This is a genomic window from Brevibacillus sp. FW301-21C12A, assembly GCF_058788915.1.
In genome coordinates, this window is the sequence record NZ_JBYTBG010000011.1 from 57,672 (window position 1) to 115,342 (window position 57,671).

The 57,671-nt window shown below is 53.3% G+C and carries 50 protein-coding genes and 1 riboswitch (2 of these 51 cut by a window edge); of the genes, 19 read left to right on the forward strand and 31 right to left on the reverse strand.

The window, feature by feature from the left end; genetic code table 11:
- The 6 genes from AC3WQH_RS09605 to AC3WQH_RS09630 all read right to left on the reverse strand — a co-directional run.
- Positions 1 to 1,262, reverse strand: partial view of a 6-phospho-beta-glucosidase gene (locus AC3WQH_RS09605; protein WP_309479568.1) — the 5' portion only. It extends 61 nt beyond the left edge of the window; only the first 1,262 of its 1,323 coding nucleotides appear in the window; its start codon is at positions 1,260 to 1,262; the stop codon falls past the left edge of the window.
- Entirely contained in the window at positions 1,259 to 1,585 is a 327-nt protein-coding gene (locus tag AC3WQH_RS09610; RefSeq protein WP_005835173.1) for a PTS sugar transporter subunit IIA, read from the reverse strand. Before AC3WQH_RS09610 ends, AC3WQH_RS09605 begins: the two co-directional genes overlap by 4 nt.
- A gap of 12 nt (positions 1,586 to 1,597) precedes the next feature.
- A complete protein-coding gene (chbG, locus tag AC3WQH_RS09615) occupies positions 1,598 to 2,344 on the reverse strand; it encodes a chitin disaccharide deacetylase (RefSeq protein ID WP_007778400.1) in 747 nt (248 codons plus the stop codon).
- 22 nt (positions 2,345 to 2,366) lie between these two features.
- Positions 2,367 to 3,710, reverse strand: coding sequence for a PTS cellobiose transporter subunit IIC (gene celB / locus AC3WQH_RS09620; protein WP_005835176.1), 1,344 nt, complete (start codon positions 3,708 to 3,710; stop codon positions 2,367 to 2,369).
- A gap of 12 nt (positions 3,711 to 3,722) precedes the next feature.
- Positions 3,723 to 4,025: a PTS sugar transporter subunit IIB gene (locus tag AC3WQH_RS09625; RefSeq protein ID WP_005835177.1), complete on the reverse strand. Its 303-nt coding sequence runs from the start codon at positions 4,023 to 4,025 to the stop codon at positions 3,723 to 3,725.
- Between the two features lie 205 nt (positions 4,026 to 4,230).
- Positions 4,231 to 6,909, reverse strand: coding sequence for a sigma-54-dependent transcriptional regulator (locus AC3WQH_RS09630; RefSeq protein WP_290426339.1), 2,679 nt, complete (start codon positions 6,907 to 6,909; stop codon positions 4,231 to 4,233).
- Between the two features lie 236 nt (positions 6,910 to 7,145).
- On the opposite strand from AC3WQH_RS09630, the gene AC3WQH_RS09635 reads away from it, so the two are divergent.
- The 4 genes from AC3WQH_RS09635 (at position 7,146) to lplT (ending at position 12,590) form a co-directional block, all read left to right on the forward strand.
- Positions 7,146 to 8,540, forward strand: coding sequence for a sensor histidine kinase (locus AC3WQH_RS09635; protein WP_492332003.1), 1,395 nt, complete (start codon positions 7,146 to 7,148; stop codon positions 8,538 to 8,540).
- 2 nt (positions 8,541 to 8,542) lie between these two features.
- Complete coding sequence (locus AC3WQH_RS09640; RefSeq protein WP_007778384.1) at positions 8,543 to 9,181, forward strand: response regulator; 639 nt, start codon at positions 8,543 to 8,545, stop codon at positions 9,179 to 9,181.
- Positions 9,182 to 9,289: 108 nt separating this feature from the next.
- Positions 9,290 to 11,398, forward strand: a complete 2,109-nt coding sequence (locus AC3WQH_RS09645) for an AMP-binding protein (RefSeq protein WP_290426340.1) — start codon at positions 9,290 to 9,292, stop codon at positions 11,396 to 11,398.
- Position 11,399: 1 nt separating this feature from the next.
- A complete protein-coding gene (gene lplT / locus AC3WQH_RS09650) occupies positions 11,400 to 12,590 on the forward strand; it encodes a lysophospholipid transporter LplT (RefSeq protein WP_007778375.1) in 1,191 nt (396 codons plus the stop codon).
- Between the two features lie 135 nt (positions 12,591 to 12,725).
- On the opposite strand, the gene recQ is transcribed toward lplT, so the two are convergent.
- The 3 genes from recQ to AC3WQH_RS09665 form a co-directional block, all read right to left on the reverse strand.
- Positions 12,726 to 14,501: a DNA helicase RecQ gene (gene recQ / locus AC3WQH_RS09655; protein ID WP_122952843.1), complete on the reverse strand. Its 1,776-nt coding sequence runs from the start codon at positions 14,499 to 14,501 to the stop codon at positions 12,726 to 12,728.
- Between the two features lie 310 nt (positions 14,502 to 14,811).
- Positions 14,812 to 15,513: an IS4 family transposase gene (locus tag AC3WQH_RS09660; RefSeq protein WP_081592079.1), complete on the reverse strand. Its 702-nt coding sequence runs from the start codon at positions 15,511 to 15,513 to the stop codon at positions 14,812 to 14,814.
- Between the two features lie 15 nt (positions 15,514 to 15,528).
- On the reverse strand, positions 15,529 to 15,822 hold the full coding sequence (locus AC3WQH_RS09665) for a hypothetical protein (protein WP_007778365.1): 294 nt from the start codon (positions 15,820 to 15,822) through the stop codon (positions 15,529 to 15,531).
- Between the two features lie 45 nt (positions 15,823 to 15,867).
- Here AC3WQH_RS09665 and AC3WQH_RS09670 point away from each other — a divergent pair, with 45 nt between their 5' ends.
- Entirely contained in the window at positions 15,868 to 16,155 is a 288-nt protein-coding gene (locus AC3WQH_RS09670) for a hypothetical protein (protein ID WP_327920287.1), read from the forward strand.
- Between the two features lie 334 nt (positions 16,156 to 16,489).
- Here the strand turns inward: AC3WQH_RS09670 and AC3WQH_RS09675 are convergent, their stop codons facing one another.
- From AC3WQH_RS09675 to AC3WQH_RS09695, 5 genes are all read right to left on the reverse strand, one after another.
- Positions 16,490 to 17,026, reverse strand: a complete 537-nt coding sequence (locus tag AC3WQH_RS09675; protein WP_007778362.1) for a transposase — start codon at positions 17,024 to 17,026, stop codon at positions 16,490 to 16,492.
- A 296-nt stretch (positions 17,027 to 17,322) separates the two neighbouring features.
- Entirely contained in the window at positions 17,323 to 17,727 is a 405-nt protein-coding gene (locus tag AC3WQH_RS09680) for a hypothetical protein (protein WP_005830112.1), read from the reverse strand.
- 445 nt (positions 17,728 to 18,172) lie between these two features.
- Complete coding sequence (gene fumC / locus AC3WQH_RS09685; RefSeq protein ID WP_005830113.1) at positions 18,173 to 19,561, reverse strand: class II fumarate hydratase; 1,389 nt, start codon at positions 19,559 to 19,561, stop codon at positions 18,173 to 18,175.
- A gap of 192 nt (positions 19,562 to 19,753) precedes the next feature.
- Positions 19,754 to 20,431 (reverse strand): MgtC/SapB family protein, encoded by a 678-nt coding sequence (locus AC3WQH_RS09690; protein ID WP_005830115.1) that lies wholly within the window; start codon positions 20,429 to 20,431, stop codon positions 19,754 to 19,756.
- Positions 20,432 to 20,622: 191 nt separating this feature from the next.
- Complete coding sequence (locus AC3WQH_RS09695; RefSeq protein ID WP_005830117.1) at positions 20,623 to 21,978, reverse strand: MATE family efflux transporter; 1,356 nt, start codon at positions 21,976 to 21,978, stop codon at positions 20,623 to 20,625.
- A gap of 282 nt (positions 21,979 to 22,260) precedes the next feature.
- Between AC3WQH_RS09695 and AC3WQH_RS09700 the strand changes: the two genes are divergently transcribed.
- From AC3WQH_RS09700 to AC3WQH_RS09725, 6 genes are all read left to right on the forward strand, one after another.
- A complete protein-coding gene (locus AC3WQH_RS09700) occupies positions 22,261 to 23,616 on the forward strand; it encodes an LLM class flavin-dependent oxidoreductase (protein ID WP_005830119.1) in 1,356 nt (451 codons plus the stop codon).
- 84 nt (positions 23,617 to 23,700) lie between these two features.
- Positions 23,701 to 24,201 (forward strand): GNAT family N-acetyltransferase, encoded by a 501-nt coding sequence (locus AC3WQH_RS09705; protein ID WP_005830121.1) that lies wholly within the window; start codon positions 23,701 to 23,703, stop codon positions 24,199 to 24,201.
- Positions 24,202 to 24,253: 52 nt separating this feature from the next.
- A complete protein-coding gene (locus AC3WQH_RS09710) occupies positions 24,254 to 25,057 on the forward strand; it encodes an amino acid ABC transporter substrate-binding protein (RefSeq protein ID WP_007778352.1) in 804 nt (267 codons plus the stop codon).
- 14 nt (positions 25,058 to 25,071) lie between these two features.
- Positions 25,072 to 25,743: an amino acid ABC transporter permease gene (locus tag AC3WQH_RS09715; protein ID WP_026557632.1), complete on the forward strand. Its 672-nt coding sequence runs from the start codon at positions 25,072 to 25,074 to the stop codon at positions 25,741 to 25,743.
- A gap of 12 nt (positions 25,744 to 25,755) precedes the next feature.
- Positions 25,756 to 26,508, forward strand: a complete 753-nt coding sequence (locus AC3WQH_RS09720) for an amino acid ABC transporter ATP-binding protein (protein WP_005830126.1) — start codon at positions 25,756 to 25,758, stop codon at positions 26,506 to 26,508.
- 24 nt (positions 26,509 to 26,532) lie between these two features.
- Positions 26,533 to 27,918, forward strand: coding sequence for an MmgE/PrpD family protein (locus AC3WQH_RS09725; protein ID WP_310670407.1), 1,386 nt, complete (start codon positions 26,533 to 26,535; stop codon positions 27,916 to 27,918).
- An 81-nt stretch (positions 27,919 to 27,999) separates the two neighbouring features.
- Here AC3WQH_RS09725 and AC3WQH_RS09730 read toward each other — a convergent pair whose 3' ends face one another.
- The 7 genes from AC3WQH_RS09730 to AC3WQH_RS09760 all read right to left on the reverse strand — a co-directional run bounded on the left by AC3WQH_RS09730 (position 28,000) and on the right by AC3WQH_RS09760 (position 35,203).
- The gene (locus AC3WQH_RS09730) at positions 28,000 to 29,709 is read right to left on the reverse strand and encodes an adenine deaminase (protein ID WP_005830130.1); all 1,710 of its coding nucleotides are present in this window, start codon (positions 29,707 to 29,709) and stop codon (positions 28,000 to 28,002) included.
- A 17-nt stretch (positions 29,710 to 29,726) separates the two neighbouring features.
- The gene (locus AC3WQH_RS09735) at positions 29,727 to 30,788 is read right to left on the reverse strand and encodes an ABC transporter ATP-binding protein (RefSeq protein WP_005830132.1); all 1,062 of its coding nucleotides are present in this window, start codon (positions 30,786 to 30,788) and stop codon (positions 29,727 to 29,729) included.
- Positions 30,789 to 30,804: 16 nt separating this feature from the next.
- Positions 30,805 to 31,593 (reverse strand): ABC transporter permease, encoded by a 789-nt coding sequence (locus AC3WQH_RS09740; protein ID WP_005830134.1) that lies wholly within the window; start codon positions 31,591 to 31,593, stop codon positions 30,805 to 30,807.
- A 5-nt stretch (positions 31,594 to 31,598) separates the two neighbouring features.
- Positions 31,599 to 32,420, reverse strand: coding sequence for an ABC transporter permease (locus tag AC3WQH_RS09745; protein ID WP_005830136.1), 822 nt, complete (start codon positions 32,418 to 32,420; stop codon positions 31,599 to 31,601).
- A gap of 26 nt (positions 32,421 to 32,446) precedes the next feature.
- Complete coding sequence (locus AC3WQH_RS09750) at positions 32,447 to 33,379, reverse strand: nucleoside hydrolase (protein ID WP_025848090.1); 933 nt, start codon at positions 33,377 to 33,379, stop codon at positions 32,447 to 32,449.
- 78 nt (positions 33,380 to 33,457) lie between these two features.
- Positions 33,458 to 34,531, reverse strand: a complete 1,074-nt coding sequence (locus tag AC3WQH_RS09755; RefSeq protein WP_005830141.1) for an ABC transporter substrate-binding protein — start codon at positions 34,529 to 34,531, stop codon at positions 33,458 to 33,460.
- A gap of 321 nt (positions 34,532 to 34,852) precedes the next feature.
- Positions 34,853 to 35,203, reverse strand: coding sequence for a hypothetical protein (locus tag AC3WQH_RS09760; protein WP_025848092.1), 351 nt, complete (start codon positions 35,201 to 35,203; stop codon positions 34,853 to 34,855).
- A 219-nt stretch (positions 35,204 to 35,422) separates the two neighbouring features.
- Positions 35,423 to 35,525: riboswitch (SAM riboswitch) on the forward strand.
- A gap of 122 nt (positions 35,526 to 35,647) precedes the next feature.
- Between AC3WQH_RS09760 and AC3WQH_RS09765 the strand changes: the two genes are divergently transcribed.
- From AC3WQH_RS09765 to AC3WQH_RS09790, 6 genes are all read left to right on the forward strand, one after another.
- Positions 35,648 to 36,481 (forward strand): MetQ/NlpA family ABC transporter substrate-binding protein, encoded by an 834-nt coding sequence (locus tag AC3WQH_RS09765; RefSeq protein ID WP_005830145.1) that lies wholly within the window; start codon positions 35,648 to 35,650, stop codon positions 36,479 to 36,481.
- Positions 36,482 to 36,521: 40 nt separating this feature from the next.
- Entirely contained in the window at positions 36,522 to 37,580 is a 1,059-nt protein-coding gene (locus AC3WQH_RS09770; protein ID WP_005830147.1) for a methionine ABC transporter ATP-binding protein, read from the forward strand.
- Positions 37,559 to 38,221, forward strand: coding sequence for a methionine ABC transporter permease (locus tag AC3WQH_RS09775; RefSeq protein WP_007778332.1), 663 nt, complete (start codon positions 37,559 to 37,561; stop codon positions 38,219 to 38,221). Before AC3WQH_RS09770 ends, AC3WQH_RS09775 begins: the two co-directional genes overlap by 22 nt.
- A gap of 155 nt (positions 38,222 to 38,376) precedes the next feature.
- Positions 38,377 to 38,817 carry a hypothetical protein gene (locus tag AC3WQH_RS09780; protein ID WP_005830151.1) on the forward strand — a complete coding sequence of 147 codons (441 nt, stop codon included), beginning with the start codon at positions 38,377 to 38,379 and terminating at the stop codon, positions 38,815 to 38,817.
- A complete protein-coding gene (locus AC3WQH_RS09785; RefSeq protein WP_005830153.1) occupies positions 38,805 to 39,104 on the forward strand; it encodes a YxcD family protein in 300 nt (99 codons plus the stop codon). The genes AC3WQH_RS09780 and AC3WQH_RS09785 overlap by 13 nt, the downstream gene beginning before the upstream one ends.
- Positions 39,105 to 39,311: 207 nt before the next feature.
- Positions 39,312 to 40,187, forward strand: a complete 876-nt coding sequence (locus AC3WQH_RS09790; RefSeq protein WP_197187421.1) for an ABC transporter ATP-binding protein — start codon at positions 39,312 to 39,314, stop codon at positions 40,185 to 40,187.
- Between the two features lie 139 nt (positions 40,188 to 40,326).
- Here the strand turns inward: AC3WQH_RS09790 and AC3WQH_RS09795 are convergent, their stop codons facing one another.
- From AC3WQH_RS09795 to AC3WQH_RS09820, 6 genes are all read right to left on the reverse strand, one after another.
- The gene (locus AC3WQH_RS09795; protein ID WP_005830156.1) at positions 40,327 to 41,307 is read right to left on the reverse strand and encodes a siderophore ABC transporter substrate-binding protein; all 981 of its coding nucleotides are present in this window, start codon (positions 41,305 to 41,307) and stop codon (positions 40,327 to 40,329) included.
- Between the two features lie 106 nt (positions 41,308 to 41,413).
- Positions 41,414 to 42,172: an iron ABC transporter ATP-binding protein gene (locus AC3WQH_RS09800; RefSeq protein WP_007778323.1), complete on the reverse strand. Its 759-nt coding sequence runs from the start codon at positions 42,170 to 42,172 to the stop codon at positions 41,414 to 41,416.
- Complete coding sequence (locus AC3WQH_RS09805; protein ID WP_007778320.1) at positions 42,169 to 43,110, reverse strand: iron chelate uptake ABC transporter family permease subunit; 942 nt, start codon at positions 43,108 to 43,110, stop codon at positions 42,169 to 42,171. The genes AC3WQH_RS09800 and AC3WQH_RS09805 overlap by 4 nt, the downstream gene beginning before the upstream one ends.
- Entirely contained in the window at positions 43,107 to 44,060 is a 954-nt protein-coding gene (locus AC3WQH_RS09810) for an ABC transporter permease (RefSeq protein ID WP_005830159.1), read from the reverse strand. The genes AC3WQH_RS09805 and AC3WQH_RS09810 overlap by 4 nt, the downstream gene beginning before the upstream one ends.
- Positions 44,061 to 44,322: 262 nt before the next feature.
- Positions 44,323 to 45,075 carry a DUF4097 family beta strand repeat-containing protein gene (locus tag AC3WQH_RS09815; protein ID WP_007778317.1) on the reverse strand — a complete coding sequence of 251 codons (753 nt, stop codon included), beginning with the start codon at positions 45,073 to 45,075 and terminating at the stop codon, positions 44,323 to 44,325.
- A gap of 133 nt (positions 45,076 to 45,208) precedes the next feature.
- Complete coding sequence (locus tag AC3WQH_RS09820; protein ID WP_007778313.1) at positions 45,209 to 46,579, reverse strand: MATE family efflux transporter; 1,371 nt, start codon at positions 46,577 to 46,579, stop codon at positions 45,209 to 45,211.
- Positions 46,580 to 46,928: 349 nt separating this feature from the next.
- Here AC3WQH_RS09820 and AC3WQH_RS09825 point away from each other — a divergent pair, with 349 nt between their 5' ends.
- A complete protein-coding gene (locus tag AC3WQH_RS09825; RefSeq protein ID WP_005830165.1) occupies positions 46,929 to 47,285 on the forward strand; it encodes a response regulator in 357 nt (118 codons plus the stop codon).
- Positions 47,286 to 47,328: 43 nt separating this feature from the next.
- Here AC3WQH_RS09825 and AC3WQH_RS09830 read toward each other — a convergent pair whose 3' ends face one another.
- Positions 47,329 to 51,366: an ATP-binding protein gene (locus AC3WQH_RS09830; RefSeq protein WP_492332004.1), complete on the reverse strand. Its 4,038-nt coding sequence runs from the start codon at positions 51,364 to 51,366 to the stop codon at positions 47,329 to 47,331.
- Positions 51,305 to 53,314, reverse strand: coding sequence for an ATP-binding protein (locus AC3WQH_RS09835; protein ID WP_492332005.1), 2,010 nt, complete (start codon positions 53,312 to 53,314; stop codon positions 51,305 to 51,307). Before AC3WQH_RS09835 ends, AC3WQH_RS09830 begins: the two co-directional genes overlap by 62 nt.
- Before the next feature lie 127 nt (positions 53,315 to 53,441).
- Here AC3WQH_RS09835 and AC3WQH_RS09840 point away from each other — a divergent pair, with 127 nt between their 5' ends.
- Positions 53,442 to 54,053: a cupin domain-containing protein gene (locus AC3WQH_RS09840; RefSeq protein ID WP_005830173.1), complete on the forward strand. Its 612-nt coding sequence runs from the start codon at positions 53,442 to 53,444 to the stop codon at positions 54,051 to 54,053.
- A gap of 293 nt (positions 54,054 to 54,346) precedes the next feature.
- Here the strand turns inward: AC3WQH_RS09840 and AC3WQH_RS09845 are convergent, their stop codons facing one another.
- The gene (locus tag AC3WQH_RS09845) at positions 54,347 to 56,851 is read right to left on the reverse strand and encodes a GAP1-N2 domain-containing protein (RefSeq protein ID WP_492332006.1); all 2,505 of its coding nucleotides are present in this window, start codon (positions 56,849 to 56,851) and stop codon (positions 54,347 to 54,349) included.
- A protein-coding gene (locus tag AC3WQH_RS09850) for a TRAFAC clade GTPase domain-containing protein (RefSeq protein WP_007778303.1) crosses the window boundary here: on the reverse strand, positions 56,851 to 57,671 show its 3' portion. The gene runs 445 nt beyond the window's last position; 821 of the gene's 1,266 nt are visible here — the last part of the coding sequence; the start codon falls outside the window, past its right edge; it ends in the stop codon at positions 56,851 to 56,853. The genes AC3WQH_RS09845 and AC3WQH_RS09850 overlap by 1 nt, the downstream gene beginning before the upstream one ends.

Here is a 57,671-nt window from a genome sequence, read left to right on the forward strand (position 1 = left end):
AGAATTTGCTTCGCGACCACGTCGGACGGCACCAGCGGGTTAATCGCCATCGCCAGCAGCGCCTTGTGGTAATCGCCCGTGACAGCCGCCTCCGCCGCTACCCGTTCGAACGACTTGATCTGCTGCACAAGCCCGCGCACAGGCACAGGCAAATCGCCTACGGCCAACGGAATCGGTCCTTGCTTCGTAATGACGCAGTTCACTTCTACCGCCGAATCGTCAGGAATACTGGCAATCGCGCCATTGTTGCGGACGTTGACCGGCTGAATATCCCGGCGGTCGTTGTAAAAGGAGTGAATCAGATTGCAGGCCGCCTCGCTGTAGTACGCTCCCCCGCGCTTTTCCAACTGCGGCGGCTTGATGTTCAGGTCGGGATCTTCATAGAGCGCAAACAGCTCCGCTTCCACCCGCTTGACCACTTCTGCACGCGTGCCGTTTTTGCTCGCTTCTTCCTGCTCGTGCGCAAGCATGGTGCTGGTCTGATAGTAATAGCGATGGTACGGGCAAGGAAGAATGCCCAGCGCCTTGATGAAGTCTTTTTCCCAGCCGAGGTCGAGTATGTTTTGCATCGTGATTCCCGATTGCTCGCCCGTCAGCTTGTCGATTACTTGCGAAGTGACATTGTCGCCATCCACGTACACTCCAAGCCCGAACACCATATGGTTCAGCCCGGCAAAATCAATGTGCACCCGCGACTGGTCGACACCCAAAATCGTCGCGACGCCCATTTTCATCCCGATCGGAACATTGCACAGCCCGATGACCTTGCTGCGGTTCGCATGCCGGAGTACCGCCTCTGTCACCATGCCAGCCGGGTTGGTGAAGTTAATCAGCCAGGCATCCGGGCACAGCTCCTCCATGTCGCGGCAAATATCCATAATGACCGGAATCGTGCGCAATCCTTTGAACAGCCCGCCCGGACCGTTTGTCTCCTGCCCGATGACCCCGTACTTCAGCGGGATGCGCTCATCTTTAATCCGCGCGTCCAAAAGCCCCACGCGCATTTGTGTCGTGACAAAATCGGCTCCCGCCAGCGCTTTGCGCCGATCCAGCGTCAGGTGCACCTGAATCGGCACCCCGGCCTTTTCCACCATGCGCTTTGCCAGCGCCCCGACGATTTGCAGCTTTTTCTCGCCCTCGGGAATGTCCACGAGCCACAGCTCGCGCACGGGCAGCTCGTCGTACCGTTTGATGAAGCCCTCTACCAGCTCCGGCGTATAGCTCGATCCTCCGCCAATCGTAACGATTTTGATTCCGCTCACACTCCTGCCTCCTTCCCTGCGTGGACATGGCTGTACAGCTCGACAAACTCGCTGGCCAAATCTTTGATCGTCATCGCATTCATCAGATGATCCTGCGCGTGGATCAACAGCATGCTGATCTCAGGCTTCTCTCCCGCGATTTCCTTTTGAATAAAAGCGGTTTGATGATGATGGGCCCGGCTCAGCTCTTCGCCAGCTCGCCTCAGCGCATCCTGTGCGCCTGCCATGTCTTTGTTTTTCGCCAGGGCGATTGCTTCCATCGCCAGGCTTCTTGCGTTTCCTCCGTGCAAAATCAACTGAAAAATAACGTCTGTATGGTCCACATCAATCTCCACCTATCCGAGTTCTTTATAAGTTACCAGCCGTACATTGCGCTTTTGCACGTACTCCTTTATCTCTTGTGCGGTCAAAATGTGCAGCTCCCGCGCGCGTTGCAGCGTGTACGAGCTGCCTGTCAACACCTCTTCGTCCAAATACGCCGGATGTGTCATTATCTCCGCCACATCGCAGTCCGCAAGCTCCTCCACCACGTCGATAAACGACTGCGTAGTCAGGCCGTCTCCGTAAAACCGTTCGGAAAAGCCTTCTGTCGTCATCACCTCCGGATGCTCTGCCCGCGCTTCGGGCGAAAACGACCACGGATACCGAACCGGAACCTGGTATTCTTTTGCCAGGCCAAGCACAATCGGCAAGACCGCGGCATGGGCATGAACGTGGTGATGGCTGTCGATATGCGTCAAAGCAAGACCTGTTTGCAAATACTTTTCCAGTTGGCTGCGCAGCTCCCTTTCCACTTCCTCCGGCGACGCCAGGCTCAAATAATCGTGTCCGCGCCGAAAGCGCCCGTGCTCATCTGTCAGCGACGGCACGTTTTGGCTGACCGGGAAGCCGCAAGTGAGCACCAGATGGATGCCTACCCCGAGCGTGGGCGTCTTTTTGGCAAGCTGAACCGCATGCTCGAACCCGTTCATGTTGACCATGGCCGTCGCAGAGGTGACGACACCCGCCCGATGCGCCTCGATGATCCCCAGATTCACCCCTTTGGAATACCCGAAGTCATCTGCATTCACAATCAGCTTCATATCATGCCTCTCCTCCGGGAAATTACATATTTACGACTTTGTCGGAAGCGGCATGCGCCTGTTCCTCGTTCAACTTTTGCTTATCCCACAGACGGAAGAACGGGTAGTAGATCAACAGCGAGATGACGAAGTTCACGAGTTGGAGCACGCTGCCCGAAAGCTTCCCGCCAGTAGCCAAATATCCGCTGATAATGACCGGAGTCGTCCACGGTACAGCGACACCGCTCGGCTTTGCTACCCATCCCAGCGACATCGCCACATAGCTGACAATGACCAGCACGACTGGGGCGAGGATAAACGGAATAATCAAAAGCGGGTTCATGACGATCGGCATGCCGAAGGTGACAGGCTCGTTGATGTTGAACAGGCCAGGGCCGATGGAGAGCCGACTGATGTTTTTCATCTGCTCGCTGCGCGCCCGAAACAGCATCAGGACGACGAGCGCCAGCGTCGCGCCGGAACCGCCCGCATAAATCCATAGGTCGAAAAACTGGGTGGTAATCACGTTGGGCAGTTCGGCATTCGGATTCGCCTGGAACGCCGCCCGGTTTTGGTCCATCAAGGTGAGCCAGATCGGGCTCATGATACCGCCGACAATCGCCGCTCCGTGCAGGCCGAGCGACCAAAGCAGTTGGACGAGCAGCACGCAGACAATCGCTCCGATCAGACTGCTGCCGAGCGCGCTCAGCGGACCGACCAGCAAGTCAGACACGATGTTGTGGATGCTTTCAAACGAGGTGTTTTCAATCAGGATGCGCAGCAACCAGACGACCAGCAGCACGGCCGAAGCGGGAATCAGCGCCACGAAAGAACGGGAGACAGCAGGCGGAACCCCGTCCGGCATTGTGATGACGATTTTCTTTTGAATGATTTTGCGGTAAATCTCCGTGGACAACACGGCCAAAAGCATCGCTACGAACAGCCCTTGGCTTCCCATCAAGGCGACAGGAATGACTCCGCCTACCTCTTGCGCTGCCGTTGCACCTTCCGGGGTGAACATCGTCTTGTAAGGGGTCGCGAGCAAAAAGGAAGCGACCGAGATCGCACCTGCTGACAGCGGATCGACCTTGTACTTTTCCGCCAATCGGTACGCCACCCCGAAGCTGACGATGAGCGCCATGATGTCAAACGTCGCGTTCACCGGATACAACAGCTTGGTCAGCCATTGATCGCCGAAGATTCCGCTCATGAACTCGCTGTAACCAGGGATGGGAATAAAACCGATGATGAGGAAAAGAGAGCCGATAATGAGCAAAGGCATGGTAAGAATGATTCCGTCGCGAATCGCCTGCAAATGCTTCTGCTCCGCGATCCTGCCCGCGACAGGCATCACGCGGTCTTCCAGAAAAGAAATAAACCCTGCCATACGCATCCCCCTCTACTGTTTTAGACGAAGCGCAAATTCCAGCACGTTTTTCCCGTTCAGGGAGCCGTAGTCAACCGTGCTAATCACATCGACCGGAATCCCTCTCGCCGCCCCTTCTTTTTTCATTTCCGCCAGCTTGTAGCGGACTTGCGGGCCCAGCAGAAGCACCTGTGCCTGGTCAATATGGTGCTTCACCTCATCTGCCGACACCGCCCAGATTTTCGCTTCCAGCCCTTTTTCCCGTGCCGCCTGCTCCATTTTTTGCACGAGCAGACTCGTTGACATCCCCGCTGCGCAGCATAGCAAAATATTCAATCCAGCTTCCTCCCCTCAGTTGGTTATGTCCTTTTCCTAGAGCAAGTCACGTGCCAAAACACCCTTTTTGTATGCGCTTTCAAAACAAAACGCATCGTTATCGCGTTTGCCGGGCAGCCGCATTCTGGGCAGGCGAGTAGTGTTTGAATGTAAGCGCTGTAGTGTTTTGTTAACAGGGACAAATTGGCAAAAATTAAAACACTAGCTACGCCAGTGTTTTGTTGTGTATGAAAAAATTCATGACAAAGCATACATCGTCCTCGCTGAAGACCACGTCGTATTTGTCCTCCAACGGCTGCAACTCATGGCGAATCAGGCTGTACAGCTTGCGGTTTTCCGCCAAAAACGGCACCTTGTCGGTATAGGCTACGGAACGCTCCCCGGCTTTCAGCCGATCCACCAGGCAGCAGATGTGCAAATACGCCCCGATTCGCGTATCGAAAACCAGCTTGTTGCCAAGCCGCTCCTCCATGCGCGCCACACACGTCCTGACGTCGTCGAGAACGTCTTGGCCCCTCACCATTTTCAGGTGCTCCCTGAGCGATTCCTTCATCTTCACATAAGCTTCTTCCAGATCAATCAACTGCTGGATATCGGACAGCGCCTCGCCGTTCACCACATCGTCCATGCTGTGGCAGCGCAAGTCGCGATCCAGCATGTAGTTGCTCACGACGCACAGAACCGTCCGCTCTTCCTTGAGCTTTTTCAACCGGCTTTTCGCCTGCGCTTTGTCCATGAGCTGCAGCGGAACAAATTCCAGCAGCTTCTCGTCGTAGCGCAGCTTCGATTCGAGCAGCTTTTTCAAAAACAGCGCGCTGCCCTCGCCGGACAGGCAGGCCGCTACGATCGTCAAGGCAGGCACCGCCTTGTCTGCCGCCTCTTTGGGTAACTCCTCCCGCTGCCCCATCGAAATGCCGACGACATCGCGGTACACGTCGTCCAGCGAATGCCCCAGCATCGCTTTGCGCGTCGCCTCGATCACATGCGGAGTGCTCACCATCGGCACCACCTTCACCGGAATGCCCAGCTCCTTTTCGATGATCTCCCCGAATCCAAGCAGCGAGCCCATGTCGACGAGCAAAAGCAGCCCGGCTGCGCTCCCGATTTCCCGCGCTGTCTTGATCGCTTGCTCCAGGACGACCAGCGAGTCTTCCTCCAGCGGCAGGTCGATGGCACGCGCGTACTGGGTGACCAGCAGGCGGTTGGTCACGTCGACCATCGCCGTCGCTCCCCCGCTGCCGTGCGTGATGACCAGGACACCGATCGTTTCCCGCTCCTCCTGCATGCTCTCGTCATCCAGCACGAAAAACATGGTCAGGTAGCCCGCTTCGCCAATGGGCAAGTCCATCAGCAGCGCTTCCTCGATCATGCGCACGCACTCCAGCGCTACGGCAAACTCCTTTTTGTATTTGAGCCGCACGCTGTTGATGTGCGGATGGACGATTTGCTTTCCTTGCGACAGCCGCTCCTTGGACGTCTGGATGTGCAGCGCCAGGCCGAAGATGACCTTTTGGCTCAAAATTTTCTCCAGCTTCGCCTCGGCATAGCGCACGATGTCTTCGACGAGGTGAATGATGATCGGATCAATAATCCGCGCCATGTCGCCTTTGTTGATGCGCTGATGAACCCCTTTGATAAACGTGGTGAAGTAATGCTCGATATCAAATTCCAGTTCTTCCTCGCTGACCCCCTGGTTTTGCAACTCGTATATTTTTTGCTCGATCTTTTCGTAGACGCTGTCGGCGGCATTCTCCGACTCGCCGCCAAACCAGATGCTTTCCTCGGACGGCTGCACCACAAAGCATTTGTGCTCGGTGCCAATCAGCTCCTCCAGCTCCTGGCGGTAGTCTTTTGCCAAAAGCAGCCCTTGCTTGACGTGATGCGGAACGTCCTGAATCGAGACGTGCAGCAGATTTTTTTTCAAGGAAATAAACTCGGCATAAGCGCTGGCGCAGGTCAGTTGGATATCCGTCTTCAACTGGCCGATATTGTTCGGGCAATGATAGCAGAGAAACGCTTGCACCACGCTTGCCGATACCTGAATTTCCCGTCCCAGCCGAAACGCTTCTTCGCGAAAAATTTCCATGACAAGCCCCAAGCGCTCCTCCATCCCCCGCTCCACCAGGGAGGGCAGCTTGATGACCATCGGGATGCGGCGCATGAACGTCTTGAGCAGGCTGGATTCCGGGTTTTCGGTCGTTGCCATGACGATTTGCACCTGCGCGGAACGCTCTACCTCTGTTTCTCCGACCCGGCGGAACGTCCCTTTGTCCATGAACGTAAAAAATATTTCCTGCCCCTCTGCTGGCAAGCGGTGAACCTCATCGAGAAAAAGAATCCCGCCGTCCGCCTTTTCCACCAGCCCTTTGCGGTCCATCTCCGCTCCGGTGTACGCCCCTTTTTTGACGCCGAACAGTTGGCTTATCAAAAGCTGCGGGTTGTTGGCGTAGTCGGCGCAGTTAAAAACGACAAAGGGCGCCCCCTTGTCCAGCCGGCCAATATCGACGGCAAACTCGTGAATCATCCCCGCAAACCACGACTTGCCTACTCCCGTTTCGCCCAAAATCAGGCAGTGCATCCCGCGCGGCGGGTACAGCACCGCTGCCTTTGCCTGCTCGATGCGGGTAATCAGGCTTTTGTTCGTCTTCGCCAGCCTGTCCAATGCCGTTTGCGCCAAATAAAGCGAGTCATTCGCTTTTTTGACATAAAACAAGGTAGGACGCCCCTCTTCTTTTTCAATGCGGCCTTCCTTCCATAAGCGGTTCAAATCGCTGCTGACATTGGCGCGGCTAAGGCCCAGGAGCTCGGCCAGCTCGCCTGCGCTGATTTTTTTATCGGGACCGGACTCAAGCAGCTTCTGGTAAATGAAATCGACTCGTTTCACCACTGTTCACCTGCCACTCAACTGATTCGTTTTCATTTCCACGCTACACTGGAAAAACCTTCTTACCTATGAATATGCTGGATGGACACGCCTCATCCCGGCAAAATAAACAGCCACCCTTCTCTGAGAAAAGGATGGCTGCTTGCCTATTTTTTGGAAACCGATTCATTTTCGTTTTCTGCCTCCCAGGTACGCTATAATGGGTGTAACATGACTGACACAGGAGATCGCTTGCCATGATGGTTTTCATCTTATTCACCATATGGGCGCTAGGTCTATTGGTCCTGTTCACGGACCCGAAACGCACGTCGATCCGCTGGGCCTGCGCCACTGCCTTTATCGGAGGGGGCGGCTTCCTCTCGGCGGTCATTGACGAGACGATCATGCCGCTCTGGGCCGATGCTTTTACCATGAATGCCGGGACGGAGCAGACTTTGCTTTTTCTTAGCTGCCTCTCGTCCTTTATTTGCCAGGTCGGGTTGCCTTATTCGTTTCTCATGTTCGCCGTCCATTCGGCGGAGTTTCTCACCCGGAGAACAAAGCTGATTGCCCAGTTCGCCGCGCTCTGCCTCCCGGCGCTAATGCTCGCGATCACCCCCATTTATCCTGTACTGGCCTTCAATTACTGGATCATGGTGGCATGGGTCATTCCTTTTTTTCTGATCGCCTGCACTCTGCTGATCGTACAGTACCGGAACGAGAAAGACCCACTGGTCAAAAAGAACAGCTTTTTCACGAACGTGTTAATCATCGTCCCGCTCTTTTTCGTCTTTATCTTCATCTACATCATGCGCATCCAGAATGACTACGAAGCATGGCGCTACAACATGCTGGTCGTCGCGATCCAGTTCATTTTGATTGTTGCCATCAGTTTGAAATACGGCTTTTTGGGCGTCCGGCTCCGCGTGGAAAAAAGACGTCTGGACAGCACGTTGCGCGCTCTCACGTCAGGAGCGCAAATCATTAATCACACGATCAAAAACGAAGTGGGGAAAATCTCGCTGTACGCCGATCGGATCGAATCGTACGCGGAGGAAACAAACCAGCCGAACCTGAAGGAAGACGCGCTCGTCCTCCTGCAATCCTCCCAGCACATGCTCGACATGATGAACCGGATTCAAAACCAGCTTCGCGACGTCGAGCTGCGCGAATCCCCCAGCGCGCCTGGCGAGATCATCAAGCAAGTCATCCAAAACTTGAAGCCTTACATGGAAAAGCATCAGGTGCTGGTGGAATGCGAGCTGGATGAGAGCCTCCACCTGTACGGCGATCCCGTGCAGCTTCGTGAAATTCTCACCAATTTGTGCATGAACGCGATCGAAGCGATGAAGTCCGGCGGCAAGCTCACCCTGCAACTGTTTTTGTCCAACCGTCACCTCGTCATCGCCATCGCGGATACGGGTACAGGCATTTCCAAGGAAAATTTGCCGCATGTGCTCGACCCTTTTTTCTCTACCAAACGAACCGGACAAAACTTCGGCCTTGGACTTTCCTATTGCTATAACGTCATGCAAAAGCATCAGGGAATGCTGGAGATATACAGCGAGCCAGGAAAAGGAACGACGGTGTTTTTGTTCTTCCCGAAAAAACGAGTCATCACAAGCTCTGCCCAAACAGAAGGGAGGATATGAACATGGAGACTATCAAAGTATTTCTCGTCGAGGACGACCCTGTCTGGCGAAAAGGATTGGTCGACTACCTGAACAAAGAAGCAGACCTCACCGTCGTCGGCGAGGCGGGCACAAAAGCGGAAGCGATCGAGCGCTTTTTGGCAGCAGGAGCCGATGTCGTCCTGATGGACATCAACCTGACCGAGAACAATCTCGACGGAATCGAAACCGCGATGGAGCTGATTGCGCTTGAGGCAGACTGTAAAATCATCATGCTCACGTCCTTGACCGCCGAAGATGTGATTGTCGAGTCCTTTTCTGCTGGCGCCGTCAATTACATCAGCAAGTCCAGCTTCAAGGAAATTCCCGACGCCATCCGCGCTGCCCACAACCAGCAGTCCGCGATTCACCCGACAGCAGCGGCTGCCTTGCGCAACGAGTTTTTGCGCCTGAAAAACGAAGAAAACCAGAAGCTGCTCTCCCCCGCGGAGAAGGACATTCTGCAACTGATCCACCAGGGAAAGACGCAGACGCAAATCGAGCAGTCCCTGCACATCACCAAGCGGACCATCAAAAACCACATCAACCGCATCCTGAAAAAAATGGGCGTCAAAACGAGCAAAGAAGCGGCCGCAAAAGCGAGCCAGAAAAAGCTATTCTAGGTATTATGACCAGGTACCAATGAATGTTGGTACTTTTTTTACTTCCCCCACTCCTTACAATGAGGACTATAAAGCAACGCCATTATCCTTTGAAAAGGTGTGGTCTACATGGTCCTCATTCATGCCTTCCTGAAAATGATTTTGCTGCTGTGGTTTCGGCCTCGCATTCACGGTGTAAACAAAATCGACCTGACGAAGCCGTCACTTATCATTCCCAATCACGTCTCCCTGCTCGACGCGGTACTCCTTTCCTTTTGCTTGCCTACGGGAGCTACCTTTGTCGTCAACACCGGGATCGCCAAGCGGTTTGCCTTTTTCCTGCGCTTCCGCAAACACATCGCGATCGATCCGCTCAACCCGTACTCGATCCGCCACATGCTGCGGGTCATCCGCAAAGGAGAAACGCTGGTGATTTTCCCGGAAGGCCGCATCACCACAACGGGCGGCCTGATGAAAATTTACAGCGGCGTCGGCTACCTCGCCATGAGAACAGGCGCAACCGTCTACCCGATCGCGATCAACGGCCTGGAGCGCTCGATCTTCTCTTATTTGCAAGGCAAGCTGCGCCGCTCGCTGTTCCCTGCTGTTACGATGACCGTCGGCACGCCGTTCACCATCGCTCGCGACGAAAACCGCTCGATGCGTGAACAAAAGGCGTCGGCCAACGACCTGATCCTGCGCACGATGCAGGAGGAGCTGTTCCAAAGCCGGATGAAGCAAAACGTCAACCTGTTCGATGAAGCGCTGGCAGCCGCCCGCCTTAACGGGCCGAAAATGGAGATCGCCAAAGACCTGACCTCGGCCATCAATTACCGCACCCTGCTCATCGGCAGCTATCTGCTCGGCAACAAACTGCAACAGCCCTTAATGGGGAAACCGGTCGTCGGCGTATTTCTCCCCAACTCGGTCGGGCACCTGGTTACTTTGATGGCGCTGTTTTGCATCGGGAAAACACCTGCAATCCTGAACTTTTCGCTCGGCATCCGTTCGCTGCTCGACTGCTGCGAGACAGCCCGTATCGATACGATCCTGACCTCGCGCGCCTTCATAGAAAAAGGCAAGCTGGAGCACATTATCGCGGGCCTTTCGCCGAGCATCCAGATTATTTACCTGGAAGATTTGAAAGCATCGGCCACCGCTTTTGACAAGCTGGCTGCCCTCACCGCGTATGTGACAAAGAAAAAAGCCGCGAAGAGTGCCAATGAACTGATTCTGTTCACCTCCGGCAGCGAAAGCAAGCCAAAAGGCGTCGTGCTGACGCACACCAATCTGTACGCCAACATCCAGCAAGTGACCAGCATGATCGACATTACGAGCCGCGACAAGTTTTTCAACGCGCTGCCGATGTTTCACAGCTTCGGACTGACTGCTGGCACGCTTTTGCCCATCATCAAGGGCATTCCGGTGTATCTGTATCCGAGCCCGCTGCACTACAAGGCGATTGCGGAGCTGGTGTACGATCAGAATGCGACCATTTTGTTCGGGACTTCGACGTTCATGGCTGGCTACGGACGGATGGCGCACCCGTACAACTTCTACTCTTTGCGCTATGTGTTTGCAGGCGCAGAAAAGCTGAAGGACGACGTGCGCAAGCTGTGGATGGATAAGTTCGGCGTGCGGATTTTCGAAGGTTACGGCGCGACCGAAACCGCTCCGATTCTCGCGCTCAACACGCCGCTCGCCAACAAGCCTGGAACAGTAGGTCGACTCGTGCCCGGCATGAGCTATCGGCTGGACCCGGTCGCAGGCATTGACGAAGGCGGAGAGCTGCTCGTCAAAGGCCCGAACGTCATGAAAGGCTACCTGATTCACGGCAAAGGCTTCGTGCCCGCCGGGGAATGGTACCACACAGGCGATCTGGTGACGGCTGACAAGGAAGGCTTTCTCAGCATTCAGTCTCGCCTGAAACGTTTTGCCAAAATCGGCGGCGAGATGGTGTCGCTCAATCTGGTGGAAGAGCTGGCAATGCAATGCTTCGGTCACTCCGGCTTTGCCGCGATCACCGTCAACGACCAGCGAAAAGGCGAGCGCGTCCTGTTGTTTACTACAGATGAAACCGTTCAGCTCAGTCAACTGCGCACGTATTTGACGGAAAAGCAATACTCGCCGCTGCTCATTCCCGGCACGATGCAGGTCATCAAAACTCTGCCACTTCTCGGGAGCGGAAAAACGGACTACGTCAGTCTGAAGCAACTGGCGGAAAGTGGAGGAAACTGATGTGAAGATGCGACTACAACCGCTGCAAGCCTTGTATTTCACGCAATTTCTCTCGGCCTTTGCCGACAACATGATTTTGTTTGTCATTGCCAACCTGCTGCGGGAGAACGGCTTTTCTCCCGCAATGCTCGCACTCGTTTCCATTTCCTTTTTTCTGCCGTACGTTTTTCTCGCTCCGCTCGTCGGGCCTTTTGCCGACAAACACGCCAAATCGTTCGTTCTGGTGATCGGCAACCTGATAAAAGCACTCGGTGTCGTGCTGCTGTTCGTCATCGATCACTCCAGCATTTTGCTGTTGATGCTCTGCTACTTTACGGTGGGGGTCGGCGCGGTTGTCTACTCGCCTGCCAAGTACGGCATCCTGCCGGAGCTGACTCGCAATGAACAGGAGCTGTTCCAGGCCAACGCGCGGATTGAGGCGTACACGATCGTCGCGATCTTGACCGGAATCGGCGGGGGCGGAGCGATCGCCTCCATGACAGCGCCGCTGTTCTCTTCGAGCATCTGTCTTGCCCTCTACCTGTTGTCGCTGGGCATGACCTTTTTCATCCCGCGCATCCGGGGGAACGCCTCGATTCGTTACGGTACGGAAGCACGCCGCTTTTTCATCGACTTCCAGCACCTGATGAACCGTGCGGAAACGAGTTTTGCGCTGATCGGAACCGGTGCCTTCTGGATGAGCTCGGCTGTGCTGCGGGTCGCCGTGCTGGCCTGGATACCCGCCGCACTCGGGATTAACCCGCAAAGCTTTTCCGTCTCGCTGATCCTGGCTACGACGTCAATCGGGATCATCATCGGCGCTTTTCTCGCCCCGCGGCTGATTCCGCTGTCCCGGTTCACCCGCTCAGTCGGCTACGGCTTCGGCATGTTTCTCATCATCGTGTTGTTTCCGTGGATTCACGTAACAGTTATTGCGATCTGCCTGCTGCTTCTGGTCGGGTTCATGGGCGGGGTGTTCATCATTCCGATGAATACGATCTTGCAGGACGAGGGCAAAAAGATGGTCGGCTCCGGCAAGACGATTGCGATTCAAAATTTTATCGAAAACTTTTTGATGGCTGCCGGGTCGGGGATTTACTACCTGGTCGTATTCCTGGGCGCCTCCATCTCCGTTGCTATCGTCGCCCAAGGGTTGCTGCTTCTGGCTTTTCTGCTGTATCTGATGAAGCATCGCAGTCGAATCGCGGGCTAAAGCGGGGGAAAGAGAAGACTGCTGCGTGCGTGAGTGGATGGCGCCAGTGTATAAAGTAGCAAAAGCCGTGATAGTCAGCGTCACGGCTTTTGTTTTGACCACCGCTACAATAGCGAAAAGCCGTGACAATGACCGTCACGGCTTGACAGCGGCGTAGTTTTGCAAACATTCCAGGAAGAGGTGGCCGTACTTGTCGAACTTGGCTTCGCCCACACCTTTGATCTTGAGCATCGCCTGCTTGTCGGTCGGGCAGAGGCTGCTCATTTCCTTCAAAGTGCTGTCGTGGAAAATGACGTATGGCGGCACGCCTTCGCTCTGTGAGATTTCCTTGCGCAGCGCACGCAACTGCTCGAACAGCTCGTCGTCCTCTGCGAGCGCCACAGGGCGGAGCGAGATTTTTTGCACGACGCGCTCCTCGCCCTTGAGCACTGGCAGCGCCCGCTCTCCCAGCTTCACAGTCGGGTACTGGCTTTCCGTCACCTGCAAGTATCCTTCGGCAATGAGCAGTTGGATCAGGTCGGCGATTTCTTTTTCCTTGTACTCCTTCATCAGCCCGTACGTCGGAAGCTGATCGAACCGGAACTGCGTGACCTTCTTGTTTTTCGAGCCTTTGAGTACCTGGGCGACCAGTGCCGCGCCGAAGCGCTCCCGCATCCGTTTGACGCAGGAAAAGATTTTTTGCGCTTCGAGCGTGATGTCGGTCAGTTCGGTTTCATCGGTGCAGTTGTGGCAGCGCCCGCACTCAGGCGCATCCGCCTCGCCGAAATACTGCACGATGTACTGCTGCAGGCAGCGCGGCGTCCGGCAGTAGTCGACCATGGCATACAGCTTTTTGTACTCGTGCTCCTTGCGTTCGTCGGTCAACTGGTTTTGCTCGATAAAAAACGACTGGGTCTGGATATCCTGCGGCTGGTACAGCAAAATGCACTCGCTCGGCTCGCCATCGCGCCCGGCGCGTCCCGCTTCCTGGTAGTACGCCTCCAGGTTTTTCGGCATGTTGTAATGGATGACGTAGCGCACATTGGACTTGTCAATGCCCATCCCGAATGCATTGGTCGCGACCATCGTGCGGACGTCATCGAACAGGAACGCTTCCTGATTCGCCGCCCGCTCTTCCTCGGACAGCCCGGCGTGGTATTTGGTGACCGAAAAGCCGCGCTTCGCAAGGTCGGCGTGCAGAGCATCGACGTCTTTTCGCGTGGCGGCGTAGATGATTCCGGCATGCTGCCTGTTGGCTTTCAAATACGCCTGGATAAAGCCGCGGCGGTTTTCTCCTTTGCGCACCGACAGGATGAGGTTGTCGCGGCCAAAACCAGTGATAAAGAGACGCTCATCCTCCAGGGAAAGCTGGCGCTTGATATCGGCGGTCACTTCCGGCGTCGCCGTCGCTGTCAGGGCTGCGACGATGGGACGCTCTGGCAGCGTGCGCAAAAAGCGGGCGATCTCCAGGTAGCTGGGGCGGAAATCGTGGCCCCATTGCGAGACACAGTGCGCCTCATCGACAGCGACGAACGAAATCGGCACATTGCGGATCAAATTTTGAAACGTTTCCGACTCCAGCCGCTCAGGAGCGATGTAAAGCAGCTTGTACTCCCCGCGCGCCGCCATCCGCAAGCGCTCGCGAACCTCGCTGTAGTCGAGCGAGCTGTTGATCTGTGTCGCCGCAATCCCCATGTTGACCAGCACATCTACCTGGTCCTTCATCAGCGAGATAAGCGGCGAAATGACGATCGTTACGCCGTCGAAAAGCATGGCCGGTACTTGATAGCAGATTGATTTTCCACCGCCGGTCGGCATGATGCCTATCGTGTCATGGCCTGCCAGCAGGCTCTCGATAATCTTCTTTTGTCCTTCGCGAAATGATTCGTAGCCAAAGTATTTTTGCAAAACTTCCTGTGCTTTATGGAGCAAAGAGAATCACCTTCTCTTTCGATAGATTGGTTTATTCGATTCTATTTAGTGTAAACATAGGTGCTGGGACAAAACAAGGGGAAGCACAGCACACGAAAAACGGTTTAACCCCTTAAAATTAGAGCCTTTCTCTTCATATGACTCTCTTCTTCTTCAACCACCTGGGAGCGCAAGAAAAAAATCTGATTTTTCTGAATGCGTTCTTCGTTTTCAAATGGTGAAAGAACGGAGTGACCCACAAAGGTAGTTCCGTCCATTTTGGTATTTATATGCAGTTATACTAGATGCTACACAACAGGTTCTTTCCCGTTTATGTATCAAGCTTTCTTCGCTTCGACGTTAATCGCTCCCACCAAATTTGGCTATCCTCCCAGAGCATGACACGTAACCACCGGTAGGCTTGCAACAAGCTCGCTTGGCCAGCGGAGAAGATTTTGACCAAGAAAAGTAAGCAAAAGGCGATCAGCACAATGAAAACTTGGTTCAGAACGGCTTCTTGGCTTTTCCCGTAAAACGAAGTAATCTTCACGTGCTGCCTCAACCATTTAAAAAAGATTTCAATGGCCCAGCGACTTCGATGCATCTCACTGATCCCTTGGGCAGATAACTCCCATCGATTCGTAATCAGCAGAAGGGAGTTTCCCTGTGAATCGGTTGTCTCGATGAGGCGAAGGACATGGTTCATGCGATTTTGCTGTGTCCCTATTTGTACATAACCATTCCTTTTGATGGAACTCCCTTCGGAAACAGGACGATCAAACAGATAGCGAATCGCTGCCTTCTTCTTTGCTCGCGTAACGAAGAAGATCCGGCGTTCACAGAACGCGTCAAACTTGGCGTAGTCCACAAATCCCCGATCAAACACATACGTCGTACCAGGCTTGTCTACAAGCGTGTCAAGTTGAGTCCGGTCATGAACACGCGCTGGAGTCAGTTGGATGGTTTTTCTGTAAAGGATTTTTTTGTGTCCTGCGTAAATACAAAATTTTTTGGTTATTTCGACAACATTAATGCAACGCTAGTGGTTTCATCTTTCGTTTAGGGGTTCTATAGAAACAAGTTTCGGCAATCCTATAAAGCTAGACTCATACTCTACAAAATATTCTTCGTTCGCTTTAATTAATTTCGTAATAACCTTCGGGACATCAATAGTTGTTTTCACGTTGAGCTGATCCTCAATTACTATGAAGTCATTGCTAACCTCTTTTACTTTTACGATGGCTACTGTCTTTTCCTTAAAATAAATACTCCATATTAGTAAAAGCCCCATCATTACAAGAAACAATGTACCCAAAAAAACAATAAGTTTTTTCTTTTTCATTTACATATCCCCTTCATTTTACAAACATTGACGCATTTCCACAATATGGTTACGGTCCAAATATACCATACATTAGGAGGTTTTCAAAATGTTTCCCTTTTCAAGAAAAAAATCATAGCTTCTCTAGTTGCAACTGTTACACTGACTAGCTTGATCCCATTTACTGTAGGTGCTGCCAGCAAAGACTTTAAAGAGATTGAAGAAGAGGTTAGTTTTGACATGGTTAAGGTCAGCGATCTCGATGTAAGAGTTTATGAAGACGGAAGGATTAAAGGTCTCGGAAAATCAAAATCCCAAAATATTTCAAAAAACGAACGAAAAAAAAATACTTAGGGCGTCGTCTACGATTAATATTCTCATCGGCTGCACCTCCGCACGAATCTGAGTCATTACTGACCACTATAGCAAAAATGTTTAAAGAAAATCTAAAGAGTGCGTGGGAGAGATTAATTCTGGCAGTGGGATGCGGGGTAGGGGCTTGGGAGGATGATGTAAGTTGTTGCTACGATGTAGTTCGCTTGATCGGGGCTTTCGGTGGGCGAGGAAAGAGGCGAAATCGCTGTAGCTTCTTGGGCTCCCTGCTGGGGGTTGGACTGCCCGGCTCCGGGGAAAAAGCGAAACCGCGTCCAAAAGTGGTTGATTCAGGTAGCCGCTCAGAGTTGGACGCTCATACTTCTTTGTAATGCTCTTCGAAGTTATTAAGTTTTCGGTCCAAGTCCATAACCGGTGTAGCGATGTCTTTCAGATAATGATACTGGCAGTATTGATACGGGACGTCGGGGAGCAATGTTTCAAAGGCTAGTCGAATGGATTGTTGCCCATCACTTACAATGCCAATAATAGGGTAACCCAATTCTACGATAGGGCGAATCAGGTTCTGTAGTTCCTCTGATGATCCGCTTTTCAGATTCTTGGCAGCTAGTACCGTCCCACTAAACACTTCACGGATGACATATAAAGTTTCATTCCCTTTTTTTGGTTGCACACCATCCATGGAAAGCATCAATCCTCCGTTTTGTGAACTTACATGATGCAACACTTCGCGTATATGTTGGTCTACACTGGCTCCAAGGAGAGTAAGATAACGCTCGTAAAGCATTTGAACATTGCGGTCTGTCGTTCTCACACCACGTCTGTTTAACTCTTCCGCAATCTCTTGTCGGGTCATGTGATTCTGGGGAATAATTCGATTTTTTGGACGCATAAAAACCTCTGTTCATCAAGGAATGGTTACTCCATTACTTCGATCCACAGAGGTAATTTCCTGTGTAGTATGTTTATTCCATTGTAGAAAAAAGCAAGGAGCCCCAATACACTTTTATCTCCGAAAAATCTTGGAGCAAAAAGGGGCTCCTTTACTATGAAAACTTCGAAACGAGTTGATGGTTTTAAGAAACATCTCAGGTCTTAGAAAATGAGGATATCAAGAGATAGAAGAATATAGTTTGAAAAAGGTCGAAGCCAGATTTGTTACTACGACGACAGCTAACATTCTCTCTATTATTTTACCGCTGTAAATGTTACAACAGTTGAATATGAAGTATGCACTTTCTTATCTTTAACCACAACCTGAACCCTCATATTATGATCTGCTGCATACAATACTTCATTTTGAAGTTGTGCATTAGCAGAAAGTGCTGTAGCCGCCATTGCTACTGTTGCTCCAGGCCCTAAAAACCCGATCAGAGTTTCAGCAATTGTCGCACCTCCACTTGTCGCACCTCTCATAATACTAGCCATATACTTTACTTGATCTTTTGAAAGATAATAAGACCCAAGTACAATGTACTCGTCGCTACTTGCGGCGTATGCGCTTTGATTAGCTATATTAGCTACAGGCAAAACACCAGTGATTCCAAGGGTTAAGGAGAGCACTGCAGCAGTACTTTTAAAAGCTTTTTTCATTTTTATAACCTCTTTTCGATTCGATATGATCTCACGCAACTTTTATTCCTACTCTTTCTATCTCTCTTTTCGTAGACCTTACTTTGAAGTGTACCAATGCTATACAATATTTTTCCAACTCCAAAAAAGCATTTTTCATCCAATTCCAGCTATTAATTCCAAAAAATGATAATATACTCCCAAATCCTTGGAATTACATTAAAAAAACCCTTTTTTCTAAAATGATACAAAGCGGCAAAAGTTTTTGAAATCCTTCCCACGGTATAGAGCCTCGATACTAGTAATCTACATTCCACTGAGAACTAACGAGTGTTTCAGTTCTACAGTGAAAGGCGATCACTGAGAGAGAATAAAAAAAAACTGACGCCTATGAATGGAGTCAGCCAAGTGGCCTAGCAGCCAAAATTTTTATTGTTTCTTGCCATCATCGGCTCTGTGAATCCCACTATTCCTTCGGATGAATCATCTGCTCAGGACGCACGATTTGGTCGAATTGCTCCTCGGTCAGCAGGCTGCTCTTGATAGCCGCTTGCTTGAGCGTGATGCCTTCTTTGTGCGCCAGCTTGGCTACTGCCGCTGCGTTTTCGTAGCCGATATGCGGGTTCAGCGCGGTTACGAGCATCAGGGAGTTGTTCAGGTTTTCCTGGATGACAGGCAAGTTCGGCTCGATGCCGACCGCGCAATGGTCGTTGAACGACTTCATGGCGTCTGCGAGCAGTCGGGCCGATTGCAGGAAGTTGTAGATGATGACAGGCTTGAACACGTTCAGCTCAAAGTTCCCTTGGCTTGCGGCAAAGCCGATCGCGGCATCGTTGCCCATCACCTGGCACGCCACCATCGTAATCGCTTCGCTTTGTGTCGGGTTGACTTTTCCTGGCATGATCGAGCTGCCCGGTTCGTTGGCAGGGATGACGATTTCGCCGATGCCGCAGCGCGGTCCGCTCGCCAGCCATCTGACGTCGTTGGCGATTTTCATCAGGTCGGCTGCCAGCGCCTTCAACGCTCCGTGTACGTGAACAAGCTCATCGTGGCTGGTCAGCGCGTGGAATTTGTTTTCGGCGGTCACGAATTTTTTGCCGATCGCTTCGCTGATTTCCGCAGCGACCATTTCACCGAAGCGCGGATGGGCGTTGATGCCGGTTCCGACGGCTGTACCGCCAATCGCCAGCTCACGCAAATATTCGTTGCTTTCCTGAATCATTTTCTCTGTTTTTTCCAACATACGCACCCAGCCGCTGATTTCCTGGCCCAGTGTCAGCGGGGTGGCATCCTGCAAATGCGTCCGGCCGATTTTGATGATGTCTATGTAGGCTTCGCTTTTTTCCTTGAGCGTCTGCTTGAGCAGCGCCAGCGCAGGCAGCACTTGGTCCTCAATGGCTACCAGTCCCGCCATGTGCATAGCAGTCGGGAACGTATCGTTGGAGCTTTGCGATTTGTTCACATCGTCGTTGGCGTGAATCCGCGCACTGCTGCCTTTTTCCTCCAGCAACTGGTTGGCGCGGCGAGCGATGACTTCGTTGACGTTCATGTTGGATTGGGTGCCGCTTCCGGTTTGCCAGACAACCAGCGGGAAGTGCTCGTTCCATTTTCCGGCGATGACTTCGTCGGCTGCCGTTACGATCGCTTCGGCCTTTTCCGCGTCCAGCTTGCCCAGCTTTTGGTTCGCCAGGGCCGCGCTTCTTTTCAGGATGGCAAACATGCGGATGACCTCAAGCGGCATTTTCTCCTCGCCGATCTCGAAGTTTTGGAAGCTGCGCTGCGTTTGCGCCCCCCACAACTTGTCCGCAGGCACTTTCATTTCACCCAACGTGTCTTTTTCGATCCGAAATTCCATCTCGCATCCTCCTCTATGAATGATTGCCTCTTTTATCATGTCCACTTTTTCCATTTTGGAATGAGAGCAGACGTATTCATTTAAAATGATAATGATTTTCATTCTTGTTATCAAGAGCAGAAGTGTTCCTCGCATGCAAAAAGACCGCAGCGCCATCTGCAAACGGTCAGCTACGGTCTTTGTTTCTACCCCTTATCTACTCTCTACCTCAACAGAAATGACGTGATCGACAGCTTTCAGCAAGCTGTAAATGTCGGTCGTATATGTGTTTTCCGAAGCGGTAATCATCATTTCCAACTTTTGCAATCCGTTGTCCAGGTCTTTGACCTTGACCCGTTTTACCTGCAGGTCGATGTGCTTGATCTGTTTGAAAACGCCGTCCAGATCGCCGCCCCCTTCGACGACAATCTTGATCGACAAATCCCGCTGCCGCAAAGACTCGGGACCGATCCATTTGAGAATGAGCGGAAACAGGTTGATCGCCAAAATAATCAGGATGGTCGCTGTCACCGCCTCAAAGTAATACCCCGCCCCTACGGCAATACCCATTCCGGAGGCAGCCCAGACCATGGAAGCCGTGGTCAGCCCGGAGATTACATCGTTGCTTCTGCGCAAAATCACGCCAGCTCCGAGAAAACCGACGCCGCTCACGATTTGCGCGGCCAGGCGCAGCGGGTCCATGTTGGTGTGTCCAGGCAAGGAGAACCGATGTACCGACTCAATCGAGACAATCGTAATCAGGCAGCTCGCCACTGATATGACCATGCTTGTTTTCACGCCAAGCGGCTTATGCTTGAGCTGTCTGTCCATCCCGATCAGCAAGCCCAGAAACATCGCTATCCCCAGCTTCATCAAAAAATCATACGTCATTCGCTTCTCCTCCCCCTTTCAATGTCAGCTTTTCTCCCATCACTCTATTAGAAAGTATATACGCTCTCCTTGAAAAATAGGAGAGAAATTTTTCATGGCTGCTCATAGTGTAAGCTGGCCCTTCTGTCTTCATGCAAAAAACGGGAAACCCCTCATCCGGAGTTTTCCCGCTTTGCTTGCGCCACGCTTGGTTACGAGACGCTGCGTATCATGCGTTTTTGCAGGGACAGCAGGCGTCCGAACAGGAAGATCGCGCCTGCCGCCAAGCCTGTAATCAGCCCGATCCAGTAGCCAAAGGCAGCCAGCGAGGTGTACTGCGCCAGGACGTACCCGAGCGGCAACCCGATGACCCAGTACGAGACAAGGGCGACGATAAACGTGACCGTAACGTCCTTGTAGCCGCGCAAAATCCCCTGGATCGGCGCCGCCACCGCATCGGAAATCAAAAACAGAATCGAGTACATCAAAAAGTGCTGCGTAAGCTCCAAAACCTCGATGTCCGTCGTATAAAATCCGGCGACCTGCCTGTTGAACAGCAGCAAGCCTGTGCCGAACAGCAGGGCAAGTCCAGTGGCGATGCCGATGCCCAAATAGCTGTACTGCTTGGCGTCGCGAAACCGCTTCGCCCCGACCTCGAAGCCGACCACGATAGTCAAAGCCATCGAGATGCTGAGCGGAACCATGTAAATAAACGAAGCGAAGTTCATCGCCGCCTGGTGCGCCGCAATCGTAATCGTGCTGTACTCGCTCATGAACAAGGTAACAGCGGCAAAAATGCTCACTTCGAAAAAGATCGAAAAGCCGATCGGCAAGCCGAGCTTGAGCAGCTCTTTCCACGCGCTCATGGAGACGCGGTAAAACTTGCGGAACACCCCGAAATCGGTAAACGGCTGCACGCGCTGCACGACAACCAGGCTAATCAGCAAAATGCACCAGTAAGTCAGCGCCGAGGCGTAGCCCGCCCCGATTCCGCCCAGGCGCGGCAAACCGAAGTTGCCGAAAATCAGGGCGTAGTTCAGCACGACGTTGATTGGCAGCGAGAGCAGCGTAATGAACATGGTAATTCTCGTCTCCCCCAACGCGTCGATGAAGCAGCGAATGACCGTGTAGAGAAACAAAGGCACAATCCCGATGGCTATCGCATGCAGGAAGCCGCGGGCAATGTGTCTGACGTCGCTTTCGAGCTGCATGCTGTTCAACACCGGCTCAAGCGCCAAGCCGCCGACGATCAGCACCCCGATGGCAATCGCCACTCCCAGGTACAGTGCCTGCATGACCGTGTAGGGCACCTGGTCTTTGCGCTGCGCTCCGATCATTTGCGCCACCATCGGCATCACTGCCATGAGAATACCCGTCAATCCGGCTTGAATCGGCGTCCAGAGGCTGGCCCCGATCGCCACTCCGGCCAAGTCAGTCGGACTGGCGTGCCCGGACATGATCGTATCGGCAAAAGTCATGGAGAAAAGCGCCAACTGCGATATAAGGATGGGCAGCAACACCATCAGAAACTGCCGCCACTTTTCTTTTAACGAATAAGTCTCATGCATGATTGTTCTTCCTCATTTACATTAGAAATATCTACACCATTAATATAGTAGAAACGTGTTGAAAAGCACTGCAAAAAGCTTCTCTATGCACTTTAGCACAAAATGAAAGTCTAGCATAAGAAAATTGCAGACATCGCGAAAGAAAACTCACTGTTAAAATTTTTTATATACATTGACAATGGTGCGCGAACAGGCGTATATTTTAAAACTATAAAAACCGACTATTTAAATTGGAATTGTGCACTTTGATTCCTACCCACAACCAAAGGAGCGTAGAAGGACATGGCACAGGCCCCCAAACATCTGAAAATCGGCGTTTTTCTCGCCGGCACTGGTCATCACGTCGCATCCTGGCGTCACCCTCATGCGCAAACCGACGGCAGCATGAACCTCGCCTATTTTCAGCAACTGGCGCAAACAGCCGAACGCGGCAAGCTGGATATGCTGTTTCTCGCGGACAGCCTGTCGATCAGTCCCGACTCCCATCCGAATGTGCTGGCACGCTTTGAACCGTTTACGCTGTTGTCGGCGCTGTCTGCCGTCACTTCGAAAATCGGCCTGGCCGCCACAGCATCTACGACGTACAGCGAGCCTTTTCATATCGCCCGCCAGTTCGCTTCGCTCGATCACATCAGCAACGGCCGTGCAGCGTGGAATGTCGTCACCTCCTCGATCGAATCGACGGCCTTGAACTTTAGCGGAGAAAAGCATCCCGAGCACAGCCTGCGCTATCAGCGCGCAGAAGAATTTGTCGAGGTCGTAAAAGGACTGTGGGATTCCTGGGAAGACGACGCCCTCATTCGCAAGCAGGAATCCGGCGTTTTTTTCGATCCGGCCAAGTTGCATGAGCTGCAGCACCGCGGCGAGTTCTTTTCCGTTCGCGGACCGTTGAACGTAGCCAGACCGCCCCAGGGGCATCCCGTCATCATTCAGGCAGGGTCTTCCGAGCCCGGTCAGCACCTGGCCGCCCGCACAGCGGAAGTCATTTTCACGGCGCAAAACAACTTGCCGGACGCCCAAGCCTTTTACCAAAGCGTGAAGGCAAAAGTCGTCTCCTACGGCCGCTCTCCTGACGAGGTGAGCATCATGCCGGGAATCTTCCCGGTTCTCGGCGATACGGAAGAAGCCGCACAGGCCAAATTCCAGCAGCTTCAAGAGCTGATTTTGCCCTCTGTCGGGTTGAAAATTCTTTCCAGCTATCTCGGCGGCTTCGATCTGACGCCGTATCCGCTCGACGGTCCGCTGCCAGACATCGACATCCCGGAGACGAACAGCGTAAAAAGCCGCTTCGAGCTGGTGCTGAACCTGGCGCGCCGGGAAAAGCTGACGATCCGCCAGCTTTATCAGTACATCGCCGGATCGCGCGGCCACCACATCTTTGTCGGGACGCCAGAGCAGCTTGCGGACAAGATGGAGGAATGGGTGCAGCAAGGCGGCTGCGACGGCTTCAATCTGATGCCGCCTCTTTTGCCAGAGGGTCTGGACGTGTTCGTCGATGAGGTCGTGCCGCTCCTTCAGCAGCGCGGGCTGTTCCGCACCGAATACGAAGGCAATACGCTGCGCGAGCATCTCGGCTTAAAGCGCCCTGCCAATCGTTATACGAACCGGCAAGCCAACGGGACACACGTATCCAGCTAAAACATAAACGCCGCAAACGGCCAGCCGATGCCGACAAACGTATCGCCTGGACCCGTTTGCCGCGAGAAGTGCGAGGGAGACAACATGACAACAACTTTCCGTCTGGCAACCGCTGACGATGCAGCAGAGCTGCTGGACCTGACGCTGCGAGCCTACGCTCCCATCCGCGAGTTGGGCATTCACTTTGCCGCAGCCACAGCCGACCTGGCACTCGTCCAGAAAAATATCCACAACAACGCCTGCTACGTCCTGGAGGAAGCTGGGCGGATTCAGGCAACCGTCTCGCTGCGCATGCCTTGGGGACCTCAGCCCGGACCGTTTGGCCTTCCCCATATATGGTGGTTCGCCGTCGATCCGGCCATCGGCAAAAAAGGCGTCGGCTCCACTCTCTTGACATGGGTGGAGGAAAGCATTGTCCGGGATACATTGAAGGCTCCTGCCGTATCGCTCGGCACGGCCGACAAGCATCCGTGGCTATCCGCCATGTACGAGCGCAGAGGCTATGTGCGTGCCGGAGAAGCCGATCTCGGCCGCGGCCACACGACGATCTTTTTCCGCAAAGAGCTGTACACGCCACTGCCATAGCTCAACGGGCGCAGCACTCCCCCAAAAAATCAACCAACTTGGAGAGATTCACATGAAAAAACATAAAGGCATCCTCGCGATTACACTCGGCCTCTCCCTCCTGCTCGCTGCCTGCGGCAGTGGCGGCGAGCAGGCTGCATCAGGCGCCCAGGAGGAAAAAGTTTTACGCGTAGGCGCAACAGGCCAAAGCTACCCGTTCGCTTACAAGGAAGGGGAAAAGCTGCAAGGCTTCGACGTCGAAGTTGCAGAGACAATCGCAGCGAAGCTCGGCTACAAAATCGAATGGCACCTCGCCGAGTTCAGCGGCGTGATGGGCCAGCTTGAAACAGGCCGGATTGATACGGTCGCCAACCAGGTAGCCGTGACGGATGAGCGCAAGCAGAAGTTCAACTTTTCCCAAACCTACGCTTACGCCGGAACGCAAATCATCGTCAAAAACGACAACAACGACATCCATTCCGTCGCCGATCTGAAAGGAAAAACCGTCGGAGCGGTGCTCGGCTCGAACCATACGAAAAACTTGCAAAAACAGGACCCGAACAACGAAATCAACATCCGCACCTACGAGACGCAAGAAGGCACGCTCAACGACGTCGCCTACGGCCGGATCGACGCCTACATCAACGGACGCAGCGTGCTCCTGGCGCAAATCGAAAAAACCGGGCTGCCGCTGAAGCTGGCCGGAGATCCGATCACCTATGAGGAAGTAGCCTTCCCGTTCCCGAAAGACGAGAAACACGACCAACTGCGCACAGAGTTTGACAAAGTGCTCACAGAGCTGCGCGATAACGGCACCCTGAAGCAGCTCTCAGAAAAATATTTCAAGGCTGATGTTACGGCGCCAATCCAGAAATAGGCGGTGCGTGCACGATGAATTTTGACGGGCAATACATGCTAGAGGTTTTCCCTACCTTGCTCAAATATTTGCCGCTCACATTGGTAATGGCGGTCGTCGCGATGATTTTCGCCATTGCCATTGGGCTTGTGCTCGCTCTCATCACGAAAAACCGGGTACCCGTGCTCTATCAGCTCGCCAACGTGTACATTTCCTTTTTTCGCGCCACGCCTACGCTCGTTCAGCTTTTTCTGATCTACTACGGCTTGCCGCAGCTTTTCCCGTCGTTTAGCGCGATGAACGCCTTGACGGCAGCGATTATTGGCTTGAGCATCAAAAATTCGGCTTATTTGGCGGAGATTTTCCGTGCCGCCCTGGACTCTGTCGACAACGGCCAGCTTGAGGCGTGTCTGGCTGTCGGCATGACCAAGGCCCAGGCGTACCGTCGCATCATCCTCCCGCAAGCGACACGCAATGCCATCCCCGCCTCGGGCAATACGTTTATCGGGCTGGTGAAGGAGACGTCTCTCGCCTTTACGCTCGGGGTCGCCGAGCTGTTCGCCCAAGGAAAAATGATGGCGTCTGCGTCGCTGAAGTTTTTCGAAATCTACCTCGCCGTCGCGATTGTGTACTGGGCGTTGACGATCGTCTACAGTCTCCTGCAGGAATGGCTGGAAAAACGACTGAGCAGGCCATATAAAAACTAGCGAGGGATTGCCATGATTAAAGTAACGAATCTGCGCAAGCAGTTTAACGATCTGGTCGTGCTGGACGGCATCGACATCGAAGTGGCGCAGGGCGAGGTCGTCGCCATCATCGGCCCTTCCGGCTCAGGAAAATCAACGCTTTTGCGCTGCCTCAACCTGCTGGAAAGCCCGGACGCCGGACGAATCGAAATCGGGCAGGCCACACTGGACGCCCAGAAATACTCGCGCAAGGAAGCGCACCACCTGCGCCAGCAGACCGCGATGGTTTTTCAAAACTACAACCTGTTCAAAAACCGGACCGCGCTGCAAAACGTCACGGAATCGCTCATCATCACGAAAAAGATGAAGCAGAGCGAAGCGGACAAAATCGGCAGGGCGCTTCTGGAGCAGGTCGGTCTGGCGCACAAGGCCGACAGCTACCCGATCACCTTGTCAGGGGGCCAGCAGCAGCGCGTTGCCATCGCCCGCGCGCTCGCTGTCGACCCGCATGCGATTTTGCTCGATGAGCCGACCTCCGCGCTCGATCCCGAGCTGGTGGCAGAGGTCCTGCAAGTCATCAAGGCGATTGCGGAAAAGCGCACGACCATGCTGATCGTCACGCACGAGATGGCTTTTGCCCGCCATGTAGCGGATCGCATCATTTTCATGGCGGATGGCAAAATCGTCGAGCAAGGAACCCCCGAAGAACTGTTTGACCGCCCGCAAAACCAGCGCACGCAGCGGTTTTTGCTGCAAATAAACGCCCCGGCCTCCTTCATCTCGTAGGCGGGGAAAGGGAGTGGCCCTACCGTGACACATGTACATGCGAGCACAGGACGAGACAGACGGCTGACAGAGAAGCTGGCTGATCTCGTCGTTTCTTCTCGCCCGGAAAACGACGCTGCCGCCATGGCAGCAGCGCGGCTGGGAATTCTGGACTACCTGGCTGCCAGCTTTGCCGCGCGCGAGGATGCGGGCCTGGCGAAGCTGTGGAGCATTACCGAAGCAGAAGGCGGCCGCGCCGAAGTTCCTGTCATCGGGCAACAGCGCAAGGCCAGTTTTCTTTCGGCTGCCCTGTTGAACGGCTACATCGGGCACGCGCTCGATTTTGACGACGTGCATTCCGATGTGCGCGGCCATCCCAGCACAGTGATTTTGCCTGCGCTCATCTCCGTGGCCGCCGTGTCTTCCGTCAGCGGCCAGCGGTTTCTCGCCGCCTATGTCATCGGCGTCGAAGTCATGGCCCGTCTCGGGCGCGCGATTGGGGACGCCCATTACATCAAAGGCTGGCACAATACGTCTACGCTCGGGGTGATCGCAGCCGCAGTTGCGGCAGGCTACGCCAAAGGCTTTTCTGCCGAACAGTTACAAAAAGCGATCGGCTTTGCCGCCACCCAGGCGAGCGGCCTGCGCGCGCAATTCGGCACGGAAACAAAGCCGCTGCACGCAGGGCTCGCCGCCCAGTCTGCCTTGCTTGCAGTCAGACTGGCGGAAGCAGACTTCGGAGGCAGCTCGCAGGCGCTGGACGGGAAACACGGCTTTTTTGCCGTCTACGGAGATCCCGAGCTGGCAAACTCCGTGCTGCTGCAAGACTGGGGCGCCTCCTGGCGAATCGTCACGCCGGGACTCTGGTTCAAAATTTATCCGTTTTGCTCCGCTGCCCATCACGCTGCGGACGCGGCTGTTCGCCTGGCGGCGCGCCACGCCTTTGCGCCTGCTGAGCTGGAGGCGGTTCGCATCATTTTTCCTCCCGAGGGGGACGCTGCGCTCGTCGAGAGAGAGCCGCGCACGGGCGAGCAAGGGCGCTTCAGCGTCGAGTATGTGGCGAGCCTCGCTTTGCACAGACGCTCGCTGTCTTTGGAAAGCTTCACGGCAGCGCCGATTGCCCCGGACATTCTCGCCTTTTTGCCGCGTGTACAGCGGGCCTACGACAGCCAGATCGCGCCCGCGCCGGAAGCGGTGCCCAAAGGGCGTTTTACCATCGTCGAGATCACGACAAAAGCCGGACAGGTGTATCGCGAGCGCGTCGATCGTCCGCGCGGCGCTCCGGGCAATGCGCTGACCGCAGCAGAAGTGCAGCAAAAGCTCGCTGACGTGCTGACAGCCGATCCCACGCTTGCCGAGCGGTTGGCGAGCACGACTGCCTCGCTCGCGTCAGAGGCCGATACGGCACACCTCTTGGCGCTGCTGGCATGAACAATGCATTGCCGATGCACATGCAAATATGCAAATAACCCCGGGAGCACATCTGCTGTTCCCGGGGTTTGCTATGTCGTCCTACATCAAAAGCAGCGGCACGACTTTTCCTGCATTCACATCAATCAGGCCCAAATCGGTCAGCTTCAGCGCAGGGCTGACTGGCAGCGAATGCGTGCTGATCGACATGATTGGGTTGTAGTGCTCGTACCCGAGCGATTCCATGGCCCGGCGCAGCTTCTCGACTTCCTTCGCCGTCTTCTCCAACGGTTCCTCTGTCAAAATACCGCCGACAGGCAAGAGCAGGTTGGCGATTACTTTGCCGTCCTCGACTACGCAAAAACCGCCCTGGTTGCGGATGACCTCGTTGGCTGCCACCATCATGTCGTGCGGATTGTGGCCGACGACGAGCAAGTTGTGGTTATCGTGCGAATAGCTGGTCGCTACCGCTCCGCGCTTGATCGTGTCGCCGCTGATTAGCCCGTAGCCGCGGTTGCCGTTTTTGCCGTAGCGCTCAAAGACCGCGATCAGGCCGTACGGGCTTTCTTCCCAGCACACCTTTCCTTCCCGCACCTCGACGATCCCGCGGTGATCCTCGGTAAACGTCGAGCCATTCTGGACGAGCATGACACGGCATGGATAGCGGTTGTCCGGCGCATCTGTAGTGACCTGGAAGTCGCTCTCTGTGAGCGGCGACAGCTTGATGCTCTCGTAAAAATGCGCCGGGAACTGCTTCGTCCGCGCGACCTGACGGTATTGTTCGCGGGCGTCGAACGCTTTTTGCCCGTTTTTGTACACTTGCTCAATCACAAGCTCGCGCAAATCCGACACGAGTACAAAATCGGCAATCTTGCCCGGAGCAATCGCCCCGCGATCCGTCATGTTCATGCGTCTTGCTGGTGTAAACGTACTGGCGTAAATAGCGCGCTCCGGCGGCATGCCCATGCCGATCGCCTTTTTCACGATATGGTTCAGATGGCCGCGCTTGTACAGCGAGTCGGTCATCACATCGTCCGTCACAAAGCAAAAATGCTCGGAAACATCTTCGCGGATCAAGTAGTCCATGACTTCTTCTGTCATTGACTTTTCCTGAATCTCCAAAAACATGCCCGCCGCGATTCTCGCTTCCATACCTTCCGCCGTCTGGTGCGTATGGTCGGAGTCCACGCCCGCGTAAATGACGCGATGCAAATCCAGGTCAAGCAGCTTCGGCACGTGCCCCTCGACGACCAGCTTCGGATACGTTTTGCGAATGTGCTCCAAAATCCGGTTCGTTTTGCAGTTCTCGTCGCGGATGATATCCACGTAGTTCATGATCTCGCCCATGCAGACGATGTCGCCGGAGGCCAACAACTCGTCCATGTCGGCAATTTCCACGGACCCTCCAGTCGTCTCCATCGAGGTCGCCGGAACAGAGCTTGGAATCGCGTACTTCATGTCTACTACGCAGTCCTGGCTGGCGCGGATCATTTCCTTGACCCCTTCGATTCCGAACACGTTCGCCATCTCGTGCGGCTCCGGCACGATCGTCGTCACTCCGTTTTGAATCAATCCGTAAGAAAACGTCTCCGGGGTTACCATCGTGCTTTCGATATGCAGATGGATGTCGACCAGGCCGGGGATCATGTAGCGGCCTTGGCCGTCGATGATCTCGCTCGCTTCAAACGTCTCGGCATTCCGCTCGCCGATGTAGAGAAAGCGCCCGTCCAGAACCGCGACATTTCCTTCCCGGAACTGTTTGAAATAGCTGTTGAACACTTGTACGTTTTGAATCAATAAATCAACCTTCACAAAAAGCCCTCCTGTCTTTAGTCCACGAGCACCACTTTGTCTTTCGGGAACAGCAGGTTGACCTTTTGGCCGCTCCGATAAGGGGTCTCCATTTCCTGGTTGACGGTAAAGTCGCCCAGCTCTGTTTCCACGACGTACTGATAGCTGCGGCCCAAAAACGTGCTGACTTTGACGCTGCCGTGCAAACGGTTCATGCCTGGCTGATCGGCCTCTTCGGTCGTCACCAGCAGATCGTCCGGACGCATCGCGCATTTTTTGCCGGTAGGACTTGCTGTTCCAGGGTGCTTGGCTGCTACGAACTGATGGCCGCCCACGCGCAGTCCGATCTCTCCGTTCGCTTCCGTGCGCTCGGCGAAGTCGATGAAGTTGGTAAAGCCGATAAACCGCGCGATAAACTCGGTCTTCGGATATTTGAAAATCGTCGCCGGGTCGTCCAGTTGCTCGATAATTCCTTTGTTCATGATCGCCACCTGGTCGGAGATGGAGAAGCACTCCTCCTGGTCATGCGACACGTACACTGTCGTAATGCCCAGCTCCTGCTGGATGCGGCGAATTTCCACGCGCATGTTGATCCGCAGGTTCGCATCGAGGTTGCTTAGCGGTTCGTCGAACAACAGCAGATCAGGCTGAATCACCAGGGCACGGGCAATCGCCACGCGCTGTCTTTGCCCGCCGGACAGCTCCTTGGGGAACCGTTTTTCAAAACCGCCAAGACTGACAACCTCCAAAATTTGCAGGACACGCTGCTTGACCTCTGCTTCATTCACCTTGCGCAGACGCAGGCCGAACGCCACGTTGTCGAAGACGGACAAGTGCGGAAACAAGGCGTAGCTCTGAAACACAAACCCGAAGTTGCGCTTGTTGACCGGCACCCGCGTATAGTCCTTGCCGTCAAACAGGAAGCGGCCGTCCTTTGCTTCCAGAAACCCCGCGATCAGGCGCAGCGTCGTCGTTTTGCCGCAGCCGCTCGGCCCCAGCAGGGAGATGAGCTGGCCCTTCTCGATATTCAGATTGAAGTTTTGCAAAATGTACTGATTGTCATAGGCAACCGATACGTTTTCCAGCGTGAGCAATGCCATATGTTTGATGCCTCCGTTATCGTTTTGTAAAGTAGGAAAGCCCCATCAATCGTTCGATGATGAACATGAGAACAGCCGTAATCATCATGAGCACGACAGAAATGGCAGCGATCGTCGGGTCGAAGTTGTTTTCCACGTAAGTCAGCATCTGGATCGGCAGCGTGCTTACTCCCGGTCCGGTCATGAACACAGAGATATCGACGTTGTTGAAAGACTCCAGAAAAGCAATCAGAATCGCCGCAATAATTCCGGAGCGAATGTTAGGCAAAACGACCTTGAAAAACGTCTCCAGCCGGCCAGCGCCGAGACTGAGCGCCGCCTCTTCAATGGCGAAATCGAAGTTGGACAGGCTGGACGCGATGACGCGAATGATAAAAGGAAGCATCAGCACCGTATGGCCGACGAGCAGCCCGGCGTAAATCGGCAAATGATAGACGACAATGACGTATTTCAGCATGGCAAAGCCCATGACAATTCCCGGAATCAGGACAGGCGAGATGAAAATGCCGTTCAACAGCCCTTTGCCGCGAAACTGGAAGCGGCTGAGCGCATACGCCGCCGGAATCCCGAGCAAAAGCGCCAGCAGATTGCCCAGTAACGATACGAGCATCGACGTCTGGAACGTCGTCATGAACATTTCTACGTTAAAGATGTTTTCATACCAGCGCAGGGAGAAGCCTTCCGGCGGGAATTTCAGGACGCTCCCAGGCTCAAACGATGTAAAGGATATGATAATGAGCGGCCCGAGCAAAAAAGCAAAGACGAGAAGGGTAAACAGGGCCAACCCGCGATTTTTTTCCTGCATAGCTTCTACCCCTTCGGATTTAGTTTCGTCGCCAGCTTGTTCATGAAGGAAATGACGACAAACGTAATGACGATCATGATCGTGGCAATGACCGAAGCCATGTACCAGTCGTTTAGCGTAATCGCGTTCTGGTAGAGAAACGTCGAGATGACGCGTTGCTTCCCGCCCAGCAGCGCAGGTGTAGTGTAGGCGGTCAGGCTGCCGACAAACACGAGAATGCTGCCGATGATAAGCCCTGGCACACTAAGCGGTACAATCACCTGGCGGAACGCCGTAAATTTGGACGCGCCCAGGCTTTCGGCCGCTTTGATTAAATCCGGGTCGATGTTTTCCATCACGCCCACCAGCGTAATGATGATGAGCGGCAGGAACAGATGGATCAGACCGATCATCATCGCAGTCGGGGTGTACAAGATTTCCAGCGGTTTTTCAATCAGTCCGATCGACAACAGCGAGCTGTTCAGCAAGCCTTTTTTGCCGAGAATAATCATCCAGGAAAACGAGCGCACGACAGAGCTGGTCAGCAGCGGGAAAATCGCCAATGCCAGCAAAATCCCCTTTTTGCGCGGGCCTAACTTGGAAATGTAGTACGCAGCCGGAAAGCCGAGCAGGATGCAGGCAATGGTCGTGACGAGACTGACCTGCAGCGTCGTCAGCAAAATTTTCATGAAATACTTGTCCGTCAAAAACTGCATGTAGCCTTGCAGGGTAAAGCTTCCTTCATGGAAAAACGTGGACGCAATCGTCAGCACGATCGGAATGACCATGAACAGCGTCAAAAACAGCACACCAGGCAGCAGCAATAAATAAAGACCCTTTTTTCTCATTCAATTAACTCCTGTTCACGGTATCGTCAGGCTTTCAATGCGCCGAGAAAACGCGCAAAGAACGCATCTGCATCTACGTCCAGACAGACGTTCATGTTGGGTTCTTTTTTCAGGCGGTTCTGAAAGTCGCAAACCGTTTGCCCGTCACAAAGCTCGCTTTTCGTTTCGATATCGACGTACAGCTTCTTCGTCGTCACCAGCGAGCGGTCGAGCGCGACCGCAACAGCCAGCGGATCGTGCATGGCGCAGGCGCGCACGCCGTTGCGTTCAAAGTAGCGGTCCAGGTAATCGGACGTGCTTTGCTTCACGTAGCGGCCGATGGGCGTATCGCCCAGTTCCTTGATATGTTCTTCGGTAAGCAGGACTCGTCGTGTGACATCCAGCCCGACCAATGTCAATTGCGGAAATCCGGCGTGAAACACTACCTTGGCTGCTTCCGGATCGACGTACATGTTGTACTCCGCCACCGGGGTCACATTTCCGTGCTCGGTCAATACCCCGCCCATAAAAATGACTTCCTTCACCTGCTTGACCAGCTCGGGGCACCTTCTGACAGCCAAGGCCAGATTCGTCAGCGGCCCTGTCATGACAAGCGTGACTTGCCCGGGACGAGCCAGCACTTGCTCGCAAATGAAATCAGGCGCAAAGCCTTCCCGCGGCTGCGTCAGCACCTCCGCATCCCGCAGTGCCCCGCCAAGCCCGTCCTCGCCATGAATGCGATGCTCGAAAAACAACGGACGAAAAAGCGGCTGGGAGGCTCCGCGTACGACAGGAATCGTTGCTCCCACTTGCAGGAAATCGAGAATTTTGCACGTATTTTCTGTCGCTTTGCCAAGGGATACGTTGCCGTTTACGGTAGTGATTCCGATCAATTCACATTGACCGCTCTTGATAGCCAAAATAATTCCCAGCGCGTCATCAATTCCGGTATCGACATCAAGAATGATTTTTTGCTCCACGAGTGGTCCTCCTTCAGTTGAAACAAACAAGGGTATATCCGCCTGACGTCTATACCCTTGTCCTGTTTCAAGCGCTTGTTATTGGGTAATTTCGCGGTTCCAGCGATCAATCCACGCCTTGGAATGCTCGTTGACGAACTTCATGTCCAGCTTGCGCAGCTTGTTCACTGTCTCTTCGCCGTAAGTCACGCCTTTTGCTTCTTCGGCTGTCAGCTCCACAGACGTGTTTACAGGAGAGTCTACTTTTGCTTTCGCTGTTTTCTCCTGAACTTCCTTGCTCAACTGATAGTTGATGAAGTCCTCGGCCAGTTGCTTGTTTTTGCTGCCTTTGACGATGTTGACGGTGTTCATTACGGCGTAGCCACCGCTTGCCGGAGCGACGAATACCGCTTCTGGCACGGCTGCCTGGATGTCTTTGAAGTACATTTCCATGATCGGACCCACTGCGATTTCTTCCTGGCTGAACATGTTCACGTACTCGGAAGTTTTGTCGTAATACTTCACAACGCCTTTATTCGCTTCTTTCATTTTTGCAAACGCCTGGTCTTCGTTAAACTCTGCGCTACCTGCTACCATCGAAGCGCTGTCGAGAATCATCGGGCCTGTGGTGGACGTGATGTTCGGCAGTGTCAGCTTGCCTGCCAACTCAGGGCTCCACAGGTCTTTCCAATCTTTGATCTCGGTTGTGACCAGCTTCGGATTGTAGGCAATCCCGAATTGTCCGATCGTGTAGGCTGGACCGTAGTCCTCGCCCAGCGGCGCTTTGGCGATATCGTAAATCTGGTTCAGGTTCGGAATGCGACTGCGGTCGATTTTTTCAAATACGCCGCTGTCGATTCCTTGCTGCGCATAGTAGTCGGAGAGATAGATCAGATCGACGTCGGAACTGCCTTGGCGGATTTTGTTCAGACGCTCGGCGTTGTTTCCGATTTCGAGCACGATTTTCACGTTGTGCTCTTTTTCAAATGGTTCGTAGATTTCTTTGCGGAAAAAGTCTTCAGAAAAGCCCCATGTAGAGATTACCAGCTTTTGCGGCTCGCCTTTGGCAGCTTCGCCTGCTGCTCCCTCCTGCGTTTTGTCGCTGCTGCCGCAGCCTGCAAGCACCAGAGACAGCATGGAAGCAGAAAGTATTCCTGTCAGCATTTTTTTCATCGTAATGTTCCTCCCGTTCGGCTTATAAATGACGAATGATTCCATCTCATAGAATGAAGTGTTTTCTCGTTTTTATACTGCGTGTCGTGAAACCCCCTACTGTTTCCCTCGTTCGGTGATTTTATTCATCAACCACCCCCTTTGCAAAGCGTTGAGAAGCTGAAAAAGAAAAAAGAAAAGCACCCTTGAATAGAACGATACATTCTAAACAAGAGCACTTTTCTTCGTAAACAAAGAGAAGCGACACCCGTTTCACACCATTTTCACGGTCTTCCCTTGAGATAAATCAAAAGGGAAAATCCGAACGAATGGGGCAAGTATTTAATTTTCCGAGCCGCTCACAATCACATTCGTGATCGCCCACTGCGTAGGCGCGTCATAGTCTCTTAGCACAGCTTCCAGCTTCAGACCCATCTCTTCTTCCAGCCGTTCTTTCAGTTTCCTCTTATAAAGAAGAGACATGCGAAAATCGACTTCGAGCTTCAGGGCCGGGGCTTCGCCTTCAAGCGCGGCAGAGCGCGGTGAACGGCGATGCTTGGCGTGGAAGGTAATCAACTGATTCTCAATGGTCACTCTCAGCAAAGTCGTTCCAAATCCGAACAACTCTTTCGCTATCTCATTATAAATGGCAGACAGCTTTTTTCTCGTTTCATTCGTGTCTGTTAAACTCATGACATCACCCGCGAGAGCTGTTATCGGATTCGTTGCTCCCATTATACATATGATTTCTGGCTAGAGCAAGCAAACATTCGTATTTAGATCATTTTTACATTTTTCAGTCAAAAATTCGTTCGGAAAAACAATTGACAGGTCGAAATCGGCAAGCTATAATCCAACTAACCTAATATGAATTGTAGGCAATTTGCTTTGACCGAATTTCATAAGCCACTTCTCTTATAAAGAGAGGTCGAGGGACTGGCCCTATGACACCTCGGCAACCTATCCCACCGATATGGTGCCAAATCCAGCGGAAATCAATTCCGACAGATAAGAGAGGCATTGACCACTGTGAATGTTGCATGCGCAGTTACAAGCCTCTTCTTAGCGGAAGAGGCTTTTTGTTTTCCCGGTTACTATTTTCAAGATATACAAACACCAAAGAAAAGGGGAATTTTCATGAAAAAAACAGGCTTATTTCTCACTTCGCTTCTGCTAGCTGCTTCTCTCGTTACGGCGTGCGGCGGCAAACAGGAAGCGGCTCCCGCAAACGGTGGAGCTGCTGCTGAACAGCAAACCAAAATCAAGGTCGGCGTGACAGGCGGCCCTCACGAAGAAATTTTCAACAAAGTAAAAGAAGTCGCCAAAGGCCAAGGAATCGACGTGGAGCTGGTCGTGTTCAACGACTATGTGCAACCGAACCAGGCTCTCGATAAAGGCAATCTCGATATGAACAGCTTCCAGACCATCCCGTTCCTGGCCAAGTTCAATCAGGACCACAAAACCAAAATCGTCGAGATCGGCAAAGGCGTAACCTTCCCGATGGGGCTCTACTCCACCAAGCATAAAAAAGTAGAGGACATCCCGGAAGGCGGCGTGGTCGGCATCCAAAACGACCCGACGAACCGCGCCCGCGCTCTGTTGCTCTACCAGGCTGCCGGACTTATCAAGCTCAAAGACGGCGTGAAAGACAACGCGACTCCGCTGGACATCGTGGAAAATCCGAAAAAACTGCAATTCAAGGAGCTGGAGGCAGCGTTTTTGGCTCGCTCGCTCGGCAACGTGGAAGTCGCTTCGATCAACACCAACTTCGCCATGGAAGCAGGCTATTCGCCGAAAAAAGACGCGATCTTCTCGGAAACGTCTGATTCTCCTTACGTCAACATCATCGCCGTCAGAGAAGCAGACAAAGACAACCCGACCTACAAAAAGCTCGTGGACATCTACCGCTCGGAAGAAGTGAAGAAGTTTATCGACGAACACTTTGAAGGAGCCGTGCTGCCGTCCTGGTAAAAACATGCCGGGAACAACCGACAACAAGGAGACACTCGTGATGATACAGCTAACTGATATTCATAAAACGTACAAGGTAGGAGCCAGGCAGGTCGAAGCCTTGAAGGGCGTATCTCTGAACGTGGAAAAAGGGCAAATCTACGGCGTGATCGGCTTTAGCGGAGCGGGGAAAAGTACCCTGCTCCGCACGATCAACCTGTTGGAAAAGCCGACGAGCGGCTCCGTAGTCGTCAACGGGCAAAATCTGCTTGAGCTGAAGGAAAAAGAACTGCGCCAGGCGCGCAAAAAGATCGGCATTATTTTTCAGCACTTCAATCTGCTTTCCTCCTACAACGTCTTTGACAACGTGGCGGAAATATTGCGGATGAACCGAGTGCCAAAGGACGTTATCAAGCGCAAGGTAGAAGACTTGCTGCGCCTCGTCGGTCTGGCGGACAAGGCAAACGCCTATCCTTCCCAACTGTCCGGCGGGCAAAAGCAACGGGTAGGCATTGCCCGGGCACTCGCCACCGATCCGGAAATTTTGCTGTGCGACGAAGCGACATCTGCTCTCGACCCGCAGACGACCGAATCGATCTTGGAGCTTTTGCTCGACATTAACCGCAAGTTCAATCTGACAATCGTGCTGATTACCCACGAAATGCAGGTTATCAAAAAAATATGCGACCAGGTCGCGATCATGGAAAACGGCGTCATCATCGAGCAAGGGACTGTGCTTGATATTTTCAGCAATCCGCAGCAGCAGACGACGCGCAATTTCATCAAGACGATTTTTGACGATGAAGTGCCGGGTGAAATTTTGGCCAAAATCAAGCCGTCCGGGCCTGTCTCGAAAATACTTCGCGTAGCTTTTCGCGGGGATGCCGCGCTCGATCCGGTGCTCGGCACGCTGTCCGCGCGTTTTCCGGTCAGCACCAACTTGCTGTACGGCTCGATTACTTCCATTAAAGGAACGGCGCTGGGCATTCTGCTGCTGCATATCTCCGGGGAGGAACGGGCGATTGAGGACGGCATTGCTTTTCTGCGCGAATCGGTTTACAGAGTGGACATCGTCGAACGAGAGGAGGGCACGCACTCATGGACCGCCTTACTGAAATGATTCCTGTCTTCGGACAGTCCTTGCAGGAAACTGTCATCATGGTGGGCATCGCGCTGTTCATTGCGACGCTCATCGGCATTCCGCTGGGGATTCTTCTCGTCGTTACCCAGGGCAACCATCTGTTTCCGAACAAATTCATCTACCACGCACTCAATACGATCATCAACATCGTGCGCTCGCTGCCTTTTATCATCCTGATGGTCGCGATCATCCCGTTCACCGAGCTGATCGTCGGTACCTCCATCGGCATCGAGGGCGCCATCGTGCCGTTGATCGTCTACACGGCTCCTTATATTTCCCGCTTGATGGAGACGGCGCTGCACGACGTGGACCGCGGCGTCATCGAGGCGTACCAGGCCATGGGAGCCTCGCGCCGACAAATTATTTTTCGCATCATGCTGCGCGAGGCAAGACCGGGCATCGTGCTCTGCCTGACGATTGCCACCATCGGCCTGATCGGCGCGACCGCGATGGCCGGAGCCGTCGGAGCGGGCGGGCTGGGCGATCTGGCGCTGCGCTACGGCTACCAGCAATGGGATATCGAGGTCATGATAATTACCGTCATCATCCTCGTCGTTTTGGTGCAACTGATCCAGTCGCTCGGCAACTGGGCGGCTCGCAAACTGAAAAAAAGCGCATAGCGAGAAAGCCCTTGGCTGCTGCTGCACGTCAGGGGCTTTCGTTTTGTTTTCTTCTTCCATCCAGCAATGTTCACCGAATGTTTGGTGGAAAAGCTCCAAATATTCATGTACACTTATATGTAACTCAATGAATAGAGAGGGGCTACTCAAATCACATGAAAAAACTCATCATGCTGTTGGTCGCCGTTATGCTCGTACTCGCTCCTGGCGGATTCACAGATCACGCCGATGCAAAAGGCTACAAGTCTGGCAAAAAGTCGTTCAATTCCAATACAGCTCCAACGAACACGCAAACTCCAACCAAAGCCGATTCGAATGTAAATGCCTCTACCAATAAAAGCACGACAACCAATACACCGGCAACTGCTGCTCCGACCAAAAGCAGCGGCGGCTTCATGAAAGGCCTTCTCGTCGGTGGACTGGCTGGATTGCTGTTCGGTAGCCTGTTTGGCGACATGGGAGCTTTGGGCGCAATCTTCGGCTTCCTGATTAACATGCTGGCGATTGTGGCTGTGATCGTCCTGATCCGCAAAATCTTCGTCTACTTCAAAACGCAACGCGCGAAGAAACAGGAACTGAACGCATGGAAAAGATAACATTTTCGGAGCAAATGCTCATCAACGCCATCTGCCTGCATGTGGCGAGCAAAAAGCAAGTTCAGCCGCAAGACGTAGAAGTTGAGCTGATGTGGGACGAAGACTACGGCTTTTCCGCTGAAGTTTACGCCAACGGTCGCAAGCAGGTGTTCGTCGAGATCAACCTGATCGAAGCCATCCGCTTCTATCTGGAGACGCAAATGCAACGCAACCCGTACTCTGCGGGTATCGAGCTGGTACTGGATGACGAGGAAGGCATCATCGCCCACATCACGTACCAAAGCTAGTCGCCTATTTTCATAAGCTTGTTATTCCCAAGCCAATTTGCTCACACTAGAGAGCAGGTTGGCTTTTCTCATGCCTCGATTGCACGCGATCAAGCGATCAAGTATTGAAATTGCCTGCATTCCGTTATATACTTTAATGAAAATGATTATCATTGTCTGCTTTTACTCATACATGTACATACTTTCCTATAAAGGAGTTGGCCTATTGTGGAACGCTTATACACGCAAAAGCTGGACATCGGTTACGGCGAGCTTTCCATTGTCAAAGACCTGAATATCAGCATCCCTTCCGGCAAAATCACCGCGCTGGTCGGCGCAAACGGCTCGGGCAAATCGACTATCCTCAAAACATTGGCCCGGATCATGAAGCCGTCAGGCGGACAGGTGTTTCTGGACGGGAAGTCTATCCATCAACAGTCGACCAAAGAAGTCGCCAAGCAACTGGCGATTCTTCCGCAGAACCCAACTGCTCCCGATGGATTGACCGTGTCTGAGCTTGTTACCTACGGCCGCTTCCCGCATCAAAAAGGCTTCGGCTCCCTGACCAAAGAAGATAAGGAAATCGTCCAATGGGCCATTTCCATGACGGGTATGGTCGACTTCTACGACCGTCCTGTAGACCAGCTCTCCGGCGGTCAACGCCAGCGCGCCTGGATCGCCATGGCTTTGGCGCAAGGGACCGACATTCTGTTCCTGGATGAGCCGACCACCTTCCTCGACATGGCACACCAGTTGGAAGTGCTCAAGCTGCTGCAAAAGCTGAACGAGGAAGAAAACCGCACGATCGTCATGGTCGTCCACGATTTGAACCATGCGACACGCTACGCCCAGCACATGGTGGCGATCTCTCGCGGCACCGTCATGGCAGAAGGTACTCCGGCAGAAGTCATGACTCCCGAGATGTTGCGCAAAGTATTCAACATCGAAGCAGACATTTTGACCGACCCGCGCACAGGCGTGCCGCTTTGCCTCCCTTACGAGCTGAGCCATGCCGTTGAAAACAAGCAACCTGCATCCAGCCCAGTTCAACCAGCCGCCCAAGCGGTGCAAGAAGAAGAACGCAAGCTGGTCGGCACTCGTTAATTTTCTCTATCATCGACAGCACAAGCCATTCTCCTGATCGGCCAAAAGGAGAATGGCTTTTTTGGTGCAAAGAAAAACAAGCAAGCAGCCCGGGGCTTGATCTGCCCCGGGCTGCTGCCTATCTGTCAACGAGGTTTGATTACCACTTGATGTCTTTCAGGATTTCATCAGCCATGTTCGCTGTAGACACCAGTCCGCCACCGGACAGGTACCAGTAGTTGGCATCCAGGTAAATGATGTTGCCGTTTTTGAACGCTTTGGTGTTTTTCACCAGGTCGTTTTCTACCGCTTCTTTTGCTGCGGCAGAAACGCCTTGGTTTCCGGAGATTACGCCGCGGTCTACGACAAACAGGTAGTCAGGGTCTTTCTCTGCCACGTACTCAGCCGATACGCTTTGACCGTGTGTTGAAACTTCAATGTTTTTGTCTACAGCAGCAAAGCCAAATACGTCATGCAAAATGCCGAAGCGGGAACCAGGACCGTAAGCGCTCAGCTTGCCTTCGTTCACCAGAACGATCAGCGCGTTTTTGCCGCTTGCAGTCGCTTTTTCATTCAGTTGCTTGATAGAGTCGTTGATTTTTGCCAGTTCTTCGTCTACTTGCGCTTCTTTGCCGAAGATAGTGCCGAGAGTTTTCATGTTCTCGGTGAAGGACTCCATGTACTTGGTCGTATCTACACCCAGGAAGATGGTTGGGGCGATTTTGTTCAGTTCTTCATAAGCGTCTTGCTGACGGCCGGAGATGAAGATTACATCCGGTTTCATCGCGTTGATTTTTTCAAAGTCAGGCTCTTTCAGGCTGCCGATGTTGGTGTATTTCGCGTCCTTGAACTTCTCCAGGTAAGGAGGAATGCTGGATTGCGCTACCCCTTTCACTTCAATGCCCAGTTTGTCCAGGGAATCGAGTACACCGTAGTCAAAGACTACTACGTTTTGCGGGTTCTTCTTCAGTTTTGCCTCGCCCAATTTATGTTTGATCGTGATTTCTTCGGATTCCTTCGCGGCGCCGTTGGAAGCCTCTGACGTTTGGGAAGGAGCTGCACTATTGGAGCCGGAACCGCATGCCGCTGTAAAGACTGCCAACAGTACGGCCATGAACAGCACAAGGATTTTTTTGTTCATTTCTCTCACCTCTATAAGTTTTTTAATATATATAAAATTATTGATAGCTTGCTGATGAACCCCCTTGCATGCCATCAAAATAATTTTATCGAAGGGAAGAAAAGCGTTACGCGAAATATACGCATATTTTGTTTTGGTCGATGTCCTCGATGTGGATGTCCATATCGTACACATCCTTCAAGGTTTGCGGGTCGATGATCTCGTCGGTAGTGCCTTCCTTCACGACCTTGCCATCCTTGAGCGCCACGATATAGTCCGAGTAGCAGGAAGCAAAGTTGATATCGTGAATGACGATCACGACGGTTTTGCCCATCTCGTCCACCAGGCGGCGCAGCACCTTCATGATCTGGACCGAGTGCTTCATGTCCAGGTTGTTCAGCGGCTCATCGAGAAGCACATACTCCGTGTTTTGCGCGACAACCATGGCGATGTACGCCCGCTGCCGCTGCCCGCCGCTCAACTGGTCGAGGTATTTGTGCTGAATGTCCGTAAGCTCCAGGTAACGGATCGCTTCGTCTACATACTTCCAGTCCTCTTTGGTCAGGTTGCCTTGCGAGTACGGGAAGCGCCCGAAGCTGACCAGCTCGCGGATCGTCAGGCGAACGGTGATGTGGTTGGACTGCTTGAGAATCGAAATCTTTTTCGCCAGGTCGTTGCTTTTGTACTGGCCGATCTCTTGCCCCTCAATCAATACCTCGCCCTGGTCCTTCGTCAACAAACGGCTGACCATGGACAAAAGCGTACTCTTCCCGGCTCCGTTCGGCCCGATAAAAGACGTGATTTTTCCCTTGGCAATCTTCACCGAGACGTTTTCCACGACGTTTTTGTTCCCATACTGTTTTGAGACGTTACGGACTTCTATCACGCTTTATTCTCCTTTAACAGAAGATAGATGAAGTAAACCCCACCGATAAAGTTGACGATCACACTGAGCGTCGTCGAGAACGTGAACACGCGCTCTACGACCAACAGACCGCCTACCAGCGCCACGACGCTGATTAACGCCGAGCCTGCCAGCAAATACTTGTGCTGATACGTCTTCATGAACTGATGAGCCAGGTTCGCCACCAGAAGCCCCAGGAAGGTGATCGGTCCAACCAATGCGGTCGCAATCGACACCAGAATCGCAATCACGATCAGGAAGCGCTTGACGACAAAATCGTAAGGAATCCCCAGGTTTATCGCCTGATCGCGTCCCAGCGACAGCACATCCAAATATTTGGTGTAGCGCCAGAAGTAGATCCCGATCGCGATCACCAGCACAAAGCTGAGAATCAGCAGGTCTGTGTTCACATTGTTGAAGCTGGCGAACATTTTATCCTGTACGATCTGAAATTCATTCGGGTCGATCAAAACTTGCATGAACGTCGACAGACTGCCGAACAGCGTGCCGAAGATCAGCCCGATCAACAGCAGGAAGTAGATGTTTTGGCCTTCCCGTTTAAACAGGAATTTGTACAGCACGCCGGCAAACAAAACCATCAAGCCTGTCGAGATGAGAAAGTTGACATTTTTGTTCATGATCGTCATGTGCGTAGAGCCAAACACGAAAATGACGAACGTCTGAATGAACATGTAAAGGGAATCAAGGCCGATGATGCTGGGCGTCAAGATGCGGTTGTTGGTAATCGTCTGGAAGACCATTGTCGAGAATGCGATGATGCACCCGGTCAAGATGATGGCGAGAATTTTTTTCGCCCGCCGGGGAAGCACGTAATCCCAGTTGCCTCCAGCGTCAATCAGCATGAATACGGCTATCAGAGCAACGGCGACTATCGCCATGCCACCAATCTTAGCTTTCATCGTTCATATGCCTTTCTTCTCATGAGTAAGTACACGAATATACCGCTGCCCACTACCCCGACCATCAAACCGATCGAAATTTCGTACGGGAAGATGATGAGGCGTCCCAAAATATCGCAGCAGAGGACGAACACCGCGCCCAGCAAGGCGGTATGGGCCAAGCTTTTTTTCAGGTTGTCACCGAGATAAAGCGTCACAATATTAGGAATAATAAGCCCTAAAAACGGGATCGTTCCCACTGTGAGGATGACGACGGACGAAACCATCGCGACAATCGCCAGCCCGATATTGACGACCTGCTTGTAATTCAGCCCGAGGTTGATGGCAAATTCCTCGCCCATCCCTGCGATCGTAAACTTGTTGGCAAACAGGTACGCAATGACGACCAGCGGAATGCTTATGTATAGAAGCTCGTAGTTGCCCCTCATGATGGAGGAAAAATCGCCGTGCAACCAGGACGACATGTTCTGGATCAGGTCGTGCTTGTAGGCGAAAAACGTCGTGATCGACCCGACGATATTCCCGAACATTAGCCCGACCAGCGGAATGAAGATCGAGTCTTTGTACTTCACTCTGTCGAGAATTTTCATGAAGACAAACGTTCCGAGCAGAGCGAAAACGAATGCCACGAGCAGCTTCACCCATACAGAGGCGTCGACAAACACAAGCAAGGAGACGAGAATCCCGAAGCGGACAGAATCTTCGGTCCCCGCCGTCGTAGGCGAGACGAATTTATTGCGGGTCAGTTGCTGCATGATGAGGCCGACCACACTCATGCTGATACCGGCGATGATGATGCTAATCAGGCGGGGAATCCGGCTGATCCACATCACCTGAACCTTGTCGTCGCTGAGATTGAACAGCTCCAGGGGCGAAATGTCCTTCACGCCGATAAACAGGGATACCATTGATAGCAGAATCAGGGCCACAACCAAATATCTTTTTTTCATCGCTTCCCTACTCTTCTCTTTGTTCACGTGAATGATGCGTTGCTTTTATTGTGCTTATTGAGAAAGGGATTCATTCTCAATAATAAAGAATCTCATTCTCAATCGTTTCTCCATTTGTTATATTAGCACTTCTTTATCCTGGATAAAAGCATTTTTTCATTAGTCGACTAAATTTCTCTGGATTGACAAAAGTAAGAATTTTCCGGCCTGTGTCTTCCTAATAAAAAAGCGCCGCTGCGCCAAAGGCAACGGCACTCTTTTTTCAGTTCTCCGTGTACGATCCGCTGACGTTTTTCACCGAACGCTTTCCAGAGCCATCCTCTACGATTTCCACGTTTCCATCGACTGTGTAAATGTCGATATCGCCGCTTTCATCCGATATGCTCAGGTTGCCTTTGTGCCGGACGATGTTCATATCGCCCGACTGATCGCGAATCTCCACATCGCCAACCGTATCTTCCAGCAAAATGTCGCCGGAATCGTCCTCAATCAGCTTGAGGGCAGTCGCCTTGCTGATTTTGATATCACCGGACTGGTCGTTGATTTCCACTTCGCCAGTGACATCCTTCAGCCGGATATCGCCGGAGTCATCCGCAATCGTGAGCGGCCCCGCCAGCTTGGATACGTCGATATCCCCTGAACCGTCCGTGATCGCGACCTTCAAACCGGATGGAACCGTGACCTCCAGTTTCAGCTTCATATACGCCACGCCGAACTGCGCGCGACTTTCTGACGTCAACTGGGCGACAGCCCCGTCCTCGGCGAGCGTTACTTCTATATCTTCGGGATTGATATTTGGCGATCTGTTGATCGTAGCGTCTACCTGGATAGAGGTGGCCTTGTCGTCTCCCTTCACGATCAAATCACCCGACGCTGTCGCTATCTCCAGCGTTTCTATCGCCGCAATCGGCAGCTCCAAATGCCGTTTTTCCTCTACAGTCTGCAAGCTTCCGTTGCTACAGCCCGCAAGACCTATGGCCAAAGCCAAAAATCCAGCTCCTATCCAACTTTTCATCTCTATCTCCTCTATACGCAAGCTTATCTGTTCTTGCTATTCATTGTACTCGACAGACGGAGAAGTAGAATCCGCCTCTGGGGTTGTTTTCCAGTCGGTCTGCAGACGGAGTCGTTCGTTGTGCTGGCACGCGCTACGGGTCGATGAGCGTTTTTCGCTCCCACGCCCTGCTCCGCCAGCGGAAAAACATCATGATGCCCCGTATCCATTCATCGGTTGCGACTGCCAGCCATACCCCAGCCAAGCCCAAGCCCGCGTAAAAAGCGAGCACATAGCCAAGCGGCAAGCTGATCCCGATCATCGAGATCAGGCCCATATACACCGGAAACTGGGTATCTCCCGCCGCGCGCAAGGAATTAATCAGCACGATGTTGAAAACACGCCCCGTCTCCAGCAATATGCTGAGCAAAATGATCGTCGAGCTGATCTGCAAAACTTGCGGATCAGTCGTGAACATGCCCATAATCGGTTCGCGGAAGACGATGATGAGCGTATTGACTACAGCCGTGTAGAGCAAGCCCCAGCGCAAGCTTTTCCACACCCTGCCGTAAGCTTCGTCCGGCCGGCCTGCCCCGACCAGCTTGCCGGTAATGATCGCCGTCCCCATCCCGATCGCGACGCTGAACAAGTAAATGAACATGGAGAGCTGAAGCACGTACTGGCGGGAGGCGAGCGACGCTGCGCCCAGAAACGTCACGTAGTAAAAAAAGACGAGCTGACAGGCGTGGTACATGATTTGCTCGCATGCGGCAGGAATGCCCACCCGGCAAATTTTGCCGACGTACGACCGTTTGATCGCCACGTACTCTTTGAACCCGACTTTGACCTCGATCAGCCGATAAAACGCCCAGAAAAAGACGATCAGCCCCAACGCTCTGCTCAATACGGTAGAGATCGCCGCCCCCTCCACGCCCAGTTCGGGAAAGCCGAAGCGGCCAAAGATCAGCAAATAGTTCCCGATCACGTGAATCACGTTGATCCCGAGCGAGATGAACATGCTCTCCTTCGTGAAGCCGTAAGTTCGAATCATGCTCGCCAGCGTATTGATGAGCGCCTGCAAAAACAAGCCGCCCCCGACGATGGCGATATACGACTGGGCCAGCGCCAAAATCTCTCCCTGCAAATTGACATGGGTAAGCAAGGCATTGCCAAACAGGACAAAGCCTACGCTAATGACGATGCCGATCAGCAGGTTGAGCGTGATGGCAACTGCCCCGACCCTCGCCGCATCGACCATTTTTTTCGAGCCGATGTATTGCGCGACGACATTCGAAGCGCCGTTGCCCACCACCTCCAAAATCAAAATCGCAATAAAGATCAGTTGATTGGCAGCTCCAACTGCCGATACTGCCTGATCGGACACCCCGCTCAGCATAAACGTGTCGGTAATGCCGATCAGGGAAAAAAGCAGCAACTCCAAAAAGATAGGCCAAGTCAACGCAAATAGATTGTACGCGCTGATTTCTCGTCGGCCTGTTTGCCGCTCGGCTATTTTCGCATCCATAGTGTCACCTTTCCTGTCATGTACCCCCTGTTATCCTAGCGACATTTTACACCTTACCCTTTCAGGTGCGGCGAACTCATCGCTTTTTTTACAAGATCATCACGAAAGAAATGTCATTCTGGCGAAAGGATACAACGTTTTCAGCCGCTCCTTTGCGGCAGGAGCGGCTTCACGGGAGCGATCCTGGCCGTCAAGGACTCACAGTTGACTGATTTGTGACGTTTCCGTCAAAGATCGCTCAAATTTTCTAATAATGGGATTGCGACCATTTTCCTAACAATGTTATGGTTAAGGCAGGCACACCATACACTACACAACACTATCACACCGCTTCGACACAGGAGGTTTTATGGCTCGTATATTAATTGCTGATGACTCGATTGTTGTCCGAGAATACATTAGAATCATCCTTCAACGGGCTGGCCATCAAGTCATTGCAGAAGCGGCGGATGGATTAGACGCCTACCATCAGTACATGACGCACCAACCTGACGTAGTCATGATGGATATCAACATGCCAGGCATGAACGGTATCGACACTGTCAAAAAAATTATTAGCGAATTCCCCAATGCCTACATCATCATGATTAGCACCTACGGTTTAAAGCATTTGGTCTTTGAAGCGATCAATGCGGGAGCGCGTCACTATATCACCAAGCCGATTGATGAAGAGCGCCTTTTGGATTCTATTCAAAACACGCACTGAACAGTCGGCCGGAGCACAAAAAAACTGAGGGCTTGTTCGCGCCTCAGTTTTTTCTTTGCTTCGATATTTGTGGAAGCTTGTCTTCCAGCGGAATCCGGAAAAGAAAGCGGGTGCCTTGCCCGGTCTGGGAAGTAACGCTCACTGTGCCCCGCAGTCTCTCGACCTCCCGTTTGACAATCGGCAGCCCTAATCCTCTGCCCGAATAAATGTCGGCCTCTTCTCTGACGCTGACCTGCTCGTAAAACAGGAAGCCGAGCTCCTCTTCGTCCTGCTCTGCCTCCCAGCCTTTTTCCAGCCCCTGCTGCTTGAGCCTGTCGATATCAATCCCTCTGCCGTCGTCCTCGATGGCGATCAGCAGCGCAGCGTCCTCCTGCCAAATCCGGCAACTGATCGTTCCCCGGCCTTCTTTGCCTTGCGCCAGCCGCTCACTTTCCGGCTCCATGGCGTGGACGATCGCATTGGAAAATACGTGCAGCAAGCTGCATACAAACGGCTCAAAGCGCTCAGGGTCCACCAAAATCTCCTCTGCCTCCAGCCGAAGCGGATGGATCGTTTTGTTCAGGCGCTGGGCAAGCTCCGTTACATACTCCTGATAGCGCGCCATCAATTCCTTGATCGGACGCTGGTGCAGCTCGCGAATGCATTGGTCGAGCTGGGCAGCAGAGCTGTCAGGCAACAGCTTGCTCACCTTTTCGACAAAATGCTCCCACCTGTCCTTGGCAATCGTCATGTCTCCGTCGCCACTTTCCAAAAAGCTGTTGCCCAATTTGTTGCGGATGATCTCCAAATCCTGCTCCATGGCAGCCTGGACTTGCGCAACCGGCAGTTGGCTCGGGAAATCTCCGTCGGTGAAGCGCTCCTGCTGCCTGTCCCGATCCATCAGCCACGTTTCCAGATCGTGCAGCTTTTGCGGCGTGTGGATCAGATGGAATTGACTGAAATCCCCTTTGAACTGATGGATTTGCGCCGCCAGCTTGAGCAGGCTGTCGGACTCGTCCACGCCCGCGCTGAACAGCGTTTTCCAACCGCCCGCGAAGAAAGCCGTGAAGGAGCGATATACTTTTTGGAAAAGCGGCAAGCTGATCGCCACGGTCAAAATCATGTTCAGCCTTTGCCACTCCTGCTCCATTTTGCTTTCCAGCGCCCTTTGTTCGCTCAAGTCGGTCAAAATCAGCATCAAACCCTCGGGAGAATCGCGGCGATCCTCATGGATTGGCTTGCACTCCAGCTTGAGCGGAAGCTGGTTGATGTAAATTTCCGTAGGGAAGAGGCTCAAATACAGCTCTTTTTGTCCCTGGTCCTTCGTCTCAAAATACTTTTCCAGAAGCGATTCGACAAACGCCCGCTCTTCCGGACGGTTCGGGTACAAAAGGCTTGCCACCGATTCGCCTGCCAGCTCTCTGCCGAACATCCGCAAGCATTCGCGGCTGTATTCGGAATGGACGAGCAAATTTTTGGAAAACGACAGGAAGCCTTGGCCTGCGTTGTTCAGCAAGTTTTTGTTCGCCTGCAAAAGCGATTGAATCTCCGTCGTTCGCTCGGCGACGATCATCTCCAGCGACTGGTTCCATTGCTCCAACTGGTGATACAGCCGGGCATTTTCAATAAAGATCGCCATCTGCGAGAAAATGAGCCGCAGCGGCTCCGAGCGTTTTTCGTTGAAGACGTGCGTCGTCTCGTTGTTTTCCAGGTAAATGACGCCGATCATTTTGCCCTGCTGCCACAGTGGCGAACACAAAATCGACTTCGGCTTGTTTTTCGTGATGTACGTATCCCGGAAAAAGACGCCTTCGACCGAAGCGTTGTGCAGCACCAGCATTTCTTCAGTCCGGATCGTGTAGTTGACCACGGCGACAGAGAGCATCCCGCTGTGCTCGTACGGGACGGACTGCATGATTTCCACGTCCAGATCGACAGACCCGGCTGCCTCGATGACCCATTCGCTCTCGTTTTTCAGGATCAGGATGCCTTTTTCCGCTCCCGCGTTGCTCATGACGGTGCGCAGCATGGTCGCGAGCAGCAGCTCCAGCCTGATCTCGCTCGCCATCGTTTGCGACGCCTTAATCACGCTCATCAGATCGACCAGATCGGCGGACTGGTCTGTCGCCGCAAGCTCTGCCGATGCTTCCAGCCCTCTCCCCCGCTGCAAAAGATGCGGGTAGCGCTCTTCAATCTCTCTGGACTTGGCCAAAGCTCCCCACTGCAAGTACGTCTCATACGCTTCCGTCATGTACACCCTGGCGATTGTCTCCAGGCCCAATGCCAAATAATGATGGGCAGCCAGTTCGCTCGCCAGTGCCTCATTTTGCAAAAAGCCATCCTTTTTCGCCAGTTGCAGCGCCTGATCGTACAGCTCTCCCGCTGCCTGCCGCTTGCCGTTGACACGGCTCCACTCGGCGCTCATCAGCAAGTATTTGTGCTGGAAGTTTTCCGGGCAATTGTCGGCCCAAGTCTTCATTTTTTTCAAATGCGCCTTGATCTTTTTCGCGTAGCGCAACTGCTCGCGGCGATTGACGTGCTCGTACAGCTTCGTCAACGACAGGGCGTGCATGAAAACATGCTGGCTGACCAGCACCTGGCCGCTGACCGACTCCATCCATTGCTCTGCTTCGCTCAGCAGTTGCGCGGCTTCCGCGTAGTTGCCGTACATGAGATGCGCCAGCGACTTGTAAAAGTGGTACATGTAGCGCTTGTAGCTGGTGCCTTCTGTTTGCAGGCTGCTCACGTATTGCGCCTCATCGAAGCCGTCCCGGCAAAACGCCGTCTTTGCGCCCTCTGTCCAGTGTGTAAACGTGTACAACGCTTGCCGCAACAACAAGAGCCGATCATCGTGATCGACCACCTTCATCTGGCAGATCAGGTCGGCATGCTCCTCGATTTGCTGCTCCAGCTCTTCCAGCGGCAGCCCGCAGTAGAGCATGGCTTCCAGCAAGCCGTGGGCATTGTAGGCAGCGTAAATGTTTCCTCCGCCTTCCATCCCGAGCTGGATCGCTTTTTTCAGCAGCGGAATGTTTGTCCGCGCATGGTCGCACCAGTGGTTGATGAGCAGAGCAAACGCTCCGTACGCCTTCGTCATCGCGATCGGGTCCGCAAAGCCATCCGCCACCCGGCAGGCCAGTTGCCCGAACTCGTACGCCTCCCGGTAGTTGCCGAGCTGCGAGCCGAGCACGATCCCGTAGCCGGTATAGCCGTTCGCTGACGCAACCGCGTTGCCGTGCACGAGCGACAGGTGCAGCACGCGCAAGATCGTCAGCGCAAACCAGTTCGGATTGACGAAGTACGAGGAAGGTCCTGCGTCGCTGATGATGCTCATCGCCAACTGGTAGTTCTCATCCGGTATGTCCGGCAAATAGAGCAGCTCGTCAATTTTGCGCCCTCTCAGCCGCCGCTTGATCTGCCACATTTCCTTGATGATATCGAGCTTCCCTGGCTTGTGCGGAATGGGCACGCCAAGCAGCCCCAACGCTTCGCTCGCAATATCCATCACCCGCGAAAACTCGGCCAGGCGGGTGTACATGTGGATTTGCAACTCCAGGACCCGCACGCGCTCACGGTTGGTCCTGGCATGCGAAAGGGTAAGGTCAAACAGCCGATTCGCGTCCTCCATCTGGTTGCACAAATACGCCGACTCGGCATAGAGCGTGTACAGCTCCATCGCCAGTTGATGGTGCTGCTCCCACGCCGCTTCGCCGATGAACATCGTCCCCCGCTGGAAATACTGCAGCGCCGCATCGAAGGCAGTAGAGGCCATCGCTTTTTGGCCGGCGAGCAGATGGCAGTGGGCGACCTGGATTCTTTCCGCCGAATCTTCAATCATGTCTGCGCCGCGATACATGTGCTCGCATATTTCAAACAGCAGCACCGATTCATACGAGTGGGACATGTTCCACAACATTCTCCCGAGCTTTACGTGCGCCTTTTTCTGTTCCTCCACCGACAGCGAGGAGTACGCCGCCTGCTGAATTCGGTCGTGAACAAAATTGAACTGGATCGTGACCTGCGCAAGATTTTCTTCTTCCTCAACGGCCGCATAGGCCAAATACTCTGCGCCTTCCAAGGGATAGATCAGCCCTTCCTCCATGGCAGGCCAAATATCCCGGACCGCTTCGGATTTGCGCTTTTGCCAGCATCCCCAAATAAAAGGAGTTACCGAGGCACGCCGCGTAAGCCAGCAGCTTCTGGGTCACTTCAGGCAGGCGCCGCACTTTTTCCACCAGAAAATCAGCGACGTTCTCCGTGGTGCTGAGCTTCTCAATCTCAGCCAGATCCCATTGCCAGCCGCGCTCCTCCGGGACGTACCGCAGCAGGTTCTGATCGTACAAAGACTTGATAAACTGCCTGGAGTAGAACGGATTCCCTGCCGTTTTCCGCATTAAAATCATCGCCAGCGGCTGCGTGACAGCAGGGTCTGTATGCAGCGCGTCGGAGAGCATCGCGTTGATCTGGGCGAGCCGCAGCGGCAACAGCGTGATTTGGCGCAGCATCCTGCTTTTGACTCCCGCCTCCGTCAAAATCGCGATCAAAGGATTGATCGCGCCTCCATCCTGATCGCGATAGGCGCACACGAGCAAAAAATGGCTGAGCGGCAAATCGGCGACAAGCTCGCGGATGAGAAACAACGACGACGAATCCGCCCATTGCAGGTCGTCGAGAAAAAGTACCAGCGGATGCTCGGGGCTTGCCCAGATGCGGATAAACCTTTGCATGACCAACTGAAAACGGTTTTTGGCCTCTGCGGCGGGCAGCTCCGGCACGGGCGGCTGCTTGCCGATCACCGCGGCCAGTTGGGGAATCACGTCCATGATGACCTGCCCAAGCCCTTGCATCGCTTCGAGAATCGTTTCCCGCCACGTCGCCAGCTCTCTTTCATTTCCGGCCAAAAGCTGCTTTATCAAATCCTGAAAGATTTGAATGATGGCCGAATACGGCACGCCTTGGCGGTATTGATCGAACTTGCCGGAAATAAAGCGCCCTCTGCCCTTCAGGAAAACTTTTTGCGCCTCGAAAACGAGAGCGGACTTGCCGACACCTGCACTGCCGCTCAGCATGACCATGCGCGACGCGCCATTTGACGCCTCTTCAAACGCGTCGATCAGCATCTGGATTTCCTGCTCGCGTCCGTACAGCTTTTCCGGGATGTGCATGCGGTCCGCGCGGTCGTGCTGCGCCAGCGGGAACAGCCCGATCGTTTCGTTGTTCACAAGCTGGTCCAGGCAAAGCTGCAAATCGGCCACCAGGCCAGCCATGCTGAAATAGCGGTCTTCGGTATTTTTGGACAGACACTTCATCACGATGTCCGACAAAACTGGCGGAACAGATGGTTTCACCTGCACGGGAGCGATCGGTTTTCGGGCCATGTGGGCATGTACCAACTCAAGCATGTCCGATGTGAGAAAAGGCGGCTTTCCTGTCAGCAGCTCGTAAATCGTCACGCCAAACGAGTAAATATCCGTCCGGTAATCGACCGTCCGATTCATTCTTCCCGTCTGCTCAGGCGATACGTAGCGCAGGTTGCCTCTCCACTCCTTCGGATTCATCACGCCCTGGTGCTCCTGGTATCTCCTGGTCGCCAGGCCGAAGTTAATCAGCTTGACCTCATACGTCTCCGGGTGCACCAGTATATGGGCCGGATTGATGTCTTTATGGATAATGCGCTGCTGATGAATGTCCTCGATGCACGAAGCGATACGAATCGAAATGGTCAGGATTTCTTTTAATGACAGCTCTTTCATTTTGCAGAGCAGGGAGAGCGGCACTCCCCCGAAATCTTCCGTGATAAGCGCAGTTTCCCGATTGTGATCGATCAGCTCAACGGCAGTTTCCACAGCATGTGATTCGAGAGATTGCAAAATGCGATACTCGTGCTTCAGTCTCCAAAGCGACTCTTTGTGCGTGGGACCTTCACGCGGCTTCTTGATGATGACGGGCAGGTTGTCGCTGTTACGAAAACCGCGGTAAAATCCCATATTTGAATGTGTTGAGAGAAACTCTGTCACTCTGTATCCCGGAATCACGATCATGCCGCTCATACTATCCACTCCATCTAGGCAGAACATCCTATCATTTATATTGTTGCTTCAGGACAAATAATCTATATTGAATATATATTCTGTCATAAAATGCTATTTTTCTACTAATACTTATGGAGGTATCTCTATGGCAAATTTGAGTCGAGTTGTAAGCAACCCTTACACAAATGAAACGGTTACCTTTCTGAAGACGACAGAAGAAACCAATGGGGAATATTTGCTTTTCCGCACAGACCTGCCACCGGACAATGGAATTTTTCTACATTATCATACTGAACTTACGGAGACGTTTGAAGGGATAAGCGGAAATTTGGAGGTAAAAATTGACGGAAAAAAAATCATTTTGAAGCCTGGCGAGAAGCTGGACATCCCTCGCGACCATATTCACGGGTTTTACAACCCTTCCAATGAATTCGTCAGCTTCACCGCGGAGATCCGCCCTGCCGGCACTTTCGAGTCGTTCGTCCGCTGCGGATACGGCCTGGATACGGACGGACGGAGCTTTTACATGCCATTTTTGAAGCAGTACTTGCCGAAAAACATCCTGCTTTTGGGCACGCTGTTCAAAATGGGACAGTTCTACGTCCCCTACCTGCCGCTGTTCCTGCAAAAAGCGCTGTTTGGTTTGCTCGCCAAGCTGGCGCATTGGACAGGCTCCGACAAATCCCTGGAAAAATACTACAAAGGCTCCGTCGCCAAAGAAGCTTTGCCCCAAGAACCGCTGCAAAAAACACCCTAACTGTCCAATCCGGTAGGGTGTCTGCAAATGCTGATTATTTTCACACATTTTTTGCTCATCGAGCGCTACCCGTTCAGTGATTGAATTTGCCCCTGCACGTCTTTTGGCAGATACCTCCATAATAGCAAATCACTGAATCGTTTTCCATTGCTGCAAATTTTTTCTAGGACCGATTTACCAGCTTGCCGCTTGCAAAAGCGCGATGTCAGGGAAAATCGGTCCCGCTATTTATAGGGCCTGCGCTCTGCCCGAATGCCCGAAGCTTCCGGGAGCACGCGCACAAAAACCCGCTTCTACGGCGTAGCTGGCTGATCCGTTGCACCCGGGGCTTGCTGGCCGTTTTCCCCGGCAGCTTCTCTCACTGGCTGGATGTGCGGCTCCTCCAGCATGAGCCGATAGACAGGGACGAATTGCGCCTGGATCACATCGGGCGGCACGGGCTGCTGATCTCCCGGTTGCTCCTGCGGAGGCTCGGCCACCGGCTTTTGCTGCGAGAGCATATAGCCTGCCGTGCCACCAGCCGCCATGAGGACAACCATCGCGGAAATCATTAACGTCTTGTGGCGAAACAGCTTGACCAGCGGGTTGGCCGTCTCGCTGCGCACCTCTTCCAGCAGCTTGCGAAAATCGGCATGGCGGACCGTGTACCACCGCTTGCGCCACTCTTTGTTGCGCAGTCTTGCCGCCTTGTTTTCCAGGAAAAGCGACCGGAGCGCTTGCCGATACGCTGGCAGCAAACTTCTTCCTTCCACAAACATGCGCTGCGTCATCGTCCACTGGATGAACGCGTGCAATGTTTCCTCGCCGCCATTTTTTTGCACGAAGTCGAGCATCTCTGCAAACTGGAAGCCTTCCTGGCCAAAATGGTCCTCGCGATAGTAGACGAGCGGCACATGGGCAAAGCAGTCCGCGTCAAGCGGCCGCGCCAGCATGTTGGCGATCATCTGCTGCTGCACGCTGACCTCGTCGCGCTCCCATTTGCGGAAAAACTCCGCCGGGTGCAAGCCGCCTCTCGCTTCACGCAGCGTCGCTACATGCATGAGCATCTCTTGCTTTTGCCTGCTCGCCACATCAAGTGTCCCGAAAAAGCTCTGCGGCTTTTCCTCCAGAAGCGCGATCATTTCCTGAAATTCCTCCCTGGACAGCTTCTCCAGCTCTATCAGCTTCAAGAGCGACTTGTCCAGCTCGTCCAGCAACGGATCGGCATAGCTGCGCGCTCTGTCGAGGTTGTCAAAAAACTGGTGAATGGAAATCGCGGCTTCCAGCTTGTTTTTTTCGCGGGCGAACAAACGGAGCAGCTTTTCCGTCGATTCGGCGACAAAAAAAGGATGGCGCAAAGCTTCCGGGGCTGTTTTCGTCCAAAAGCGAATTTCCTCCAGCATGCCGGATAGCGCGGTCACTGCTGCCAACCGCTGGCTCGCGTACCCTTCGAAAAGCTGCTTCACCAATTGCTCCGAGTGAAAAATCGTCTTCATCGTCATGCCAAACAGCTCGGGATGGGCGGACAAATGCTTGTACACTTCGCTTGCCAGCCCGCGCTGCCCCGACGACTTCGCTCTCACCAACACATTCAGCAAATAGCGGACCATGTCCATGCGCAGACGGTCCTGCCTGCTCAATCCGCAGGAGTCCAGCATCTGCCGGATCGTCTCGCCCTCGGGCAACTTTTTGGCGGCAAGCGCGCTTACTTCGCCGTGAAACAGCAGCACTTGCAGCTCCAGCAACCGTTTGTTGTTCGCCAGCGCCGGCTGGCGCAAATAGCCGTTCAACGCCTGCCATACGCCCGCCGGATTGCGTTCGTAGACAGCCGTCCGGCCTTTTTCGATCAGGTAGAGGGCGCACAGCTCGTAATACGTGCGCACCTGCAAGGTCAGCGCCGTCTCCGCCCCTGCCAGCACTTCCTCGCAAAAAGCATGGAACGACGCCAGAGCCTGCGGGTCGTTCACGTACTCCCAGGCAAAATCGAGGTATTCGTGCGCCCCCTCCTGCAAGTCGACGTTCTGCACACGTCCGAGCGCCAGATCAAACAAAAAGTCTTTGTCACTGTGTCCGCCGCCGGGGCGAATGCTGCCTTTTTCCACAAACATGACGTGGATATGCTTCTTGCTCTGCGGCTCGCTGCTGTAGGTGAGAAAGCCAAAATGTCTGCGCAGCTCATACGGCAAGCAACTGTACAGAACCTCGAGCAGTTGGCTGGCGCTGGTTGCGGCCGCGCTGATGTCCACGTCCAGACTGATGAATACTTTCTTTTTCGCCGTAAGCGAAGTCATGACGGCATAGAGCAGTTGTTTGAACAGCCGCTCGTCGAACCCGAGCTGTCCGAGCAGCCGCTTCCGGTCTGCGGGCAAGGTCGACTGCGCCGGAAGCTCCGCTACAGGCGGCAGCTCCTTGCCCTGCGTATCGTCGTGACGGTCGGCAAAGGCGCGCACGCCGAAAATTTTCTCCGGATTCGTAATAAACTCGTCCCGCCGCCCCGCCGGAATGACGTAGTTGTGACTGAAAAACGTGTTTCGCTGCCCGGTAAAGTCCGCCCCGACAAACACGCTTCTGCCGAGCACCATCTCGCCAGATTCGGCGTGGAAGCAGACGAGCGCTTCCGGGTAGGCGGACAGGTCGCTCTCCGCCCGCTCCTGAAGCTGTCTGGGGGCATCGTACACGCAAAAAGGATGGAGTGTCTTTTTGATGAATTGGTTGTCCAGCCCTGGCGTCCTGGCTACCGTATCGTAGCCTTCGTTCGAGCGGAAAACCCCCTGTCGCCCGCGGGTGTAGAATTGCTGCAAAATGGGCTGACGGTTCACTACTGCTCCCTCCCCTCGATGTAATCAAGCTGATGCATCAACCAGATGAACGGCTCATCGACGCGAATCGGCGTCACGACGCCGCTCACCTTTTGATTGACCGGATTGCTGCCCAGCGCTGATACAGCGAAGTAGGCCGTATTGGTAAAGTAGACCTCCAGCGCGTCTTTGAACGGGCGATCCACTTTTTCGATAAAGCGGCTGATCTCTCCGTTGATGTTCTCGAATTCAGCCGTGTTCAAATACTGTTCATGGACGAAATTGCGGAACACATTGCTGTTGGACTTGATGTATTCGCCGTCGTCTTCCTTGATGAGATGCAGCATGTCGCTCTTCGTCAGCACGACCGCCGTCGGGATGTCCGTCTTGCTCTGCTCCTGATAGCCGATGAAGTTCTCGAACAACGTAATGACGACCTCGCGCGGCTCATCGTACCTCGCCGTGAATTCGCCCGGCTCGTCGCCCGCCCGCAGCATGACCCGGTCGCGAATCGTCTTGATTTGCAGCGGATCGACCAGAAACAGGATGCCGGACGAGTTTTTCACATGCGCGGCGTACAGCTCCAAATACTCGCGATCGACCATGCCTTCGCCTGCGACGTCGAAAAAGACGAGGATGAGCGGCGCTTTTTGGCTGTCTTTGAAAATGAACTGAAAAATAAACGGTTCCTGACGCTTTTCTTTTTGCGTGGAATCGAGCAACTGGCCGCGCTCAAACAGCGGCGCTTCGTAGTTCTCGCGGAACTTGCGGCTGATCTGCGCATTGAGCGGCATGCAGGCAGCGTTGAAGCGGCTTGCCGTCGAGTTTTGCAGCGTATGAA

Coding starts and splice junctions, on each gene's coding strand:
- AC3WQH_RS09835 (WP_492332005.1), bottom strand. CDS start 53,314: ATGAGCGGCATGATCGTGATTCCGGGATACAGAGTGACAGAGTTTCTC.
- AC3WQH_RS09740 (WP_005830134.1), bottom strand. CDS start 31,593: ATGCAGGAAAAAAATCGCGGGTTGGCCCTGTTTACCCTTCTCGTCTTT.
- AC3WQH_RS09705 (WP_005830121.1), top strand. CDS start 23,701: ATGACAACAACTTTCCGTCTGGCAACCGCTGACGATGCAGCAGAGCTG.
- AC3WQH_RS09735 (WP_005830132.1), bottom strand. CDS start 30,788: ATGGCATTGCTCACGCTGGAAAACGTATCGGTTGCCTATGACAATCAG.
- AC3WQH_RS09665 (WP_007778365.1), bottom strand. CDS start 15,822: ATGAAAAAGAAAAAACTTATTGTTTTTTTGGGTACATTGTTTCTTGTA.
- AC3WQH_RS09760 (WP_025848092.1), bottom strand. CDS start 35,203: ATGAGTTTAACAGACACGAATGAAACGAGAAAAAAGCTGTCTGCCATT.
- AC3WQH_RS09700 (WP_005830119.1), top strand. CDS start 22,261: ATGGCACAGGCCCCCAAACATCTGAAAATCGGCGTTTTTCTCGCCGGC.
- AC3WQH_RS09780 (WP_005830151.1), top strand. CDS start 38,377: ATGAAAAAACTCATCATGCTGTTGGTCGCCGTTATGCTCGTACTCGCT.
- AC3WQH_RS09795 (WP_005830156.1), bottom strand. CDS start 41,307: ATGAACAAAAAAATCCTTGTGCTGTTCATGGCCGTACTGTTGGCAGTC.
- AC3WQH_RS09825 (WP_005830165.1), top strand. CDS start 46,929: ATGGCTCGTATATTAATTGCTGATGACTCGATTGTTGTCCGAGAATAC.
- AC3WQH_RS09770 (WP_005830147.1), top strand. CDS start 36,522: ATGATACAGCTAACTGATATTCATAAAACGTACAAGGTAGGAGCCAGG.
- AC3WQH_RS09755 (WP_005830141.1), bottom strand. CDS start 34,531: ATGAAAAAAATGCTGACAGGAATACTTTCTGCTTCCATGCTGTCTCTG.
- celB (WP_005835176.1), bottom strand. CDS start 3,710: ATGGCAGGGTTTATTTCTTTTCTGGAAGACCGCGTGATGCCTGTCGCG.
- AC3WQH_RS09805 (WP_007778320.1), bottom strand. CDS start 43,110: ATGAAAGCTAAGATTGGTGGCATGGCGATAGTCGCCGTTGCTCTGATA.
- AC3WQH_RS09690 (WP_005830115.1), bottom strand. CDS start 20,431: ATGACGTATGATTTTTTGATGAAGCTGGGGATAGCGATGTTTCTGGGC.
- AC3WQH_RS09815 (WP_007778317.1), bottom strand. CDS start 45,075: ATGAAAAGTTGGATAGGAGCTGGATTTTTGGCTTTGGCCATAGGTCTT.
- AC3WQH_RS09640 (WP_007778384.1), top strand. CDS start 8,543: ATGGAGACTATCAAAGTATTTCTCGTCGAGGACGACCCTGTCTGGCGA.
- AC3WQH_RS09745 (WP_005830136.1), bottom strand. CDS start 32,420: ATGAGAAAAAAGGGTCTTTATTTATTGCTGCTGCCTGGTGTGCTGTTT.
- AC3WQH_RS09715 (WP_026557632.1), top strand. CDS start 25,072: ATGAATTTTGACGGGCAATACATGCTAGAGGTTTTCCCTACCTTGCTC.
- chbG (WP_007778400.1), bottom strand. CDS start 2,344: ATGAAGCTGATTGTGAATGCAGATGACTTCGGGTATTCCAAAGGGGTG.
- AC3WQH_RS09635 (WP_492332003.1), top strand. CDS start 7,146: ATGATGGTTTTCATCTTATTCACCATATGGGCGCTAGGTCTATTGGTC.
- AC3WQH_RS09785 (WP_005830153.1), top strand. CDS start 38,805: ATGGAAAAGATAACATTTTCGGAGCAAATGCTCATCAACGCCATCTGC.
- AC3WQH_RS09820 (WP_007778313.1), bottom strand. CDS start 46,579: ATGGATGCGAAAATAGCCGAGCGGCAAACAGGCCGACGAGAAATCAGC.
- AC3WQH_RS09670 (WP_327920287.1), top strand. CDS start 15,868: ATGGTTACGGTCCAAATATACCATACATTAGGAGGTTTTCAAAATGTT.
- AC3WQH_RS09710 (WP_007778352.1), top strand. CDS start 24,254: ATGAAAAAACATAAAGGCATCCTCGCGATTACACTCGGCCTCTCCCTC.
- AC3WQH_RS09810 (WP_005830159.1), bottom strand. CDS start 44,060: ATGAAAAAAAGATATTTGGTTGTGGCCCTGATTCTGCTATCAATGGTA.
- fumC (WP_005830113.1), bottom strand. CDS start 19,561: ATGGAATTTCGGATCGAAAAAGACACGTTGGGTGAAATGAAAGTGCCT.
- AC3WQH_RS09775 (WP_007778332.1), top strand. CDS start 37,559: ATGGACCGCCTTACTGAAATGATTCCTGTCTTCGGACAGTCCTTGCAG.
- AC3WQH_RS09645 (WP_290426340.1), top strand. CDS start 9,290: ATGGTCCTCATTCATGCCTTCCTGAAAATGATTTTGCTGCTGTGGTTT.
- AC3WQH_RS09680 (WP_005830112.1), bottom strand. CDS start 17,727: ATGAAAAAAGCTTTTAAAAGTACTGCTGCAGTGCTCTCCTTAACCCTT.
- AC3WQH_RS09695 (WP_005830117.1), bottom strand. CDS start 21,978: ATGCATGAGACTTATTCGTTAAAAGAAAAGTGGCGGCAGTTTCTGATG.
- AC3WQH_RS09675 (WP_007778362.1), bottom strand. CDS start 17,026: ATGCGTCCAAAAAATCGAATTATTCCCCAGAATCACATGACCCGACAA.
- AC3WQH_RS09720 (WP_005830126.1), top strand. CDS start 25,756: ATGATTAAAGTAACGAATCTGCGCAAGCAGTTTAACGATCTGGTCGTG.
- AC3WQH_RS09830 (WP_492332004.1), bottom strand. CDS start 51,366: ATGGAGGAAGGGCTGATCTATCCCTTGGAAGGCGCAGAGTATTTGGCC.
- AC3WQH_RS09765 (WP_005830145.1), top strand. CDS start 35,648: ATGAAAAAAACAGGCTTATTTCTCACTTCGCTTCTGCTAGCTGCTTCT.
- AC3WQH_RS09840 (WP_005830173.1), top strand. CDS start 53,442: ATGGCAAATTTGAGTCGAGTTGTAAGCAACCCTTACACAAATGAAACG.